The following is a 57,671-nucleotide window of genomic DNA, read 5'->3' on the forward strand; positions in this document are numbered from 1 at the left end:
TTCACGACCGACCAAATGAACGTCAATTAAACGGTGTGGGTTTTTCTTCAGCTCCCGCAACATAAGCACACCCCGTTTAGCGCGTGACGTTACGTCAAATTCTTTCAGTCGCATTCGTTTTACTGCCCCACGTTGTGTCGCTAAAACAATGGAGGGGTCAGAATTCGGGTCAAACACTTGTCCTGAGACGACTTCCTCATCTTCTTTTAACGTGATGGCTTTCACTCCTGCTGCCCGTTGACCGACAGCGTTGACTTCTTCTTCTGTGTACCATAGGCCATAAGCTCTGTTCGAAGCGATGAAGATGTTCGAATGTCCATCTGTAACATGAACATCCACGACTTCATCATCGCCTTTTAAGTTGATGGCGACGAGCGCTTTCGAATGTCTCGTTGCTTGATATAGCTTCAATTCACTCTTTTTCACCATTCCGTTCTTCGTGAAGAAGAGTAAATATCGATCTTCCGTGAATTCACGTACGGGTATAGCATCAATGATGAACTCTTCTTTTTCAACTTGAACAATATTAGCGATGTATTGTCCGAGGTCTTTCCATCTGATGTCCGGCAATTTATGAACCGGAAGGAACAAATACTTACCTAAGTTAGTGAAGACTAAGAGGTTATCCGTCGTATTTACTTCCATTAACCGCAGCAAATGATCCCCGTCTTTTATCGCAAAATCCTCGCCATTGGAGGCGGCATAGGAACGTAAGCTTGTGCGTTTGATGTACCCGTCTTTCGTAACAGACACGAGAACATCTTCGCTCGCTACCGTCACCTCAAGGTCGACTTTCAGCTCTTCGACCTCGTCTTCGATTTGCGTCAGACGTTGATCGTTATACTGCTTCTTCATCGAACGTAAATCGGACTTGATCACCTTCAATAGTTCACCTTCGTGAGCTAGTAAATGCTCTAAATAATCGATTCGTTCCTGAAGCTCAGCCGCTTCCGATTGCAAAGCGGTGATGTCGGTATTGGTTAAACGGTATAACTGCAATGTGACAATCGCTTCAGCTTGTTCGTCTGAAAATTCGTACTTGGCCATGAGACGCTGTTTGGCGTCTTGTTTATCACTTGAGCTACGAATCGTTGCAATCACTTCGTCCAGGATACTGATCGCTTTGATCAACCCTTCGACAATATGTGCTCGCTTCTTCGCTTTATTTAAATCATATAGCGATTGTCTTGTGACCACTTCTTTTTGGTGTTTGATATAGGAATCGAGCATCATCGGAAGACTCATGAGTTTCGGAGTTCGTTCATGGATGGCCACCATATTGAAGTTATACGAAATCTGTAAATCGGTATGTTTGTATAAATAGTTCAGAACGCCTTCGCTGTTCGCGTCTTTTTTCAATTCGACAACCACACGAAGGCCTGTTCGATCGGTTTCGTCCCGCACTTCGGTGATGCCTTCAACTTTACGATCAAGACGAAGTTCGTCCATGCGTTTCACCATACTCGCTTTATTCACTTCGTAGGGAATCTCATCAATGACGATCTGTTCACGTCCACCGCGTTGCTGCTGAATTTCTGCACGACCACGAAGGACGATTTTCCCCTTTCCAGTCTCATACGCTTTTTGAATGCCGGCAACACCTTGAATGATCCCACCTGTTGGAAAATCCGGACCTTTGAGCTTTTTCATAAGCTCAGGTACGCCTGCTTCCGGCTTATCGATTCTCATGATTACGGCGTCGATGACTTCCCCGATATTGTGAGGTGGGATTTCGGTTGCATACCCTGCTGATATACCTGTAGACCCATTTACGAGCAAGTTAGGGAACTTCGCTGGAAGTACCGTTGGTTCGTTGATTGTATCATCGAAGTTCGGGATGAATTCTACGGTTTCCTTTTCAATATCACGCAGCAACTCAGATGAGATAGCAGAAAGACGAGCCTCCGTGTAACGCATGGCAGCAGGAGGGTCGCCATCCACACTCCCGTTGTTTCCGTGCATTTCAACTAACGGCTTTCTCACTTTCCACGTCTGGCTCAGACGGACCATCGCATCATAGACAGATGTGTCTCCGTGCGGGTGATAGTTACCAATAACCGTACCAACCGTTTTGGCTGATTTTCGGTAGGCTTTATCGTAGGTATTCTTCTCCTGGTGCATCGCATATAAGATCCGGCGCTGTACAGGTTTCAACCCATCTCTAGCATCCGGTAGTGCCCGTTCTTGAATGATGTATTTACTATATCGTCCGAAGCGGTCTCCTAAGACCTCTTCTAGTGGTAAATCTAAATACTTTTCTGCCTCAGCCAACAGAAAATCCCCCTTTTACGCTTGGATTTTGTCGTTTTCTAAAATATTTGCCTCGTCTTCTAGACCAAAAGCGACGTGGGATTCAATCCATTTGCGGCGAGGTTCCACTTTATCTCCCATCAATGTCGTGACGCGACGTTCAACACGCGCGAGATCATCAATGGTTACTCGAATCAACGTACGTGATTCTGGATTCATCGTTGTTTCCCATAATTGATCGGCGTTCATTTCACCAAGACCTTTATATCGCTGAATGGTGTACCCGTTCTTAAATTCTCTCAATAACTTCTGCATGCCATCTTCATCCCATGCATACTCTGTTTTTTCTTTCTTGCCTTTCCCTTTGGACACTTTGTAAAGAGGGGGAAGAGCAATGAAGATTTTCCCTGCCTCAACAAGTGGACGCATATAACGGTAGAAGAAAGTGAGCAATAACACTTGGATATGTGCACCATCTGTGTCTGCATCTGTCATGATGACGATCTTGTCGTAATTGCAGTCTTCTAGAGTAAAATCGCCACCGACTCCAGCCCCGATGGTATGGACGATCGTTGAGATCTCTTCGTTTTTAAAGATATCCGCGATTTTTGCTTTTTCTGTATTAATGACCTTACCTCTTAATGGCAGTACAGCTTGGAATTTACGATCCCTGCCTTGTTTTGCGGAACCTCCAGCTGAATCACCCTCGACTAGATAAAGCTCATTCTTTTGAGGATTTTTAGATTGAGCAGGTGTCAGTTTTCCACTTAATAACGTATCTTTGCGTTTTCTCTTTTTGCCAGATCGTGCATCTTCACGTGCTTTACGTGCCGCTTCACGTGCTTCTTTCGCCTTGATCGCTTTCTTGATCAGCATGGACGCTACATCTGGGTTTTCCTCTAAGAAGTAATTCAGCTTTTCAGCCACAATGGCATCGACTGCCGATCGGGCTTCTGACGTACCGAGTTTACTCTTCGTCTGCCCCTCAAACTGCAACAGTTCTTCTGGGATCCGAACAGAAACAATAGCTGTAAAGCCTTCACGAATATCGTTTCCTTCGAGGTTCTTTTCTTTTTCTTTCAATAATTGTGCTCGTCTTGCGTAATCATTGAAAATTCTGGTGATCGCGGTCTTAGAACCGGATTCATGTGTCCCTCCATCTTTCGTACGAACATTGTTGACGAAAGACAGGATGTTCTCAGCAAAACCGTCGTTAAATTGAAAGGCGAAATCCGCTTCAATCCCTGATTGTTCCCCTTCAAAGGAAACGACCGGGTGCAACGTGTCTTTCTCCTCGTTCAAATAAGCGACGAAAGATTCTAAACCGTCATCATATTGATACACTTCTTTTACCGTCTCTTGTCGTTCGTCGACTAAGATGATGCGAAATCCTTTTAACAAGAATGCCGCTTCGCGTAATCTCTCTGATAGCGTTTCAAAGTTAAACTTAGTCACAGAGAAAATGGTCGAATCCGGTTTGAAGCGGATGGTTGTCCCGGACTTTCTTGTCGCCCCTTGATGCTCTAGAGACGTAACCGGTATGCCACCGTTCTCAAAACGTTGGTAATACTTCTCTCCGTCGCGACAAATCCTCACTTCGAGCCACTCAGATAAAGCATTGACGACAGATGCTCCAACACCGTGAAGTCCGCCACTGGATTTGTAGCCACCCTGACCGAATTTCCCTCCTGCGTGGAGAACGGTCAATATGACTTCCGGTGTCGGTTTCCCTGTTCTATGCATCCCCGTCGGCATGCCACGTGCTTCATCTTGTACCGACACACTTCCATCTTTGTGAAGGATGACGGTCATTTCATCTCCGAAGCCTGACAACGCTTCATCGACAGCATTATCTACGATTTCATGAACCAAATGGTGAAGTCCTCTATGATCGGTGGACCCTATATACATCCCCGGTCGCTTTCTTACAGCCTCTAGGCCTTCTAGTACTTGAATGGAATCATCTGAATAATTTTGATTTTGATTCGACAATTTGCCATCGGCTCCCTTCTCGTTATGTACCTTTTCCTATGATAGAACAAACGTTCGTTTATGTAAACGCCCGAAAAAAATGATCGCTTGTTATATTGTAGCGATTTTACGCGTTTTCGCAAACATATTTCTTTCAAAAAGCTATGATAAACCTTTAACCATCATGGCCCATCAGCACGTTCTTACATACGTCTACCCTTTATCTTACCACACTTCTACGGTTCTACATTCTGCTCATTCGTGAGTTCTCTACAAAAAAGAGACTGTCGACAAAGGCCGACAGTCTCTCCTAACTCATATATACAGAGCATGAGCTACTTTGATACAAACATCCATAATGACGACTTGATCTGTTTCTGCAAGTGTTTCAGCCGCAGATTCATCATAAACGCCTTGTTGGGTCCAGAACGATTTGGCATCAATCTGAGCTGCTTCATTAGCAAGTTCCGGTAAAAATTCAGATCGACGGAATACGTTAATAATATCGATCTTTTCTTTGACGTCACTTAGAGAATCATAGGCTGCAATTCCCTGCCAATCATCGATTGTCGGATTGACAGGTATGATGTGATAACCGGCTTGCTTCATCGCCTCGCTAATTTGATATGAAGTCCTGTGCGGCTTATCAGATAACCCCACAACGGCAATCGTTTTAGAATCCTTTAATACGCTTTGGATCGTCTCTTTAGATGGGTTTTGAAAAGTCATCGGTGACCTCCTATTCTTCAATCAAACCTTCACTTACAAGATATTCTTTCGCTACTTCTCTTGGGCTCCGGTCTTCAAAATCGACTTGATAGTTCATTTCTCGCATTTGATCTCCCGTGATTTTGCCTCCGAGCTGATTCAATACATCCTCTATCTCAGGATAGCGATCAAGTGTTTCCTGCCTCATCAATGGAGCACCTTGATATGGAGGGAACAGGTTCTTTGGATCTTCTAATACTTTCAGGTTCAAGTCAACCATATACCCTGCAGTTGCATAGGCATCAATAATATCAACTTCCCCAGTCGTAATGGCCGTTTGACGGACACCTGGATCCATCGTTTTCACTTCGCCTAGATTCAAGTTATAGAGCTCTTTCATGCCTTGATACCCGTCTTGACGATCTTTAAACTCAAGTGTGAAACCTGCGGTAAGTTGATCCTGAACAGGTTGAAGGTCGCCAATGGTCTCTAGATTATACCGTTCAGCTAACTCTTGAGTGGTAGCCACTGCGTAAGTATTATTGAATTGCATTGGTTGAAGAAAGGCCATATCGTAAGTCTCTGACATGCCTTCTGCTGCTTGCTGGTACACTTCCTGTGGTTCATTCGAGTTCGCTTGTTGCTCCAATAAGGCAACAAGAGCTGTTCCTGTGAATTCAGGATAAATATCGATACTACCTTGCTGAAGGGCACTGAAGACGAAGTCCGTTTTCCCGAAGTTCGGTTCTAGTCCAACTTGAAGGTCGGTTTCCTCTTCAATCAAAAGTTTGTACATATTAATTAATATGGCTGGTTCTGATCCTAGTTTAGCACCCAAGACTAAATCGTTCTCCCTCTCTTGACTGAACAATAAAGGTCCGACAGCAATCAAGACTCCAATGACTAACAAACTTACAAGAGAGCGGAAGCCTGACTTCGCTGACGTTCGTTCAAATAAACGAAGAATGATATCTAGGATAATGGCAAGTAAAGCGGCTGGAATCGCACCAAGGAGGATAAGGTTCGGATCTCCACCACGGTCCAGTCCAAGTAGAATGATTTCACCTAATCCACCTGCTCCAATTAAGGCAGCAATTGTCGTTGTACCGACGATCAGTACCATAGACGTTCGAATACCTGCCATAATGACCGGCATCGCAAGTGGCAATTCAATCTTGGACAATCGACGGAACGAATTCATCCCCATGCCTGTCGCTGCTTCTTTCAAAGCAGGGTCGACCTCTTTTATTCCTGTGTACGTATTACGGAGAATCGGGAGTAAACCATAGGCTGTAAGGGCAATAATAGCAGGGGTTTCTCCAATACCTACAAAAGGAATGAGAAAAGCGAGTACAGCTAAACTCGGAATCGTCTGCAATACAGCCGTCACTCCAATAATCGGTTCAGCGACCCTTTGGCTGCGCGTAAGCAACAGACCAAGGGGGACAGAAATTAAGGTCGCGATGACGAGGGCTATGATCGAGATTTGAAAGTGTTCCCACAATGTCTCTACCAAAAGATCTTGTCTTGATTCGAATACTCTCCAAAATTCACTCATGATTGCACCACCCCGTTTTCTTCCTTCACTTGGCTCTTCAGATAAAGGGCGATGTCTTTATAGGAAAGTGTACCGATCAATTGATTTTTCTTCACGACGGGGAGAAGTGGGTAACTTTGTTTTTCGAATATCGTCATCGCTTCTCTCAGTGTCCAGCTATTTTCAATCGTCGACAATTCGACAGGAGATCCTTCATGAATACTCCCTACGTATTCTCCGCTATCATTCTTAAGAGCATAGGTTCCAGTTTGAGGAGTAGTCCCCTTTTTCCATTCGCTCTCAGGGAGTACTTGACTTTTTTTCTGGTCCATTATGACATCCACGGCAGTTTGCCAAGGAGATTTACGACTACCTATGAAGTCCCTGACGAAATCGTTGGCGGGATGAAGAATCAAATTCTGTGGTGTATCGAGCTGGACAATTTCTCCTTGTTGCATGAGACAAACGCGGTCCCCAAGGGCCATCGCTTCGTCCATATCATGCGTCACAAATACAATCGTTTTCTGAATCTCTTGGTGAAGCTGCCTGATATCCTTCTGCAAGTGTTCCCGACTGATGGGATCGAGGGCACTGAACGGTTCATCCATCAGGATGATATCAGGATCGGCTGCTAATGCACGGATGACACCTACTCTTTGCTGTTGACCTCCTGATAGTTCACTTGGCTTACGCTTACGGTGCTTTTTTGAGTCGAGTCCTACCATATCCATTAACTCATCGATTCTTTTGGACAAATCTTTTCGTTTCCATTTTTTCATTTCTGGTACGATTGAAATGTTTTCTTCAATCGTCATATGAGGGAACAAAGCAATCTCCTGCAATACATACCCAATATTCCAACGCAATTCATGAATGTTGTACTCTTCGATATCCTTGTTATGTATTGTAATGGTACCTTCAGTGGGTTTGATCAGGCGATTGATCATTTTCATCATCGTCGTCTTCCCGCAACCACTTGGGCCGATAAGGGTTAGTAACTCTCCTTCTTTCACATGTAAATCAATATCCTTGAGGGCTGTAGTCCCATCAGGATATGTTTTCGTCACATCATTAAATGTAATCATCCAAGACCTCCTTTAATACAATAAAATCATATATTCCCAGATTTCCATAATCCGAAACTTTTTGCAAATGTTTCGAATATTTTTCATCCCTAATTGTCGAAAAAAGCGCACCAATAAGGTACGCTTTACAATCAATCCGTGTCCAGCTGTCGATCGATGACGTTCCAAGCCTGCTCATCAGCGAACGATTCACTCCAGCTTGCAAGGCCGGCAAGGTCAAACTTCTTCATTAACTCAATACGATTTTTAATAGACGTTTCATCCTCCAACCAAATCGTATAGGTTTTGTCCCCTTCCTTATAGGTGACGATATTCTGCCCTGTATCATCATTATACTCTGGAGTCAATTGGCGCTCAGCCATCCATTGTGCCGCTTCTTCCATACTGAAGGACTCAGAAGACACCTCCACTTCGCCATTCTCCAGCGTTTCTTCGGTCCAGAGACGAGTATAAAGAGGAATACCAAGCAACAATTTCTCAGAAGGAACCAGCTCGAGTAAGGCTTCTGTGTTCCCTCTAACCCATGGAAGACTTGCGACACTGCCTGCTTCCGGTGAGTTTGCCCAGTGTTCATCATAAGCCATCACCATTAAGTAGTCGGCCGCTTCCGCCAACTTTTGATGTTCCAAGAACCTGGACCATTGGGCACTTCCATTTGGAAAAGCGACGTCGACACTTACGATCAACCCTGCTTCATGTGCTAGTGGAGTGAGTTCTCTTACGAACTGCGTAAGCCACGGCCCATCTTCGAGGTAGACATTCTCAAAATCGATATTGATCCCATCTAAGTTGTAAATGCGTGCGAAATCTAACAGTTGTCGAATCATATGCTGTCGTTTCTCGAAGGATGGGAGCACTTTATGGGTAAGATCCGGGTCAAACCCATTAGAAAATAGCGCCCAAACTTCATCACCTTGAGCATGAGCAGACTCTACATAATCGGTGGAAGCGAAATTCTCGATGCTCCCTTGTTCATCTATGAGTGAGAACCATGTAGGAGACAAAACGTCAACACCTGGTTTTGACTCTACTTCACTAGGAGTAGCGGCTGCTGAATATATGGCATCCCATGTCACATGAAAAGGTTTTTCTAAGCGAGTAATGTCTTTTCGGGATTGTTGAGTTGTTTCTGCTTGTAACGTGATCGTTTCGATGTTGTCGACGGCATCTTTGCTTATAAAACCACTATACCCCTGTTCCGTGAGAATCTTATAAAATGAGTCTTCCTCTCCTATTAAATAAACCTTGTCACCAGGTTCTAAATTGATATAATAAGGAGATGTTATGTCTGATTGTTGTCGAACTTTCGTTTGCTTCTCTTCCAGTCCTGTTATTACCTCTGCCACTTGCCTAGTCGAATCGTCTTCGTATATGGATAAGGCGTATTCGCTTAAGTGAAAGTACATAGGATAGACTTTTCTTAACCATTCCACAGCCAACCACGTTTCCCCGTTTTCTGATGTGGTTACGGGGAAATGAAGGTCGTATTCTTCCTGATTCAGTTCATATGCCCCTTCTCCAGTCGGCAATTGATACACGTCTCTTGGCATTGTGATAATCACCGACTGTGAAGGCTGGTCATACACAATTGTAGGATCAATGGTTTCTTTGACAAATGAAAAGCGTACATACGCTTCCTCGTCGATTCGTTTGACTTTCTCATTTTCCACAATTTGATTTTGGTAAATAATCGACGTCCCCTTAACATTTACTTTTTCATTCGATGTAAAAGGATACCCTATATAGAGCGTTACAGACGCTACTACCAAGAGGATCAATACTGTAGTAAGGAGAATGTTTCTTGTTATTTTCTTATTCATCTAGTCTCTCCTCCCCGTGTCCCATCATATCGAAATTCGTCAAAAAATGGAATTGTTTTCTATCAACAAAACGCTAAGGGAATGCTAGAAACCGGTTCTTTCCACTCAAAGCTCGTGATAAACTAAATGAAAGACGTGAAGGAGATGAAATAACGTGGAATATCTATTATATGGCCTTGTTGCTTACATCCTCGGATCAATCCCATCAGGTCTCATCGTCGGTAAAGTTGGTTATGATACAGATATACGTGAACATGGAAGCGGAAATCTAGGAGGGACAAACACTTTCCGGGTCTTGGGAATCAAGGCAGGACTCATTGTGACGCTAGCTGATATTCTGAAAGGAACGCTCGCTGCAGCGCTGCCTTTCTACTTAGGAGCGGATGTCATCACGCTTGTCATCGGAATATTCGCAGTCATTGGTCACATGTACCCGGTATTCGCTGGATTCAAAGGAGGTAAAGCAGTGGCTACTTCGGGTGGCGTCATACTCGGAGTAAACCCGCTCATTTTTGGGGTTCTGTTAGCGACTTTCTTTATTGTTCTTTACCTAAGTAAATATGTATCCCTTGCCTCTATGGTCAGTGGAGTCGTTGGTGTGATCGCCACGCTGCTTGTGCAGGACTATTTATTGATGATCGTCCTCTCATTGTTCACCATCTTTGTCATCTATAGGCACCGTGCGAATATACAGAGAATCATGAATAAAACGGAACCGAAGATTACCTGGATGTAATAATAGAGGAGTCTGTGTAGGACATGCACAGGCTCTTTTGAATCATTTAAAACCACTTAAGGCACGATAAAGTTATGAAACGCATTGCTGTGAGTCAATCAATTGTATATTGGGAAATACATATTATATACTTTACATGACAACGATGGCCTGAAAGGAGCCCTTATTATGAACAAAACTGAACTTCAACAACATAAACAACTACCATCGAAAGACGAACGCCATAAATTATTCGGCTCTGTAGAACCTGGTCCGCGGACGAAGCCTGTGGACAAGTCCAAAATGGCCGATTTACAAAACTCACGAGAAGACTTTCTATTCAATATTGATATGGTCGGTATTTCAAATGTCAAACACCCGATCACAATCCCTAGTCAAATGATCCCAGAGATTCAGACGACCATCGGGACCTTTTCATTCGGTTCCTCCATTACCCAAGGGAGTAAAGGGACAAACATGAGCCGCTTCACCGAACAATTGGATAAATATCACCGAGAAGGCTTCGCGATCGATCTTACAACGTTGAAATCCTTCACAGAAGAATTAGCTGGTCGATTAAAGCAATCGGATGCTGAAGTCGAAGTCTCCTTCCCGTGGTTCTTTGAGCGTCGCGGTCCTTATTCTGATTTGGCAGGAATGAACCATGCGGATGCAACCATCCGAGTTGAATACGACAAGGAAACAGGACATGATGTGACGTGTACGTTGACAGGCACCATCACGACACTATGCCCTTGCTCGAAGGAAATCAGTGAGTACAGTGCCCATAACCAGCGTGGAAATGTAACGATGAGCGTGAAGTTGACGGATGATTTCGATGAACAAGAAACGGACTGGAAAGCTGCCCTTCTAGAAGCGGCTGAAAGCAATGCAAGCGCAAGAATCCACCCGGTTCTGAAACGTCCGGATGAAAAAATGGTCACGGAACAAGCTTATGAAAATCCACGCTTTGTCGAAGATATCGTTCGATTAGTGGCAGCTGACTTATATGAGTATGATTTCGTGGAGACCTTTGAAGTTTCTTGCCGAAACGAAGAATCGATCCACCTTCATGACGCAGTTGCTACCCTTAGCTACGACAAAAAGCAAGAAATCAAATAAGGCGAACCATAAATGAAACATATAATGATTGCCGTGATTCGTTTTTACCGAAAAGGAATCAGTCCGTTCTTTCCACCGAGTTGCCGTTTCCAACCGACGTGTTCAGCTTACGGGCTAGAGGCTTTCCAACGATTCGGTTTCTTCAAAGGTTCTTATTTGACAGTGAAACGTATTTTGAAATGCCATCCTTTCCACCCAGGTGGATTCGATCCCGTACCAGATAAAACGGAGGAACGTTCATGACATCCTGGGCAGATGCTCAGGATGTCTCTTTTTCTAGAGGTTTACATCAAAGCGTTAAAGGTAACAACACTCGTAGAACAGAACAGGAGTTGAGACAATGAAACTATCCGTAACCGAAGAAGCAGCTAAATGGTATGAGGAAGAACTCGATGTCGAAGAAAGTAGCAATCTCCGCTTTTATGTCCGGTATGGCGGTGTAGGTGGTTTGCAGCCTGGGTTTTCACTAGGCATTGCTTTTGAACAACCAAATGAACCCATTGCCGAAACGAAAGTCGGAAAAATCAATTTCTTCGTCGAAGCGGACGATGAGTGGTACTTCGGAGACTACTCTCTTTCAGTCAACCTTGACGAGAAGTGGAATGAACCGGGATTTCAGTACGAATAACATTAACATCTCCCCCACAAAAGAAAGGGGTCTTCTAAATGAGCGAAGAACGTTTTGTGAGAAGTGTTAAGAACCAGTGGACTGTACAATATGAAGAGATGCCTTTTCCCGCGATACAAAAAGGTTGGATTCTTCCGGTTGATCAATGGAAAGATTTCGATCCTTTCATATTAATGGCCGAAGACTGGTTCAAAAAAGGGACATTTACAGATCACCCACACCGAGGATTTCAGACGGTCACTTATGTAGTAGACGGCCGTTTAGAGCATATCGATAATGGTGGAGGCCGTGACATATTAGAACCTGGTGATGTGCAGTACATGAATGCTGGATCAGCGGCAAGGCACGCGGAAGACGGTGTAGAGGATGATATTGCTCACACTTTACAACTATGGCTTAACCTACCTCAGGATAAAAGGGATACGGAAAGAAGCTATCAAAACGTTTATTCTGAAGATGCCCCCGTCGTTTTGTTCCAAGGTGGTTCGTTGAAAGTTTTCTCAGGCTCTATTGCTGGTGTTGAAGGTCCACTGAAATCCGTTGTACCTTTCACTCTTTCTGAGATCCATCTTTCAGAAGATAGCGATTATACATTGAACCTACCTGAAAATCATAACGCATTTATGTATGTATTATCCGGTGCTTTGAATGTGGGTGAAGAAGAATCATCATTGCAGAAACATGATGTCGCGACCCTTACTTATCGAGAAGATGGGAAATCATCTAACGATAGTGAGCTGAAACTCTCCTCCAACCACCGCCGGACGAAAGTCCTCGTGTACTCTGGTGAACCGATTAAAGAAGAAATCGTCCCCTATGGACCCTTCGTCATGAACTCCATGGATGAAATCAAAGAAGCATTCCGTGATTTTCATGCTGGCAAATTCGGTCCCCCCGCTGAATAAACTGAAACGGCATTCCGTTTTTCATGATGGAATGTTACGTCAGTCTAAATAGATGGAGGTGAAAATGGATGGCTTTTGTAATTACAAGTCCTTGTAAAGGTGAGCAAGCTGGTGAGTGTGTTGACGTATGTCCGGTTGACTGCATAGCTAAAGGGCCGGATCAGTTTTATATTGATCCGGAAGTGTGTATCGATTGTGGGGCATGCGTATCCGTTTGTCCTGTCGATGCGATTGTAGAAGAATACGAAATGACGCCAGATCAAGAACCTTACCTTGAAAAAGCAGAGAAATTCTTCGGTCATATGTAATGTACTTATAGCAACCCCCGCTGTGAAGGTTTCACTAAACAGCGGGGATCTTTATTTTGTAGCTAATTATACACTTTAACAACTTATGTCCGCTTCTTATTGATTGTTTTTTGATATTAGGATTCGGAGTTACTACTAAGTTTTAAGTGGAAGTAATAAAGGAAATTTCACCCTTGCAGCAGAACCTTAAAAATAGGGACCGATTCAAGTCAGATCGATCCGCTTCAATTTGTATCTGAACCCGTTTGATAAATGTACGATTTCTGTAAGCCTTTACATCTGGATTCCTTTGTTTTTCTCATTTGTGAAAAGTCTACTGATCATTTTATTCACGAAGAAAAGACGCCTGATTCAAGCGTCTTTTCTTGGTTTGATATTAAACCGCTCCATTTGTTCAACCTGATGCTCTGCTTTTAAAATATGCGCTTGCGTTTCACCGAACAAATCAAAATGTGGAAATCGCGGGTCATTGTGAATCCACTCCGGTTTTAGACCATACTGCTTCCCCCATCTGATCAATGCCTCTATATCAGAACTTCCGACTTTCGTAACCGTATCAGATTCCGGAAACCGTTCATCAATCCAAAAGTGAGTCAGAAAAGCTATTTCCCCTTTGTTTACTCTCGCTTTCCACTCCATGAGCTCTTTGCGCTTCAGTCCGAAAGCCATTAGGAATCGGACTCCATGGCTTCGAGATAGGCTTGGTGCCATTCAGGAAAACGACGCCTAATCGATACAGGCCGGAAGTTCTCTTGCTTGACGATCACGTGTTTCGTTTCCCCTGTAACCGCAATCTCCTCATTCCCATGCATCACTTCATAACCGTACGTGACACGCAGCCCGTCATATTCCTTGACCCACGTTCGTACATAAGCCTCATCCCCGTAACGAACCGGTGTTTTAAAACTCATCGTTGCATCAATGACAGGAGAAAGCACTCCTTTTTTCTCGATCTCCGAATATTTAAAGCCAAGAGCATCGACAAACGCTGTCCGTCCGATTTCAAACCAGACGAGGTAATTGGCATGATAAACGACGCCCATCATATCTGTTTCTTGATACCTTACTTGTATTGGGGTTTCTACTATCTTCATGATGAAGACTCCCTTCTCACCGTGTTCCAGGCATTTTCTAAATCACTAAGTTCCAACTCATTCATATCCACCGTTTCACTCTCAAGCAAACGGATCGCTTGGAATTGAATCGCTTCATTGACTAGATTCGTAACGAAGCGACCATTGCCCCTAATATTATGATCTTTATATTTTTCTAACAAAAAGGACTCCGCCCATTCATTAAAATGATAGCCATATTGCCCTGCTTGGTAATGCGTCATTTCAATCAGTTCTTGTTCATCATAGTCCGGGAACCGGAAATATTTCTTAAAACGAGAGGATAAACCAGGGTTACTTTCCACTAGCTGCTCCATTTCCCGCTCGTAACCAGCTAAAATGACGACTAAATTCTCGTTCTGTTTCGTCATTTCATCGACGAGGGTTTCAATCGCTTCTTTTCCGAAATCATCACGCCCGCCGTTGTGGAGTGCATAAGCTTCATCTATAAAGAGCACGCCCCCTAGGGCTTCACGAATTTTTTTCTTCGTTTTTATCGCCGTTTGCCCTACATAACCTGCGACGAGATCACTTCTCGAGACAACGACCATATGCCCTCTCTTAAGCAACCCACACTGCTTTAAAACTCCTGCATAAATGTCTGCTACTGTCGTTTTACCTGTGCCTGGATTTCCTGAAAATACGGAGTGCAGTTGGATCGGTACAACGGGATAGCCGTTCTCTTTCCGCCGTTGCTGAGCTTGAACAAATGAGGATAATTTCCGAACTTCTTCTTTGACGTTACTTAAACCGATCAGTTCATCAAGACGATCCATTGGTGAACGCTCTTCGTCATTCAATGAAGTGTCCCAAGCTAAATCATCCGTACTGATCCTCATATGATCCAGCCAATGGTGTTTATCTCTCTCCGCCTCCGAAGCGCCTTTTTGGAATACGGTTTTCAGAACTAAGTTTTTCACTGTCCGAGCATTTCCGAACGAATCGTCTACGCGCTCCTGATCAATTAATGATGTAAATTCATTCAGCGCGGGCTGTGTAAAGAAGAAGTCATTGTCTAGTGCCGTCTGTTCAGCTATTGTAGTCAATTCTTCCATCTGATAATCCGGCAATTGAATATGATTTTGTTCCGGAAAACGACTCCTCAAGCCCGGATTCGACCAGAGAAATTGGCGCATTTCTTCCGGATATCCAGCCAGGATGACAGCAAACTTCCCTCCGTACTCTTTACTTGTCATGGCTGATACAAGTGTATCAATGACCGCTTGTCCATAGTCATTACCTGTTTGGCCTTCTCTTTTCAAACTATAAGCTTCATCAATGAACAACACCCCGCCAATCGCTTGTTTGACGTAGTTCATCGTATTCTCTTCACTTTGCCCTACATACGATCCAACGAGATGAGAACGGTTCACTTCTACGACTTCTTTCGTGTCTAAAATGCCGAGTTCGTGATAAATATTAGCCAGTAATCTCGCAATCGTAGTTTTACCTGTCCCGGGATTACCGGTAATTATCATATGCAATCCTGGTTCATCAACCATTGAAAACCCGTAACTTTTTCTGCGCTGCTGGTATTTAAGAAAATGATAATACCTACGTATATAAGCTTTGACATCATGTAAACCGACCATCTGATCAAAAGCTTCTAAAGGATTTTGAGTGGATTGATGAGTTAAGAAAGCAGGCAACCTTTTATATAGTTCATCCTGGTCATCCGACAACTTTCTCGTTCGCTCGTTTATTTCTATCACGGGAATTCGAATGCGCCGATTCTCAATAGATGAGATTGCACCTTCAACCATCTCTTCCAATTCTTCCAATTTCTCGTACACATCTTGATAAAGCTGCAAGCGACTAGACGCATCAATGATCGTTTTTTGAGCTAAATCGGCATCCCATTGCCCTTTAAGCTTGATTACGTCTTCGTGAATGGCACGGGCTTTTTTTCCCTTTGCCGAATCATGATCCGTCTCATGAAGGACCCACTGCTCGAGAGGGGTTTGCTTCAACAAGCTATAAGCTTTCATTATTTGCTGGGATTCATACAAGTCATTGATTAATGTATGGTTGTGACGCAACACTCTCGCTTCATCGATAAATTGATCTGCAAGCGGATCTTTTTCAGGGTGTCGCTTGATTCGATGATACGCTAACGCCGCATAAAGAAGTGCTTGTTGTTCACTGTCTTCTATGTGTTGTTTATCTAAATAGCGCAATGCCTCAATTTCTGTAATCGGTGGTTGTTCATCAATCGAGTTCCAATTCTTTAGTTCTTGTTCCATCAGCATACACTTCCTTTCGACCACGTATTCATTTTATCATAGACAAAAGTGAGAATCCCTTATAATGCAGTACAGACGACAGGTAGAGTAGAAAACAAAAAAATCCGCTCTCTATAGTAGAGAACGGATTTTTGAGAGCATTAATATTGTTGGTAGCGTGCTTCTTCCTTAATTTCGTCACGCATCGCTCGCAAGGACTCATTTCTGCGTTTGTTTTTCTTTTCAATATTTCGTTTCTCATCCTCTGTCGCATATGGGAGTGCGTCGTGAGAAGCTTCGATATTTTCAATGGTGTCTTGTACTTTCTCCTGCAATCGATCCACATTATCTGATCGATTATCCGGATTCGGCTTCTCATTAGCCATGTGCTGTTGCTTGTGAGACATGGATACCCCTCCTGTGAACATACATTTGACTCTCTTGGAGCCTTCTTTACGTTTCCCATAGAGGTCCCTTTTTATGTAAAGAAATCCCTACCTTACGATGGGATTTGCTTCAGACGCTCGTGATGACGCTGATCGATACGATCCTCAATCTGGTCCAATAATTGTTGGTCTTCCTGAATAGAGCGAATGTTTTCTTTGATACGTTCTTCTAGGGATTTAGATTGTGTTTTTCTCATGAAAATCTCTCCTTTAATAAAAGAGTTCCCATGTTCACAGAAAATTATCCCTATTTTAACGCATTTTTCATTTCGACCATAAACTCATATGTCATTGGTCCCACTTTTCTTTTTTGTTGAATGACACCATCCGTTCCGATAAAATACGTCGTTGGAATCGAAATGGCTTGATAGTCGTTCGTCACTTGTAATTCTTTGTCCAGTAAAACCGGGAATGTGTATCCGCCTTCACGAACAAATTCAGGAACGGCATCTTTCTTTGTTTCTGAGCCTGTTGTATTTACAGCTAACACTTGTACGTCATCGCCGAATTCTTGATGGAACTTCTCCATTTCCGGCATTTCCTCACGGCATGGAGGACACCAAGTCGCCCAAAAGTTGATCATCACTTTTTCTCCGCGTAAATCAGAAAGACTTATTTCGTCACCATCTAGTGTTTGCAACGTAAAGTCTGGTGCGAGTTGTCCCACCTTCAGTCCGCTCGGGGCATTCGGGGCAACCATGCCTGCGCCGCCTGAATTACGTTCCGCTTCCGCTTGTTTTTCGGCCTTTTTTTCATCAATATAGCTGTATACTCCGAATGCAATGAGAGCAAGTAAGCTAATCAAGGCAACGATTTTTTTCCACATGGGCTACACACCCTTTCTAAAGACCCTTGCTAATATATTCTATGTATTACTTTATCCAACATGAACAACCCTTGTAAAGAAGCTAGGGAAGATTCTGCGAAAATTGTCACAAGAAAAGGCCGTCCTAAAAAGGACGGCCACATTCCATTACTTCGTTAATTTGTTACGTAGAACCATTTGTAGAATACCACCATGGCGGTAGTAGTCCACTTCTACTTCACTGTCGAAACGAGCGACAACATCGAACTCTTTCTTGTCCCCGTCCTCAGAGGTAGCTGTTACCTTGACTAAGTCGTGAGGTTTAACATCTTCACCGACCTGTACGTCAAATGTTTCGCGACCTGTCAGCCCAAGGCTCTCGATGGAATCTTCATCTTTGAATTGCAATGGAAGAACCCCCATCATAACAAGGTTTGAACGGTGAATACGCTCAAAGCTTTCTGCAATGACTGTCTTGATTCCAAGTAGGTCCGTACCTTTGGCAGCCCAGTCACGAGAACTTCCCATACCGTAATCGTTCCCGGCAATGACCATGAGAGGTGTATCATCTTGCTGATATTTCATAGCCGCCGTGTAAATCGGCATGACTTCTTCTGTAGGCCAGTAAGTCGTATATCCACCTTCAGTGCCCGGAGCTAACTGGTTACGGATACGGATGTTAGCGAACGTACCACGCATCATCACTTCATGGTTACCACGGCGGGAACCATAAGAGTTGAAGTTTCGTGGGCTCACACCATTTTCTTGCAAGTATTCACCGGCTGGCATATCTTTCGGAATCGCACCTGCTGGAGAAATATGGTCCGTCGTAACAGAGTCACCGAATTTACCGACAACACGCATGCCGTTTAACGGCTTCACTGTTTCTGGTTCACTAGATAGTCCCTCGAAGAATGGTGGGTTCTGAATATACGTCGACTTATCATCCCAGTCGTACAACGGCTCATCTGTCGTGTTGATTTCATTCCATTTTTCGTTTGAGTTGAAGACACTTTCGTATTCTTTACGGAAAATCTCAGGCGTTACAACACGCGCGATTTCTTCTTTGATCTCTTCTTGTGAAGGCCAAATGTCATTAAAGAAGACGTCGTTGCCATCTTTATCTTTACCTAATGAATCAGTTTTCAGATCCAAATCAACAGTACCTGCTAGCGCATAAGCGACAACTAGTGGCGGTGATGCCAAGTAGTTTGCTTTAACGAGTGGGTGAATTCGTCCTTCAAAGTTACGGTTACCAGAAAGGACGGAAGAAACTGTTAAGTCGCTATCAGCAATCGCTTTTTCGATTTCAGGTAGCAATGGACCGGAGTTACCGATGCATGTTGTACAACCGTATCCAACCAAGTTGAATCCAAGTTCGTTCAAGTACTGCATTAGACCGGAATCTTCTAGGTAACGTGTTACAACTTTAGATCCAGGCGCAAGAGATGTTTTCACGTACTCAGGAACATCCAGTCCTTTCTCTACAGCTTTCTTCGCTACAAGTCCCGCTCCAAGCATTACGTGTGGGTTAGACGTGTTCGTACATGACGTGATCGCTGCAATAGCAAGCGCACCCGTCTTCATCACAGATTTATCTCCATTTTCGAACTGAACTTCGACTTCTTTGTCGAACTCAGACTTATCAAGACCGAAACCGTGGTTTCCTTCTGGTCCTGTGATCGCCTTCTCAAATGATTCTTTCATTTGAGACAATGGAATCAAATCTTGTGGACGTTTTGGTCCAGACAAGTTCGGCTCAAGTTCACCGAGATCGATTTCAACAAGCTGAGTGAAATCTGGATCTTCTTGAGAAGGATCGAACCATAGATTGTTTTTCTTCGAGTACTCTTCAACAAGTTCGATTTGATCTTCCGTACGGCCTGTTAGACGCATGTATTCGAGCGTTTCGCCATCAACAGGGAAGAAACCACATGTTGCACCGTACTCCGGTGCCATGTTGGAGATCGTCGCACGATCGGCTAGAGGCATTTCCTGAAGACCAGGACCAAAGAATTCAACGAACTTGCCAACAACATTTTGCTGGCGAAGTTTTTGCGTAACTTTTAAAGCAAGGTCGGTGGCCGTTGTTCCTTGTGGGAAGCTGCCTACCAGTTTCACACCAATAACTTCTGGAGCCGGGAAGTAAGAGGGCTGACCGAGCATTCCCGCTTCTGCCTCAATACCACCAACACCCCAACCAAGGACGCCAAGTCCGTTAATCATTGTTGTATGTGAGTCTGTTCCGACTAATGTATCTGGGTAAGTATCAATTCCACCCTCGCCATTGTCATTCGCATGAACAACATTCGCAAGGTACTCTAAGTTTACTTGGTGTACAATCCCTGTTGCAGGTGGGACAGCACGATAGTTATTGAACGCTTTTTGTGCCCAGTGTAGGAACTCATAACGTTCGGCATTACGTTCGAACTCTAATTCCATATTTACATTCAACGCATCCGGTGTACCGTATTTATCTACTTGTACCGAGTGGTCGATAACAAGGTCTACAGGGACTTCTGGATTGATTTCATCCGGACTTCCTCCCATATCAACCATCGCTTTTCTTAGTGAAGCAAGATCGACAACAGCAGGTACACCTGTAAAGTCTTGCAAGATTACACGGGAAGGTTTGAATGGAACGTCTTCCCCTTTAGATTTTTCAGTTCCCCAGTTTGCTAGACTCTCAACGTGTTCATCTTTAATGACACGTCCGTCATGTTGACGTAAAAGAGATTCTAGAAGGATACGGATGGAGAAAGGCAGACGGGAAATCTTACCATGTCCCGCATCTTCTAAGGCCTTCAAGTCGTAATAGTTGTACGTTTGGCCGTTTAAGTCAAATTGTTTGCGAGCATTATATGCATTGCTAGCCATATTCCTTTTACCCCCTCATCAATATTAAATGGCGAAGCGATAGACGCTTCCCCATTCCCCAAATAATGGTACATTTGCGTCTCGATCGAATCGAATTCACAAATCTGCACCCCTAATTGTAAATGAAAACGATTTATAAGTAAAATAAATGTGCAAACTTTTCGGATTTTGCCGTATTTTCTTCTCTTTCTATTGTTGTTCCCCTGCTTGTCTTGTTTTTAATGAATCAACCTTTTATAATAAAAGAATAAGACTACTTAGAAATGAAACAGGTGATAGCATGTCAGGTGTGTTTGCCCTATTTATCGTCGGTTGGATCGTCATCATGGTGACACTAATGGGAATCGGCGGGTTTTTCATGTTCCGCAAATTCTTGAAGCGTTTGCCGAAAGAGGATGGTAAATCGATTATCGACTGGGAAGAATACTATGTTGACCAAACGAAACACATGTGGTCCAAGGACCAAAAAGCCTTTTTAGAAGAGCTCGTCTCTCCTGTACCAGAGCTATTCAGAGATGTGGCCAGACAAAAGATTGCTGGTCGGATCGGACAGCTTGCTCTTGAGAAGAAAAAACGCAAAATGAATCAAGACTTAATCATTGAAGGGTATATTTTGGCGACGCCTAAACGTGATCATAAATTTTTGATTAAGAAGCTGGAAGAAAAACAAATTGACCTTACCCCTTATGAACCTTTGCTGGAACGCAACTATAAAGCTACACAAACCACATGAGTGCATCATGTGGTTTTTTCGTGCCCTATAACTTGTAGTATGCCCTGCCACGAACAAACATCGGACCCCTTTTTCTCGAATTGCTGAAAGGGAAAGAAGCGTAATCAAAAAAAGTGTAAACAACCGAATCGGCGTTTACACTTTTTCTACTGCTTGTTGTTTTGTGATGGTCTTTTCTAAGCGTATGTATTGCCTCAGCATCGCAAGGCGCCACGTCAGAATCATACCGAAGGCTAACAAGAAGAACATCCCGCTCGTCTCTCCGAATGAAATTGTCTGACCAATCACCAATTTCAGAATAATTCTTAATATTAAGAGACCAAATAAAATCGCGATAAACGATTTTGAAGGCTTTAGATAAATGTCCTCTCCCCGAACTTCGAATTTAGAGGTCCGTATAAGGAAAATCGAAAAAAGCACTCCAACTAGAAGAGCTTCTATTACCTGGCTCCAACTAACTCTGAAAATAGGAAAAATAAACATGAATGCCCCAGTACTCATGAAGAGTGGGGGTAAAATGATTTTTTTAATACTGGCCGGTTTCTTTGCTGCGCGCATTCGAATGAAAATCATCCCTGTTGCCATACAGGCAGCAAGTACCGTACTAGCAATGAACCATAACATACAATTTCACACTTTCTGATCTGTTCATTACGTCTAACTTAACACACGTTCAATCGCGTCAAGCACGCGTGTTTCGTCAAAGGGTTTGACGATGAAGTCTTTCGCTCCATGTTCAATCGCCTCTACGACCATCTTTTGTTGTCCCATCGCAGAGCACATGACGATGTTCACATCACTTGAGGATTCTTTAATTTTCTTCAGGGCTTCGATACCATTCATTTCAGGCATCGTAATATCCATCGTAATCAAGTCAGGTTGAAGGGAATGGCATAAATCCACTGCTTCTAAACCATTCTCTGCCTCCCCCACGACTTCGTGGTTCCCCTTTTGTAATATGTTCGTCAATGTCATGCGCATAAATTTAGCATCATCGACGACTAATACCTTAGCCATGAACGCTCCCCCTTATCTCTCTTCCCCACGGTCATTCGCTATTGTGAGAATAATCGTCATCGTGACACCAATTACCGTTAAGTACACCCCAAGGTCAAATAGTAGTGCAGTAGCCAGTTCCGTTTTCCCTAATACAGGAAGCTGGAAATAGGCAAAGGTCTGACTTAGGAACGGTTCACCGAAAATAAAAGAACCGATGCCTGTAGCCACGGCGATGATCAGTCCTACTGGAATGACGAAACGGAAATTAATAGGGAGAATCTTCTGCAACGAGCGGAAGCCATAAGCCATATACATGAGGACGAACGCAGCGGATGTCATTAGACCTCCAATAAAGCCGCCCCCTGGCTTGTTGTGCCCTGCGAAGAATAAGTAAATCGAAAACCCTAAGAGTATGAATGCGATTAAAGTCGTTGTTGTTCTGAGAATAATGTCATTTGTTCGGGTCATACGTATACTCCTTTTTTGATTTCAATACTCTTATCATATTACAAAAAAACAGAAAAATCCATGATTAGAACCCTTGAAAGTTAAATACTCCTGCAAGATAAGAGGTAAGCTTCGTCATCCAATCAAAGTAAAGAGCCACTCCGATGAATATCATGACGTATCCCCCCACTTTTACTATGGTTCCACTGTAACGTTTGATCCAGTTCAATTTGCCAATAAAGAAGGACAAAAGTAAGAAAGGAATGGAGAAACCAAGAGAATAGGCAACCATCAAAACAAAGAATAGATCCGGCTGATCGGCACCTAAGCCGATAACGGCACCTAGAATAGGTCCCATGCATGGTGTCCATCCGAGTGAGAATGTCAGTCCAATTAAAAAGGAACCGAAATAGCCCACGGGGCGGTTCTTAAACGTGATTTTACGATCTCTCATTAAAAAATTGAAATTAAAGATGCCTGTGATCACTAGACCGAAGAAAACCATCAAAAGGGCACCTAACCTGCGAATAATCGTGTCGTTCTGAATGAAAAATTGCGAGAAATAAGATCCTGTCAAACCGAGAATTAAGAAAATCGTAGTAAAGCCGAGCAGGAATAGAATAGTGTGAATCAAGCTTCTTCTTTTCAACATACCATTGTCTTCCTTCAATTCGCTAACACTCATGCCCGTTATGTACGATAGGAATGCTGGAAACAGCGGAAGCACACATGGAGAGATGAACGACAAAAAGCCCGCTCCGAATGCTAGAAAAATGTTTACATCAGACATAAATAGTCCTCCAATACTGTTCTAGAATTTCATTGTATCAAATTCATTTGAGAAAAACGATGAAACATCTGTGAACAATGGAAAAGCCCTCTTCCTAATTAGGAAAAGGGCTTTTGTAATCATTTCATTTGATTGTTCATGGAACGCATCATCTGATTGATTTTCTTTTGTGATGGTTTCTGTCCCATCTGCATCATTAATGTGCGTAGCATTTGTTCATTAATTGGCGGGTTCTTTTTCAAATAGTTCATCATATATCTTCTTGCGATGAAAAAGCCTAAAGCGACTCCACCGACAAGGGTTAATAGTGCAATGATGATTACCCATACAATCCCCAAAGTCATGTCTTCGTCTTCCTCCTTCGTGTTGTCTCCCATAACAGTATAGTAAAACACCTACAGAAATACAATAGACGTTTTACAAGAGTAACCGCTGACCTGCTAGCGGGGAGAGCCACCCGTAGTGTTCCCCTTTCGTTTCAATGATATAAAACGAGTGAGATGACCTACGAAGAGGTTCTAACACCATCGCTTCTGCTTGCCAAAGATTCTCACACTGAAAAAGACAACAATAGTTCTTATTATCCATTATACCATAGGAAGAAGAAGATTTTAAGAATGGAACATCGTGACTTAAGCTTCTTTTCACTCCTTCTTTGAGTGGTGAGTGTTTGACTACCCATTCATGAAAAGGAAAAGATTCCGTAATGTAAAGAAGCTGACGAACATGTGCGATTGATTCAGGCCTCTGGATCAGTTCTAAGAAAAATCGCTTCATTAAATCTACTTTATAATAATATCTTTCCGCGATTTCTTTGCGGATCGAAAATACCACCATTTGCATTCGCCTTCACTCCTTGTCCGTATTATATCGATTCACCGGAATGAAATTTGTCACTTTATGAATGGAAAGGGGTACGAATTTTGTCAGGTAGCACAAGCTCCATACAAATAAAAAACAAGCCACTAGAAACTAGTGACTTGTCCAAATTTATTAATTCATTAGGCTTTCTGCATGTTTCACTACATTTTCGACAGTGAATCCGAAGTTTTCAATCACCGTATCCCCTGGTGCTGAAGCACCGAACGTATCGATTCCAATAATGGAACCGTCAAGTCCTACATAACGTTCCCAACCGAAGCTGGCTCCCATCTCCACAGCTAGGCGTTTACGTACGCTAGAAGGAAGGACTTGTTCCTTATACGCTTTGTCTTGCTGATTGAAGCGGTCGAAGGATGGCATGCTCACAACGCGAACATCATAGCCTTTTGTCTTCAGCTCTTCTCTAGCTTGAACGACTAATTGTACTTCAGACCCTGAAGCAAGTAGAATAGCATCCGGCTCTTCCTTATCTGAGTCAGCCAGTATATAACCACCACGCTTCACACCTTCGTACGCGTGTTCCGCTGTACCTTCTAATGTAGGCAAGCCTTGACGTGTAAGCACAAGTGCTGTTGGGTGGGATTCTGATTCAAGGGCTAGCCTCCATGCGGCACTTGATTCATTTCCGTCTCCTGGACGAATGACAGAAAGGTTCGGCATCGCACGAAGCGAAGATAATTGTTCTACGGGTTCGTGTGTAGGACCGTCTTCCCCTACAGCAACAGAGTCATGCGTGAATACATAATTCACAGGAAGTCCCATCAATGCTGAAAGACGTAATGCTGGACGCAAGTAATCACTGAATACGAAGAATGTTCCACCGTACACTTTCAATCCCCCGTGAAGTACCATGCCGTTCATAGCAGCAGCCATAGCGAATTCACGCACACCGAACCAAATGTTACGGCCAGCATAGTTCGCTTTGGAAAAGTCTTCTTCATCTTTAACAGCTGTTTTGTTGGATCCTGCCAGGTCGGCACTACCACCAAACAAATTAGGAACGACTTTGGAAAGGGCGTTGATCGCTTCTCCAGATGAAGCGCGAGTTGCTAATTTATCTTCTCCTGCTTTGTAAGTCGGAAGCTCTTCGGTCCAACCCTCAGGTAGTTCGCCATTCATAGCTGCTTCAAACTCAGCTGCTAATTCAGGGTGAGCTTCTCGATATTTTGCAAGCATATCGTTCCACGCGGCTTCTTTTTCTTCTCCGTTTTTTTGAACCTTGTCTTTGAAATCCTGATAGACTTCATTCGGAACGTGGAATGGTTCATGGCCCCATTGGTAGAACTCTTTAGCAGATGTCGCTTCTTCTTCACCTAATGGCGCACCGTGAGAAGCAGATTTTCCGGATTTGGTAGGAGCTCCGTAACCAATGACTGTTTTCACTTCAATCATAGTAGGCTGATCTGTATTAGCTTTTGCCTGTTCGATCGCTTTAGAAATTTCTTCTGTATTTGTACCGTCTTCCACGCGGATGACCTGCCATCCGTAAGCTTCGTAACGCTTTTCAACGCTCTCGCTGAATGAACGGTCCAAATCACCATCAAGCGAAATGTCGTTGGAATCGTAAAGTACAATCAACTTTCCGAGGCCAAGGTGTCCAGCAAGAGAGGCAGATTCTTGCGAAACGCCTTCCATCAGATCTCCATCACCACAGATTGAGAAAGTGTAGTGATCGACGACGTTGTAGCCTTCTCGATTATATTTAGCTGCCAAGTGGGCTTCTGCCATTGCCATACCCGTGGCCATGGAAATCCCTTGACCTAATGGGCCTGTTGTTGCCTCAACACCATCTGTGTGGCCGAATTCCGGGTGGCCTGGTGTTTTAGAGTCCCACTGACGAAAATCTTTCAAATCATCAATGCTTACGTTGTAGCCGGAAAGGTGCAAAAGGCTATATAGAAGCATAGAACCGTGACCTGCTGAAAGGACAAAACGGTCGCGATCGAACCACTTTGAGTTATTCGGATTGTGATTCATAAAATCGGTCCAGAGCGTATACGCCATTGGCGCCGCTCCCATCGGCATACCCGGGTGTCCAGAGTTTGCTTTTTCTACTGCATCGATCGTTAATGTTCGGATTGTATTAATGGAAGTTTGTTCAAGGCTGTTTGCCATAGTTAAACAGTCCCCTTTCTATTCTGGTATGTACCAAGTATTATCCTATAATGAAAACAAAAAAGAAACAAGCACGGGCTCTTAATTTTCAACAGATGACTAGTACTGTCGATTATTTTCACCTACTCTGTGAAAAATAAACAAAGAATCCGTACTAAGTGAAGTACGGATTCTCCCATTTAATGTTTTCGCTCATTCTCCTGCATTTTTTTAAGCTTGGCGGGTGTCACGTCATTCCCGGCCGGATCAACGACCGTTACACCTTTAAGCTGGTTTTTAAATGATTTACGAGCATTTTGCAAATACTCTTGTCGCAATTTTTGCTGTTCTTCTTTCTCAGCTTTCGACAGATCTTCTTCTTTAGATTTATTGGCAAGCTCGTTTATACGATTTAATTTATCTTGTGATAACATAATCAAGCTCCTTTGTGTAATAGTGTCCTTTTCATTAAGTCATTCCAAAGGAAAAAGACAAGAATCATTGACTCTTGTCTTCATAATCGTAACGGTTATTCGCTTTTTTTTCAAGTGAAACATACTCCTGGTACCTGCGATGGACAGTTGCTTTTGACACGTCATACCCAAGCCCTCGAAGCGTAGCCGCAATATCTTTGAAAGTAAGTTTACTATTCCGTAAACGTACGACTTCCTCAATAGGAAACTCTATGCGCTCTCGCCCAGGAGCAAGATGTTGATTAGAGAGATTTGCTGCAGGATCGAACCCGTTATCGACAGCCTTTTTCATCCCTCTTCGAATCTTCATATTATGTATTTTTCTTTGGTATTCCTCAACAATCCCTACAATTTGAAGGACCATTGAGTCTGATTCTGAAAACTCAAGTTTTCCTTCGTGAGATAAACAATAAATTTGAATACCAAGCTTATTTAATTGATGGAACAAGGCAATTTTAGTGTTCCCTCTACCTAACCTTGTCTCATCCTGGATTAAGAGTGCATCAGCTTCATCCTTAGAGAAGTAGTCGAGCAAGCGGAAAATACCGTCCCGTTCAATTTCGTATCCGCTTGCCTGCTCCTCTATACAATCCACAACTTCCATGTTGTGGGCTTCGGCCATATTCGTCAGCTCAGCTCTTTGTCTCCTTAATGAAGAAACTTGTGCTTCTTTTTCTGTACTTACACGACAATATAGGATAACTCTCATGATGTCTGGTCCTCTCTACTTAAACTACTCCCTAGCATAATATATGTTAGCCGCTAGTGACCATCGAAAAGTATAGAAAAGCTAAACTCGCTACAAACAACACCATATACGTGACATCTAGTTTTGATAGCTTATTAAACATCAATAGACCCTCCATTTTGAGAACGAACGTTCCTAAGAACTTCTGTTCGCCTTTGTTTGTATCTCCATTATATACGAACGTATGTGCTTGTCAACCGTTTTATTCGAACGCGTGTTTGTATTCTTATTCTATGCATGGTACAATGTGGTTACTATAAATCTATGTACGAGGTGTGAATCTATGAGTAAACTTTCAAAGCGGCAGCAAGAAATCTTAGATTATATTAAAGAACAGGTCATGTTAAAGGGCTACCCGCCTTCCGTAAGGGAAATCGGGCAATCTGTTGGACTCGCTTCGAGTTCAACGGTTCACGGACACCTATCAAGGCTTGAGAAAAAAGGTTATATTCGTCGTGACCCTACGAAACCAAGGGCTATCGAAGTCATCGAACTAGAAGAAGACCAGAGCATTCCTCGTAGCGAAGCTGCTTATGCGCCTGTTATAGGTAAAGTTACAGCAGGATCACCGATTACAGCTGTAGAGAATATTGAAGAATACGTACCACTTCCCAGCAATTTGGCTGGATCAGAGGACAACACGTTCGTCTTGATCGTACAAGGGGAGAGTATGATTGAAGCAGGCATTTTAGATGGGGATATGGTCGTTGTGCGTCAACAACAAACCGCTCAAAACGGCGATATTGTCGTAGCAATGACCGAGGACGAAGAAGCGACGGTAAAACGCTTCTTCAAAGAAAGAAACCACATCCGTCTACAACCCGAGAATGCCACAATGGATCCGATTATCATCAATGATGTATCGATTCTAGGCAAAGTTGTCGGTCTGTATCGAACGGTGCATTAAACCAAAAAAGGTCTTACGTCTAAGCGTAAGACCTTTTTTGGTTAATTTCCTAATTATTGAATATGATTGACAATGCTTTGGATTTCACGCAATGATTGGAACAATTACGTATTTTCTATGAAGGATCAAGTGTACATTTTCCATATTGTTTAGGTACATATCGCTCCCTTGCAAAACTTCATTTGCATACTCCGCTGCTTCATTTACATAATTCTACGTGTTATTCATGTCCTTTAAAAGCGATCACCCACTAAGAAACAGACTCGAAATCATCATGACAAAAAACACCTCGAGCTTTCCCTCATCCGTCTGCCCCCCTTTTTTTCTTTACATAATAAATTATTCGTAAATCGAAAGAGCTTTATCTTCACTCTATATGAGTCTAAGGATAAACTTGGTTTCCTAGCTACAAAAAAATCCCCCTTCTTTTAAAAGGGGGATTCTCATCTATTAATACGTTTGTAAGTATTGCTCGCGTTCCCATGGGTGGACTTGAGTACGGAACATGTCCCATTCGATTTCTTTTGCTTCAATAAAGTGTTCGAATAGATGTTCGCCAAGGGCATCAACCATCGTTTGATCTTTTTGCAACTCAACAAGCGCATCGTAAAGCGTTGCCGGCAAATCTTGTACACCGTGAGCTTCACGTTCTTTTTTGTCCATAACATAAATGTTACGGTCAACAGGAGCTGGAGCTTCTAATTTGTTTTCAACTCCGTCTAGTCCTGAAGCTAACAACACAGCCATCGCCATATATGGGTTAGCAGCTGGGTCTACACTACGCACCTCAATACGTGTGCTTAAGCCACGTGAAGTCGGTACGCGAATCAACGGACTACGGTTCTGACCAGACCAAGCGACGTAACATGGCGCTTCATATCCAGGCACAAGACGTTTAAATGAATTGACCGTAGGGTTTGTAACCGCAGTAAAGTTTACGGCATGCTTGATAATGCCTGCTGTGAACTGATAAGCGACTTCAGATAGTTGATCTTTACCTTTTTCATCGAAGAAGGCATTGCCATTCTCATTGAATAAGGACATATTCGCGTGCATACCGGATCCGTTTACACCGAATAATGGTTTTGGCATGAACGTTGCGTGTAGGCCGTGTTTACGAGCAATCGTTTTTACGACGAGCTTGAATGTCTGAATATCGTCACAGTGTTTGACTGCATCCGCATATTTAAAGTCGATTTCGTGCTGTCCTGGAGCAACTTCATGGTGAGAAGCTTCGATTTCAAAGCCCATTTCTTCGAGCTCAAGCACAATATCGCGACGGCAGTTTTCACCAAGGTCTGTGGGAGCAAGGTCGAAGTATCCACCTTTATCATTCAGCTCCATCGTCGGCTCGCCTTTTTCATCTAGTTTAAACAGGAAAAATTCAGGCTCTGTTCCAATATTGAACGCAGAGAACCCAAGCTCCTCCATTTTCTTTAAGTTTCGTTTCAAGTTGTAACGTGGGCAGCCTTCAAAAGGTGTTTTATCGGGGTTATAGATGTCACAAATGAATCGTGCGACTTTCCCTTTTTCTGATGTCCAAGGATAGACGACAAATGTATCTAAATCCGGAACTAGATACATGTCGGATTCTTCGATTCGAACAAACCCTTCAATCGATGAACCATCAAACATCATCATGCCATCCAATGCTTTGTCTAATTGACTAAATGGAATTTCTACGTTTTTGATTGTGCCTAGCATATCTGTAAACTGTAGGCGGATAAATTTCACATTTTCTTCATCAATTTTCTTGTAAATTTCTTCTCTGGATAACCCCATAAAACAATGCCTCCTAAAGCAAATTTAATGGAAGAACCTTGATAGTTCCCCTTGACGAATACCTAGCTTACCTTGACTTCCCGCTGTGAAAAGTTCTTGCTGTAACATGCGACGAAGCTCCTTCTCAGATAATTCATTGTGAACTTCTTCGACACGACCTTCATCGTATGCATCGTTCTCAGGCTTATCCGCTAATCGTAACACTTGCTTGATGCCCGCCATATTGACGCCTTTTTCTACAAGACTCTTAATCTCTAGAAGACGATCAACATCATTGAAAGAAAACAAACGACGATTTCCTTCTGAACGTGCTGGTTCAACAAGTTTATGCTGTTCATAGTAGCGGATCTGCCTTGCAGAAAGATCAGTTAAAGATTGAACAATCCCCATCGGGAACAACGGCATAGAACGACGAATCGAATCACTCATCGACGTGCCACCTCCCCATAAAGAATCATAGTTCAATTATAAAATAAGTAACTTATATGTCAATACGTGTTAGGAATGTTTACACAAATAACTCATGTTGAACCCTATTTCTGTTATCGTGATTGTACGGCATTTTCCCCCACTAGATGACGCACGGCTCTCGTAACCGCGATTTTAACGTGGGCGTACGTTAATCCACCTTGCACAAAAGCTGTATATGGCGGCCGAATCGGACCGTCAGCGGTCAACTCAAGGCTAGCCCCCTGTATAAATGTTCCAGCTGCCATGATGACATCGTCTTCATACCCTGGCATCGGACTAGGGTGTGGAAGAACGTGGGAATTAATAGGCGATCCTTGTTGAATAGCCTGACAAAAACGAACCATCTGTTCACTCGTTGAAAAATTGACGGACTGGATCAAATCCGTTCGCTTGGCATCAAATGATGGATTCGTATCAAAGCCCAATGCACCCAGGAACTTCGCCGTGAAGATAGCTCCTTTAAGAGCCTCTCCTACAACATGAGGGGCAACAAATATCCCTTGATACATTTCTTGCAAGCTATTCAAACTGGCGCCCGTCTCCTTTCCTAGCCCCGGAGCAGTCAACCGGAAGCTGCACTGCTCAATTAAGTCTTCACGACCAGCGATATAGCCGCCTATACGGGCAAGGCCACCTCCAGGATTTTTGATGAGTGACCCTGCAATCAAGTCTGCACCGACTTCAATTGGTTCTTTCGCTTCAACAAACTCACCATAACAATTGTCGACAAAAATAATGACATCGGATTTCCATTCGCGAACAAGCGTAATCATAGACTCTATTTCATCAATCGTGAAAGACGGTCGATCTGCATATCCTTTCGAACGTTGAATAGCAACGACTTTTGTGTCTTGTCCAATCGCCGCTTCAATTGCCTCATGGTTGAATCCGCCATTGTCTTTTAGAGGAACCGAATGATAAGAAACCCCGAAGTCTTTCAAGGAACCGGTATCTTTTCCTTGTTCTTTACCAATCACTTCTTCCAAGGTATCGTATGGCTCTCCGGAGATGTATAACAACTCATCCCCTGGTCTCAACACACCGAATAACGTAGTGGTAATGGCATGTGTACCAGATATCAGCTGAGGACGGACGAGAGCGTCTTCGGCTTTGAATATATCAGCATAGACCGCCTCAAGCGTGTCCCGCCCGAAATCATCATACCCGTATCCTGTTGTAGGGTTAAAGTGAGAATCGCTCACACGGTGCGCCTGAAAAGCATGCAATACTTTCTCTTGATTGTATTCCACCATCTTGTTCACTTGTTTATGTTGTTGTTCGATTGCTTCTTCTGTTTCAGTAATCATAGTCTCAATAGTCATGCTGTTGTTTGCCTACCTTTTATAAAATCTGATGTTTCATTGGATGTTCAGGATGGATATACCCATGCAAGGCGTAGCCTTCTTTCTCTTCGAAAAAGGTCATAGATGTAACCATTGTGTACTGTTTGAATTGTTGGATCCTCTTACCTTCTGATGCCGCCAGGAAGATGTCGTACTCATCCCATTCGTCTTGCAACACCGCTTCAATTTTGTGCATAATCCTCGTCCTGTCAATTGGATCGTGTACACTTACAGTAAGCGACGGATGTGCACTTGGAATGAAATCATTCTCCAAGAGGTCTTTCTTGTTATACACCGTGACAATCGGTAAGTGCGTTGCGTTTAAATCATCAAGCAATTTCAATACCGTTTTTTCTTGTTGCAGATGATCCGGGTGTGAGGCATCCACCATGTGAACAATAAAATCTGCTTCAGTCACTTCTTCTAACGTCGAACGGAAAGCAGCAATGAGTGTCGTCGGTAGATCTTGAATGAAACCGACCGTATCCGAAAGAAGCGCCTGAAAGCCTGAAGGAAGACTTACTTGACGTGTTAGCGGATCCAATGTAGCAAATAATAAATTCTCTTCGAACGAATCACTTTCTGTGACACGGTTAAAGAAAGTCGACTTCCCTGCGTTTGTATAACCGACAATCGCTATTTGGAATGCTCGATTCTCTTTACGGCGTTTCCGGTATTGTTCACGCTGTTTAACAACCGTATCCAACCGGTTCTTTATGTCGTCAATCCTCCTGCGAATGTGGCGACGGTCACTCTCGAGCTTTGTCTCACCAGGACCGCGGGTTCCGATCCCACCTCCCAAGCGGGAGAGCTCTGTTCCTTGGCCGGCCAAGCGAGGCAATAAATATTGCAGTTGAGCAAGTTCAACTTGGAGCTTCCCCTCTTTTGTACGGGCTCGACTGGCAAAAATATCAAGGATCAACTGACTACGATCAATGACGCGCCGTTCTATTTTATTAGAAATGTTGCGTAGTTGGCCGGGAGATAACTCGTCGTTAAAAATCACGAGATCTGCTCCGGCCTCGTCTGCAGCTTCTTTAATTTCTGTGAGTTTCCCTTCTCCGACATATGTAGCCGGGTGGACCCGGTCTCGTTTTTGAGTAAGAATCGTACAAACGTCCCCATTGGCTGTTTCTGTTAACGATTGCAATTCCTCAAGCGACGACTGAAATCGTTCTTCATCTTCGTTCGGGTCTTTACGAGCAACTAATACGACTAATTCTTTTTCCGACATGTTAACACCTTCTCTTCTATACCTTCATCCACATCTATCATATCAAAAAGACCGGCGCAATACATCTTTCTACCATTATAGATAAGGACCTGAGTGATTCATTTCTTCAAAATCGTCCGCTTGCAACGTCATCAGTGTCGATTTTTTAGGGTTCGGACTAATCACAACGCGCCACGCATGCTTCCGTATTGCTTCTTCGATGACATTCCTAACATATCTCGCATTTGAGAAATTATGATAAGAACACGATTTTTTATCAACAAGATGATGATACAATTTCGTTTCAGCATCTCGTGTCATATAATAATCGCGCTCCCGAAGCATACCAGCAGCAATCTGAAGCAGTTCTTTAGCCGTGTAGTCTGAAAACGGAAGCTGGATAGGAAACCTTGACGCTAACCCAGGATTCATAGACATGAATTCATCCATCTCATTTGGATAGCCAGCCAAAATGATGATGAACTGGTCGTGATGATCTTCCATGCATTTCACAATGGTGTCGATTGCTTCTTTTCCGAAATCCTTCTCACCCCCGCGCGCAAGCGAGTAGGCTTCATCAATGAAAAGAACGCCTCCTAGCGCCTTGTGTATGAGGTCTTTGGTTTTCTTTGCCGTATGGCCAATATACTCCCCCACTAAGTCACTTCGGTCTGCTTCTATAAAGTGACCCTTTTCCAGCACTTCGATTTCTCGGAACAATTCGGCAATCATCCGTGCAACCGTCGTTTTACCAGTACCAGGATTACCCTTAAAGATCATGTGCAGCACTTGTGCATTCGATTTCAAACCAACTGCTTTGCGTTTGTTCGAAATGAGCACCTGTGCATATATTTCTTTAACTCTTGCCTTCAAGTCTTCCATCCCGGTAACACTCGAAAAAAATTCATCAATTCGTCTGAATGGAGCTTGCGAATATTCTGCTTCACGTTTAGGAGCTATGGGAATGGACTTCTCCTTCGTTTCGTTCAAAACAATATTAATGGTCGCCGCTTTAGCCTGCGGGTGCATACCGATCCCCTCCTCGTTTCCCTTCATCATACGCAACAAGGAATGCACCTGTGACAAATGCCCAAAAAGTTGAAAACGAGCGCTGAACATCAGCGCCCGTTGTTTTTGTATGCACTTATATCAAAGACTTTATTCTTTATCCAGTGATACATTTTTCACTGGAGCGAACGTCGAAATGGCATGCTTGAAAATCAATTGTTGCTTCCCTTCCGTTTCTAGTAAAACGGTGAAGTTGTCGAAAGCTTTAACTATCCCCCGCAATTGAAAGCCATTGAGCAGAAAGACGGTTACTTGCATACGTTCTTTGCGTAGTTGGTTTAAATAATTATCTTGAATATTTACGGATTGAGCCATGGATCTTCCTCCTCTATTTCTATCTGTATTAGTATCTTTCGATGTCATCTTCCAGCATTCCTGCTAAATCTGCCAAAATTGTTTCAAATTTATCTCGATAATTTGTTTCGGTCACCTCATACCAGTCGACATTCATTTTGTTTCTGAAGTACGTGTATTGTCTTTTCGCATATCTTCGTGAGTTACGCTTAAGCAATTCTACAGCACGGTCCAGAGAATACTCTCCTTTAAAGTACGGGATGAATTCTTTATACCCGATGGCCTTCATTGATTGCCTGTCCTCTAGTCCCTGGTCGTAAAGAGACTTCACTTCCTCAAGCAACCCCTCATCCATCATCTGATCAACTCGCCGATTGATGCGGTTATATAGCAAATCCCTATCCATTTCTAACCCGATCAGAACCGGATGAAAAGGTGATTCATTCGGCTGCTCTTTTTGATGGTCACTCATCCCTTTTCCCGTCGTTTCAAACACTTCTAAAGCACGTAAAACCCTGCGATGGTTATTCGGGTGGATTCTTTCTGCTTGCATTGGATCTTGTGATTTCAAACGCTCATACATAGCATCCATGCCATAGGTTGCCGCTTCAGATTCCAAACGTTCAATCACCTGTTCATCCTTTTTCTCCTCCGAGAATTGAAAATCATAAAGCGTCGCTTGTATGTATAGGCCTGTGCCACCAACGAGGACAGGAAGTTTACCTCGAGCGTGCACTTCCCGAATCAACTGTTGTACAGTCGATTGAAATTCCGCAACGGAGAAATCTTCATCGGGATCTTTCACATCAATCATATGATGCGTAACCCCTTCCATTTCTTCTTCCGTCGCTTTGGCCGTTCCGATATCCATGGAACGATAGATTTGCATGGAATCGCCACTGATGACCTCACCATTATATTTCTTGGCAATTTCCACACCCAACTTCGTCTTTCCTACTGCTGTTGGCCCTACAACAGAAATAACCGTATGCTTCATAAATTCCCCCTCCTTTCATCCTCCATCTATTATACATGAATCCCTCAACCATCATACATCAAGAGCTGAACTAACGTAATCCGTTACTCATACTAACGTAATCCGTTAGTTAAATTCAAAGAATCCGTTAGTTAGACTATCGCATTTCGTTAGTTTGTGATATAGTGATAAAAAGCGCAAAAAGTCTGAATGTTCATGGTAGCCAATGGCCGTAATTTTCCTGGGAAACTTATATGATGGTGACCGAAAGTGAAGCAATCATTCAAGCCGTCGATCGTTTCCTAGAGTTGATAACAAGGAGGCACCTAACAGTGATTCATGAAAGAATTCGCTCGTTACGTAAAGAAAGGCATCTAACTCAAACGATGTTGGCTGAAAAAGTAGGTGTGTCGGCTCAAGTTGTATCAAACTGGGAACGAAATTATACGTCACCAGATTTAGAGGATTTTTCGAAAATCGCTCACGCTCTCCACACAACAGCGGACTATTTGCTCGGTTTGAGTGATCAGAAAGAAGATGAAATGCGCGAAATCAAACAGTTGCTTGAAACAAAAGGATATGACAAACCGGTCTTTTTCGATAAAAAAGCTTGGTTCGGTATTCAGCCTGATGAGATCAAACAAATTGATAATTACTTTAAATTTTTACTTCAACAAAAGCATATTTCTTAGCTACTTCACATAAGAAATCTCCCGTTAACCATTGATTTGGTTAACGGGAGATTTTTCATACCACGACCTTGTTCATAAATCAAAAGTTAATCACTCACAGCTCCTCCTACACCGAACTCCCCTCCCCTATCCACATATAAGTACAAAAGAAGATGGAAATTCCTGTTTATTAAAGGAAATTCCATCTTCTTGTCGAAATTGTACAAAAAGGGAGGTCAAATTGAAATGGTGAAAAAAACTTCATTTCCTTGCCCCAATTGCGGGAAGCCTATTGAAATTGTAGCTGCCGATCTTCGTCGGATGAATCAACCCGTCTCCTGTCCGTTTTGCCACTATGAAATATACCTCCAAGAGTCGAAAGCCCTTGACAAAATGAAAGAAAAACTGGAATAAAAAAGCTGAACACGACAACCGTGTCCAGCTTTTTTATGACTTCATGAATTTCAAGAGCTACATAACCCGCTTGAACATTTTCTCCATTTCATACTCGGAAAAGAATACGATAATCGGTCTACCATGAGGACATGTGAACGGATCCGTCGATTGCCGTAAATCCTCAAGCAACCGGAACATATCTGTTTGATTCAAGTAATGGTTGGCTTTGATCGATCGTTTACAGGACATGAGAATGGCTGCTTCTTCCCTGATTTTCAAAATATCGATGCTGTCTTCATTCATCAGTTGCTGAACCATTTCCTGTATGACTTCCTCTTCAAAACCTTTCGGGAACCATTGAGGATGACTACGTATAATAAAACTGTTTTCTCCAAACGGTTCAAAGAATAGGCCGACCTTTTCAAGCGAACTCTGATATTCTTCAATTCGCAGAGCTTCTTGTCTCGAGAAATCGAACGTCATGGGTACTAGAAGTTCTTGAACTTCGTGATCAACTTCAGCTAATTGATTTCGGAAAAATTCATACTTGATCCTTTCCTGGGCGGCATGTTGATCGACAATGTACATACCTTCTTCATTTTGTGCAAGAATATAAGTCCCGTGCAATTGACCAATTGGGTACATGGTCGGGACACGGTTGTGATCTTCCTTTTGGTCAATCGATTTTTCTATGGGTTCTTGGACATCAAAATTCGTCGTCATCTCGTGTAATACATCGTCTTGGTGCTCAGAAAAGTCCGCTTTTGTTTCTTGATTTTCCGGCGGCATCTGCCCGATTAAATCATTGATTGATTGTTCTCTATTTTGGTGAGCTTCTTCCCTATGCACTTCATTGAATGTGAAGCTGTGTTGTGTCGATTCTATTTTTTTAGGCTTCTCTTTTTCTGATTCATAAGTCGGGATAAGCGTTTCCTTTCGAAAAACACTACGAATAGCTCCTGCTACAGCATCGAACAATTCCTTCTCTTTACTAAAACGAACCTCGAGTTTAGATGGGTGGACGTTAACATCAACCAAAATCGGATCCATTTCTATATTTAAAGCAACAATCGGACTTTTTCCAATCGGGAGCAACGTATGATACCCTTCGAGAATAGCCTTATTGAGCGGAATACTACGAATGTAGCGTCCATTAATAATAGTTGACATATACTGCTTAGAAGCTCGATACACTTCCGGCTTCGTCACATATCCTGTCACTTTAAAATCGAGTGTTTCAGCTTCGACAGGTACTAGTTTTCTGGCAACATTCATGCCGTAAATTTTTGCTACCACTTGACGAAGGTCGCCGCGTCCATTCGTTTGGAAAATTTGCTTTTCATTATGAAGGAGTGTGAACTTTACTTCTGGATGGGCCATCGCCATTCTATTCATCACATCCGTAATATGCCCAAGCTCTGTATGAATCGTCTTCATATACTTTAAGCGAGCAGGTGTATTGAAGAACAGTTCATCAACGATAATATCCGTACCTTTCCTGGCATCGCTCTTACTTTTATTGATTAACTTTCCACCTTCAATTTCAAGCTTGGTTCCGGCAGCATCACCCGTTGATGTCTGCATGCTCATCCGACTGACAGCCGCAATACTCGCCAAGGCCTCTCCACGGAACCCTAGAGTCCTTACATGAAACAGATCATTTTCATCATGGATTTTACTCGTAGCATGTCGGTAAAAAGCACGTTCACAATCTTCTTCTTCCATCCCTGAACCGTTGTCCGTTATACGCACACGCTGTAAACCTGCTTCTGTAAGATCGACTGTTATCCATGTAGAACCGGCGTCAATACTGTTTTCGACTAATTCTTTCACAACAGAGGCTGGACGCTCAACCACTTCGCCTGCAGCTATTTTGTTAGATAGATGATCGGGCATCAGTTGAATCCGCGCCATCTGTATAGTCCCCCTTTACGATTTGATGCGCTTTTGTAATTGGTACAATTCATTCATCGCATCCATCGGTGTCATTTCTAGCAAGTTTAAATTCTCGACGTGCTTTTCGATGGTAGAAGCTTCACGTTTCTTTTCAACTTTCGGCTTAGATTCTTCCACAAATAAACTTAATTGTTGATCATGATCATCTTCCACTTTCTCAGGATTTTCTTGAGTTGAATTCTCTAATTGTGCCAACAATTCCGTTGCTCGGTCAATCAGTTCGGTTGGCAAATCCGCAAGCTTGGCAACGTGGATCCCATAACTTTCGTCCGCTGGGCCTTCTTTAATTTGGTGAAGGAATACGACGTTCCCTTCATACTCTTCTGCACGAACGTGTACATTTTGCAAACGCTCTAGCTGCTCTTCTAAAGCAGTGAGTTCATGATAATGTGTCGAGAACAATGTTTTGGCGCCAATCTGTTCATGGATATGCTCCACAATTGCCTGGGCCAGGGCCATTCCATCATACGTGCTCGTCCCACGACCAATTTCATCAAGCAGAATCATACTGTTTTCTGTCGCATGACTAAGAGCATGATTGGCTTCTAGCATTTCTACCATAAAAGTACTCTGACCGGACACTAGATCATCCGCTGCCCCAATCCGTGTGAAAATTTGATCGAAAACTGGCATGGATGCTGATGTCGCAGGTACAAACGATCCCATCTGTCCTAGAATAGCTGTCAAGGCGAGCTGCCTCATATACGTACTTTTACCAGACATGTTCGGTCCTGTAATCAATAATACATCCGTTTTATCATCCATAAAAATGTCATTCGGTACAAACGTATCCTGTGTTAAAACTTTTTCAACGACGGGGTGACGTCCTTCTTTTATGTCGACCGTTCGTCCTTCGATATATGTCGGTCTAGCATAATCGTTCGTTTCTGCCACTTGGGCGAACCCTTGCAACACGTCGATACGACTTATTTCTTCAGCCAGCTGCTGAAGTTGGTTCACATAAGCTTTGACTTGTTCTCTCACCTGAAGGAACAAATCGTATTCGAGCTCCACGCTTTTCTCTTGAGCTTCGAGAATCAACGTTTCTTTTTCTTTCAATTCCGGTGTAATGAACCGCTCCGCATTCGTCAGTGTCTGCTTCCGTTCATACATGCCCTCAGGAAGATGACGCAAATTCGCTTTTGTCACTTCGATATAATATCCGAACACACGGTTATATCCAATTTTCAGCGTTTTTATGCCCGTATTCTCGCGTTCCTTCTTCTCTAATTCAGCAATCCATTGCTTTCCATTCTTAGAGGCAAATCGATACTCATCCAACTGTTCGTTAAAACCATCACAAATCAGTCCACCATCCTTAATGGTGCTCGGTGGATCTTCCGCAATGCTTTCTTCCAGTAATTCTTTTAATGACTCCAATGGATTAATGCTCCGGTATAACTCTTTGATAGAAGGGTGATTGAATTGTTCCAGCGTTTCTAAGATTTCAGGAATTTTCCTAAGAGAGTTTCGGAGTTGAATCAAGTCTCTACCGTTTACGTTTCCATAAGCCACACGTCCAGCTAGTCGCTCCAGATCGTAGACAGAAGTCAATTGTTCTCGGAGTGATTCGCGTTCGAAAAATTGTTCTAGAAATCCTTCCACTTGATTGTGACGGGTTTCAATCGCAGATGGCATCAACAACGGACGTTCCATCCACTGTTTTAACAACCTAGCCCCCATAGCTGTAATCGTGGCATCCACAATTGACAAGAGGCTTCCAGATTTCCCTTTCTTACGTAACGTTTCTACAAGCTCAAGATTTCGCTTTGAATACATATCCAGCGTCATGTACTCCTTCAATTCGACAACTTTGACAGGTTGTAAATGGTCAAGGGAACGCTTCTGAGTATGCTGAATGTATTGCAACAAGCGACCAAATCCGTGGATGAGTTTATCTTGGTTCATGTCTTTAATCAATGGCTGAAAAGACTCCTGGATAGTCACATCATCCTGATGGGAAACGGTATAACCTAACCGGTCCTTTAACATTGATTGATAATGCTCTGGAAAATCACTAGCGACTACGACTTCTTTGACAGGTCGGCTGTACAATTCACTCATTGCTGCATCAAAACCACCGGTGATTAACGCCACACTCGTTTCACCTGTTGTAAGATCGTTGTAGCTGACGGAAAATGTACCATCAGAAAATTCACTCAATGAAGCAAGGAAGTTGTTCTCTTTCTCATCCAACATACTTCCTTCCATTACCGTTCCCGGGGTAATCAATTGAACGACTTCACGCTTCACGACGCCTTTTGTCGCTTTTGGATCTTCCACTTGCTCGCAAATTGCGACCTTGTACCCTTTTTCAACCAGTTGCTTTATGTAGTTTTCAGCCGAGTGGTAAGGTACTCCGCACATTGGAATACGATCCTCGCCTCCGCCGTCCCGACTTGTTAAAGTAATCTCTAATTCTTTCGATGCGGCCAGTGCATCTTCGAAGAACATTTCGTAAAAGTCGCCGAGTCTGAAAAATAGAAACGCATCTTTGTGATCGGCTTTAATCTTCAAGTATTGCTGCATCATAGGTGTATAGTGTGCCATCGATTTTCCTCCAAAACGTACAAAATTCAAGTACCTCAATTATAGCATAGACGGTTGTTGTCGAACCAAGGAAAAAACTGACGCCCGTCATTACCTCTTCTTATCTATTTCAATATTTCAAGATAATCCCCCATACCTTAAAGTCTCGAATTTGAGGATTCTTGGTCCTCTACGAAAGTAAGTCTAGGGTGTGGTGGGAAATAACTCGCTTTCCTTTGGGGAGCCGCCGAGCCTCCTCGGTCGTTGCACTCCCTGTGGGTTCTCGCCTGAGCCCTTATCCCACGGGAGTCTCCTTATTTCCCACCACACCTATCCATATTAATATTGTCGGACCACCCTATTGTCTGAATAGGCTGAGGAAATGTCCGATAAAGCGAATCATGTATCCGAATTAGGGAGAAATGTCCGAATTGAGATCCGGTCCTCCTATATATCGAATGGAGGGAAGGGAAAACAGGCAGACTCCTGCGGGAAAATGGAACAGGCTGAGCCCCCGCAGAGCTTTAGCTCGAGGAGTCTCAGCGTTCCCCGCGGAAAGCGGACTGTTTTCCCTCCCCTCCAGACTCTTTCATGAATGGACGGACCAGGACATCTCAAATTCAAGTATTCCAAATAACTGCCCTATTCTGAAATAGAGATGTATGTAAAAAAAGAAACCTCGCCGGAGGGGCGAGGCATTAATCGTGCGATTCATGACTACTACTACTTGATGATGGCAAAAAGTCCGTTTCGATTGCTGAGAAATCGTCCGAAGATAAGTCATAGTCGTAATCGTCATCATGGTTGCACCCATGAGGATCTACTTTGACACAAAGTTTCGTTTCACCAATAACATCGACAATGAACTCTCTTTCTACCTCGACTACGATTTTCTGGCCATTACCAGAAATGTTCGCTTCTAGACAATTGGGTTGCTGAACGACTTTAGCAATGACTTCAAAGTCGTCGTGGATGCAATTATCGTCTTTCACAGCTAATTTCACATGGTCGCAATAGTTCACCCGTTCTGTGACTACCTCGGTTTTCGTATTATCATTGTACGAATACCAAACGTTGACATCGTAACTACCCGATACTTCAACGTGCTCCCCTTTTTTCTTAGCATTGTAGATGTGATTGATGACCCAACACCCCAGGATACTCGTCGGACGGTGCGAAGGGCTGATGGTGTGCGTCGATTCCGTAAACTTTTTACCTTTTCCAATTACAGCTTTTGTAATGATTTCCCTGTAATCACGCTCAAAAAATGACATAGGGTTTCACTCCTCCTTATTCTACCACCCATCCTATGCAGGGGTTGGGCGAATGGTGACTAACTAACATGACCTAAGGACGTGTTTAATTCATTCTATGCAAGAGCCTATAAAATTGTACAAAAAAATCCGCCAATAGGATAAACCCTTGGCGGATCAGTACGTTCAGCTAATAAATTTGTTCTTTTTTTAATGACTACAACCATCATTTTGACTTTTCGATCCCGTTTCACCTTGTAATACGTCTCCGCCTGTTGAGCGGATCACTTCATTCGTCACCTCTCGTGAGATCGTGTTCGTCACCATTTGCAATATATCGTTGATGATCATCTGTGAATCTTTGAATTCCGCTACAACAGGAATTTCATCCAACTCTTCTTGTAGGCGATCAATTTCACCTTCAATTTTTTTCAGAGCTTCTGATTTACCATACGCTTGAAAATTCACCGCTTGTTTTTGTAGCGCCTTGATTTTCTTTATATGCGCTTGAACTTTAAGGTTGTCGTTTAATTTCGCTTCAAGCTGTTTAAAGCGATCGATTTCCTCGATATCAGCCATCATTTTTCCTAATTTATGTGCTTCGTCTACCACTTGTTTACGTGTGTATTGTGCCATTTAGTTCACCTCTACCTTTTCTTGAACGAGCTCTCCGTCTAGAGACCACGTCTTCGCTTTAATTATTTTAACTGGAATGATTTGTCCGATGACTGAATCAGGCGCTCGGAAATTGACCAGTTTATTACGTTTCGTATACCCAGCGAGTACATCAGGGTTATTCTTACTCTCCCCTTCAACCAGCACATCGACGATTTCACCTTCATATTGACTCATCGCATCCGCCGATTGTTGGTTGACAATTTTGTTCAACCGTTGCAACCTGGCCTTCTTTTCATCCATTGGTATATTATCTTTCATTTTCGCTGCGGGCGTGTTGTCCCTTGGCGAATAAATGAAGGTATAGGCATGTTCAAATCCAACCTCTTCTACAAGAGAAATCGTATCTTCAAACTGTTCTGCTGTTTCATTCGGAAAACCTACGATAATATCCGTGGTAAGTGTCGCTTCCGGCATCGCCGTGCGAATTTTACCAACAAGTTCTAAATATTCCTCTCTGGAATATTTGCGCCCCATGATTTTCAGCACATCTGTATTTCCGGATTGTACCGGTAAATGAATATGATCGAGCATGTTTCCGCCTTTTGCCAGAACTTCAATAAGACGATCGTCAAAGTCTCTCGGGTGAGACGTTGTAAAACGAATACGCGGTAAATCAATGCTCCGAAGTTCGTCCATCAAATCTCCTAAGCCATACTCGATGTCCAAATCTTTGCCATAAGCATTGACGTTTTGGCCGAGAAGTGTGACCTCTTTATAGCCTTGGGCAGCCAAATGGCGCACTTCTTGAATAATGTCTTTCGGCATACGGCTTCGCTCTTTACCACGTGTATAAGGAACGATGCAGTACGTACAGAATTTATCACAGCCATACATGATATTGACCCAGGCTTTAATATTACCTTTTCTGGAGCGTGGAAGATTCTCAATGATGTCGCCTTCTTTAGACCAGACATCAATGACCATTTCTTTGCCAAACATCGCTTCTTTCAATAATTGTGGTAACCGGTGTATGTTATGTGTTCCGAAAATCAAATCGATGAAGGGATGCTTCTTAAGTATACGGTTCACAACGGATTCTTCTTGCGACATGCAACCACATATACCAAGCACTAAATTGGGATTCTCGAGCTTCAATGGTTTGAGGTGACCGATTTCACCGAACACCCGGTTCTCTGCGTTTTCACGTATCGCACACGTGTTTAATAGAATAACGTCCGCTTCTTTCGTATTGCTTGTAGATTCGTAGCCCATCGCTTCAAATATTCCTGCCATAACCTCAGTATCATGCTCATTCATTTGGCATCCATACGTACGGATCATGTATTTTTTTCCTGAACCTGATTGGTCCATGTCCTCTGGAATAGAAAAGTCATATAGGACATCTGTATCTTTTTTCTTTCTCCTCTGCGCATCACGCATGTTCGGAGGTTGATATGTGGTCTCAAAATATTTCATGAAATCGTCGCTCGTTTTTTGCTTTATGCGGTTTAGATTGTTCTGATCCGCGGAGTTCGGGTCTTTAGACTGAATCTGCGACATTTCCTTTCGTTGCTCTTCGTTCATCGCGATCTCCTTTCGAGCCGTGCCTTCTAACTGTATCATTATATCAATTTTTCACTTTAATTTTAAGTCATTCTATTTATTTACACAAAAAACACTTCGTATTTCCATAAAAAGTGCTCTTTCTCTCTTATAGTAAGCCATATATACTGAGGTACTGTCACTCCACTTTGAAAGCTAGTAAAAGTCTCACGTAAAAAGGCATCTAGGTTATTGATTCAACCTAGATGCCTAGTGTGACTATTTGATGATGCCTAGTTTCTTTCCAGCTCTTTCGAAAGCGTCTAGAGCATCTTTAAGCTCTTCTTTCGAATGTTCAGCGGTGACAATCGTACGTACACGACCTTGTCCGCGTTGCACCGTCGGGAAAACAATCCCTTGAGCGAATACACCCTCTTCGAATAATTGATCAGACAATTTGTGAGTAAGCGCATCGTCACCCACCATTACAGGCGTAACAGGTGTTTCACTGATTCCTGTATCAAACCCGAGGCTTTGCAATCCTTCTTTGAAGAACTTGGTATTGTCCCAAAGTTTTTCAATCAATTCCGGCTCTTCAAGCAATACATCAATCGCAGCATCGTTCGCTGCTGTGACAGAAGGTGGATGAGATGTACTGAATAAGAACGGACGACCTTTATGAATCAAGTATTCACGAAGCGTTTTTGTGCTTGCTACGTATCCACCAAGAACACCGATCGCTTTACTTAATGTTCCGACTTGAATATGGACACGACCATCAAGGTTAAAGTGGTTCACCGTACCACGACCATTATCACCTAGGACACCACTAGCATGTGCATCATCCACCATGATCAACGCATTATACTTCTCAGCAAGCTCGACAATTTCAGGAAGCGGAGCGATGTTTCCATCCATCGAGAAGACGCCATCTGTTACGACGAGACGAGTTCGATAATCGCCACTCTCTTTCAAGGCATCTTCTAAAGACTGCATGTCCACATGCTTATAAATTTTACGGTCAGCCTTCGTTAGACGAATCCCGTCAATAATGGAAGCGTGATTCAATTCATCTGAAATCACAACGTCATCTTTTCCAAGAATGGATGACAAGACTCCTTGGTTGGTCGTAAACCCTGACTGGAAAACTAAAGCCGCTTCCGTATGCTTGAACTTCGCCAGTTTCTCTTCGAAGTCCTCGTGCATTTTCAGCGTTCCTGCAATGGTACGAACAGAACCTGTTCCCACACCATATTCTTCGTTCGCAAGTTCTGCCGCTTTCTTCATTCTAGGGTGAGATGTTAGTCCCAAGTAGTTGTTAGAAGAAAGTTGAATCACTTCCTTGCCTTTGATCGTCACCTTAGAACCTTGAGCCGATTCCAGAGGGATTAACTCTCTGAATGTTCCTTGATCTCTCATTTCATCCAATTGCTCTTGTAAATATTCAAAGCCTTTCATGATAAAAGATTCCTCCTCAAATTATGGGTGTAAAACGACTTTTCCACATTTACCTTCATTCATCAGTTCAAAGCCTTGTGCAAACTCTTCCAATTTCAAATGGTGAGTAATCATCGGTTTTACGTCGACTTGTTTTGATTGTAGCAAACGTGATACTTGTTGCCACGTCTCATACATTTTCCTTCCCGTAATTCCTTGCACTTCGACCCCTTTAAAGACAATATCATTGGTTACATCCAGACTGACGCGTTTTGTCGGAAGACTTAATATTGATACGCGCCCTCCGTTTGTGATCATTTTAAATCCTTGGTCCATGGCTACTGGGTGACCACTCATTTCACAAACGACATCAACACCGTGACCATCCGTCAATGATTTTGCTATATCGACAGGGTCTTCTTTTCCAGAATTAACTGTCGTCGTAGCTCCCATTTCTTTAGCCAACTCTAAACGATAATCGTTCAAGTCGAACGCCAGGACTTGAGATGCTCCTGCTGCTTTGGCAACGCCTACAGCCATTAAGCCAATCGGTCCACATCCGATCACAGCAACTGATTTTCCCGCAACGTCTCCATTCAGTACTGTATGGACAGCATTCCCCATTGGCTCCTGGATCGATGCGATATCTGTCGGCATGTCTTTAGGGTTTTTCCAAAGGTTACTGGCAGGCAAGGCTACATATTCAGCAAAACACCCTTGAGTATCGACACCAATTATTTGTGTGTTTTCACAAATATGGAATTTCCCTGTCAAGCATTGGGGGCAGTGACCACAAATGATGTGTGTTTCAGCACTGACATAATCGCCTATGTTATAAGTATGGACTTTTTCCCCCACCTCTACAATTTCTCCAGCGAATTCGTGACCGAAGACATATGGTGGTTTCACGCGGCTCTCTGACCACTCATCCCAATTATATATATGAACATCTGTACCACAAATCGATGTGGCTTTAACTCGAATAAGTACTTCATCTTCACTTATGCTAGGAATCGCTACGTCTTGCAGCTCTGCTCCTGGCCCGCGATGATGTTTAACAATTGCTTTCATTGTTCCATTCACAGTGAACACTCCCACTCTATCAAATAAGGTTTAAAACCTCTTTTAGAAACTATTTTAACATGAATCTATGAATAATCAAATTTGGTTGTCCACTCCAAAAGGACATTTGATTATATATAAATCTTTTATAAATATGAATGAATATAAAAAAGCCGCCCTCCCTTTAAGGAGTGCGGCTTTACTTTTGAAGGTAGGTTAACCAATTTTCATTAACGAGGTTCAACAATCAGCTTAATGGCTGTCCGTTCTTCCTCATCAATCATAATGTCGGTAAAAGCTGGAATACATATTAGATCCATCCCACTCGGTGCCACGAACCCTCTGGCAATTGCAACGGCTTTGACAGCTTGGTTCAGTGCACCAGCACCGATGGCTTGGATTTCAGCGGTTCCCCGTTCTCTCACAACGTTTGCCAGTGCTCCTGCTACTGAATTAGGTACGGATTTTGCTGATACTTTTAATACTTCCATTACTAGCTCCTCCTTCAATCACTATAGTTGTTCCATAACTACTATATTCTTGGGGATGTAGAATATTCCTTACCTAATATCCATTATGAGGTAATTTTTCAAAAAATTCAAATCATTCAAAGAATGGATGGTCATCGTTGATCAGAATCCGCTTCACCTTGGTGGCTTTTCCTGATTGGTCATCTACATCAACCAAGAAACCGCTTAACTGTGTTCTTCCCTTTTTTGGAACTTCAAAACGTACAGGGAGATTTGTAAGGAAGCGCTTCAAAACAGCTTCACGGTCCATACCGAGAATGCCGTCATACGGCCCTGTCATCCCAACATCTGAGATGTATCCTGTACCACCTGGTAAGATCCGCTCATCTGCTGTTTGAATATGGGTGTGCGTTCCAACATTGACACTGACGCGACCATCGACATACCAACCCATCGCTTGTTTTTCACTCGTTGCCTCAGCATGAAAGTCTAAGAAAATGATAGGTGTTCGCTTTTTCGCCTCTTCTATCAACTCATCCACTTTCCGGAATGGATCGTCATTGGGGGACAGAAACGTCCGTCCTTGTAAATTGATTACAGCTACCTCTGCTTTTGGTGTCTTTACAAATGTCAGACCTTTACCTGGGGTGCCTTCGGGGAAATTTGCCGGACGAACTAAGTACTCCGCATCATCGATAAAGTCAAAAATCTCTTTTTTGTCCCAAGCATGATTTCCAAGCGTCACGGCTTGTGCGCCTTTTTCTAAGAAACGACGATAGATCTTTTCATTGATTCCTTTCCCTGAAGCTGCGTTCTCTCCATTAATGATCGTAACGGCAGGTTGGTATTTCTGTTTCAGTTTCGGAACATACTCATCTACCATATCCCGTCCTGGAGCTCCTACAACGTCTCCTATAAATAATAGTCTCATTTGTCTACTCATCCTTTGTTCTCTATTCTTTTTAAGTGTGTTGCACTGTCAGGATATTTCTTCTTTAAAAAGAAATGAAGCGACCTATCAAGAGGCCGCTTCATTACTATTATTTCGCATACTCCACAGATCGTGTTTCGCGAATGACCGTCACTTTGATGTGACCTGGGTAATCGAGTTCTCCCTCGATTCTATTTCGAATATCTCGGGCTAATCGTGTTGCTTCAAGATCGTCAATTTCGTCAGGTCGAACCATGATACGAACTTCACGTCCAGCTTGAATAGCGAAGGATTTCTCAACCCCATCATAAGATTCAGAGATTTCTTCGAGCTTCTCAAGACGCTTGATGTAGTTTTCCAATGTTTCACTACGAGCTCCCGGGCGAGCAGCAGATAGTGCGTCTGCCGCAGCTACTAATACAGAAATGATCGACGTTGGTTCTTCATCCCCATGGTGAGATGCAATCGCATTAATCACCGTGTCGTTCTCTTTGTATTTCGTAGCCAATTCTTTCCCGATTTCAACGTGGCTACCTTCGACTTCGTGGTCGATAGCTTTTCCGATGTCGTGAAGTAGTCCAGCACGACGAGCGAGCGTTTCATCTTCACCTAGCTCAGCAGCAAGTAGTCCAGATAAGTAAGCGACCTCCGTTGAGTGTTTGAGAACGTTCTGTCCGTAACTCGTACGGTACTTCAGACGACCAAGGATTTTCACAAGGTCTGGGTGAAGTCCGTGTACTCCAACCTCGAACGTCGTCTCTTCCCCGACTTCACGTATATAGTCATCGACTTCTCTACGAGACTTGTCTACCATCTCTTCGATTCTCGCTGGGTGAATACGGCCATCTTGTACTAACTTCTCAAGAGCCAAGCGCGCTGTCTCTCGTCGAATTGGGTCAAATCCTGATAATATGACCGCTTCTGGTGTATCATCGATAATCAAGTCAATGCCTGTCAATGTTTCTAAAGTTCGAATATTTCGGCCTTCACGACCGATGATTCGCCCTTTCATTTCATCGTTTGGCAAATTGACAACAGATACCGTCGTTTCCGCGACATGATCAGCAGCACAACGTTGTAAAGCAAGAGAAAGAATGCTCTTCGCTTTCTTGTCTGCTTCTTCTTTCGCGCGATTCTCCGCCTCTTTGATCATGAGCGCTGACTCATGCGACACCTCTTGTTCCACTCGTTCCAAGATGACTTGTTTCGCCTGGTCTGACGTTAAACCTGAGACTCGTTCAAGCTCAGTTTGTTGTTCTTGAAGCATAGCTTCCACTTTGCTTTCCGCTTCTTCAATTTGTTGTTGTCTCTCGGCAAGAGTTTCTTCTTTCTTTTCGAGTGAAAGATCACGCTGATCTAGCGTACCACTCTTACGATCAAGATTCTCTTCTTTCTGTGTTAGACGATTTTCAGTTTTCTGCAGTTCTAAACGGCGTTCACGGATTTCACTTTCCGCCTCCTGACGGAATTTCTGGTTGTCTTCTTTAGCTTCAAGAAGAGCTTCCTTCTTAGCTGATTCCGCATTGCGATGACCTTCTTCGACAATCTGTCTCGCAAGTTCTTCAGCACTGGAAATCTTCGCCTCCGCAATCTTCTTCCGAATAAGATAACCAACAACAGAACCGACGATAATGGCAAGCAAAATGAAGATGAGCGAGGATATCATATTATCCATAATTTCACCTCCTCTTGCTATGAACTTGGTCCGTTTGTCGGTAATTACAAACGATTCATTTTCAGTTACATTTCGTTAATATAAGGGTATAAAGATGAAAATGATACACATTCATTTTATGCCTGCTTATGAGGAATGTCAAGGAATCCTCACATCTTCCGACCTTTTAATTGAAATATTTTAAACTATCTGTCTTTTATTGGCCGTCCCTCTGTTTTCATTATCGGTCAAAGAAGCGACCATCTATACTTGATAATTAAAATTATGTATCAAGGTGAAAACTGATCACCTTCATGCATAATAGCGACTATTCGGCGCTTTATATTAATATTCCTCGGAGCGCTTTTAATTTTTTCCACTCGCTGCAGCATATGTACAAAAAGCAGCACCTACTCAGGTACTGCTTTTTTGGGTAGTTACACATCTAGTGATTCTTGACTTTCTTCCGCTTTTTCCTCAGATTGCGATTCGCCGTCCATGCCGTAATGATGACGGACGAGACGCTTCACTTCATCATAAACATCAACATTCTCTTTCAAGAACTGCTTCGCGTTTTCACGGCCTTGTCCTAATCGATCATCGTTATAGGAATACCAAGAACCGCTTTTCTGGATGATATCGAGATCGGTTCCGATGTCTAATAATTCACCTTCTGCTGAGATCCCTTCTCCGTACATAATATCGACTTCTGCTTGTCTAAACGGAGGGGCCACCTTGTTTTTAACTACTTTAAGGCGTGTTTTATTACCAACCATTTCATTCCCTTGCTTCAACGTCTCAGCTCGACGTACTTCAAGTCGAACAGAAGAGTAGAACTTAAGAGCACGGCCACCAGGAGTGGTTTCAGGACTACCGAACATGACACCGACTTTTTCACGAATTTGGTTAATGAAGATTGCGGTCGTCTTCGACTTGTTAATGGCACCAGATAGCTTTCGTAAAGCCTGTGACATTAAACGAGCTTGAAGACCAACGTGGGAGTCTCCCATTTCGCCTTCGATTTCTGCTTTGGGTACAAGTGCAGCAACGGAGTCGACCACAACCATATCCACAGCTCCACTCCTCACAAGCGCCTCAGCAATCTCGAGCGCTTGCTCTCCCGTATCTGGCTGAGAAAGTAATAGTTCATCAATATCGACACCCAAGGCACGCGCATAAACAGGATCTAGAGCATGCTCTGCATCGATGAATGCTGCCTGGCCGCCATGACGTTGCGCTTCAGCGATGGCATGAAGTGCGACAGTGGTTTTACCAGAAGATTCCGGTCCGTAAATTTCTACAATTCTACCACGTGGGTATCCTCCTACACCTAAAGCGACATCCAAGGCCAATGACCCACTTGGCACAGTGTTGACTCTCTGCTCCGCATTCTCTCCCAATTTCATGATGGAACCTTTTCCGAATTGTTTCTCTATCTGGCGCAAAGCCATATCTAATGCTTGTTTACGATCACTCATACTATACCGCCTTTCGAAATTTCTATCCCTATCATAACTTGTTTTGTTTCATTTGCCAACTAAAAAAGCGAATAAATGTTCCCTTTTTTTATAGTAAAACACATGCGGTTTTTCATTTTCGTCTAAGGAAAACATGAAATTCCGCATGTGTCCTGGCATGAATTTTGCTATTTTAAGGCATGATAAATTAATTCATACCCTTTTTTGACGGCGCGCATTCGTATCTTATCTCGTGTTCCATCAAAATGGAATGAATGCACTTGCGGCTTACGTTCGCCGATTTGAACGCCAATGAATACCGTTCCCGGTTCCTGCCCTTCACTTGGTTCCGGACCAGCGACTCCAGTGAAACTGATCGCAACGTTTGCAAACAATAAATTTTGGGCATTCAATGCCATCACTTCCGCACATTCGGTGCTGATAGTTCCGAATTCCCTTATGATAAACTTCGGAACCTGAATGACATTTTCTTTCGTAAACGGTGTGTAAGCTACAAGGCTTCCCTGACAGACCGAAGAAGCACCAGGCAAGGAGATTAACCTTTCCATGAATAGTCCTCCGGTCAAGCTTTCGGCAGAACCGATCGTCATTTGTTTATCTTTCAATAGGTCACGTACCGTCTCTTCGATCGTTTTTTCATCACTACCATAATAGTAGGACCCAACCCTATTCAGTATAGTGGCTTTCATGGATTCGATGTGTTGTCGTGCTTCATCATCCGTTTCACCAGTAGCGGTCAACCGGATCCCCACTTCCCCTTCTCCTGCTAGTGGAGCAAGGGTCGGATTGGTTTGGTTACGAATCAAATCCGAAAGCTCATCTTCGAGTGTGGATTCTCCGATCCCGATAAACCACATCATTTCAGACATGATCTCAGACTTGATATCAAAGGTTTTTTTAAAGTATTCAAAGACATGGTCGTTCATCAACGTTTTCATTTCACGAGGAACGCCGGGTAAGAATACCCACGTTCGCCCATCCACTTCAATTATTTGACCAGGAGCCATACCTTCTTCGTTCATGAGTACATGAGCATTCTCAAAAACAAGTGACTGTTTCCGGTTATTTTCCGTCATCGTTTGGTTATTCATCTCATAATACTTTTCGATTTTCTTGAGCGAAGGTTCATGTTGAATCAGTTCTTGTTTAAATATGGGTTTAGCCGCATCTCTTGTCATATCATCCTCTGTTGGGCCAAGTCCACCTGTTACGATAATGATATCTGAACGGTTATGGGCGGTCCTGAAAGTTTCATAAACACGATTATAGTTATCTCCTACAACGGTCTGATGATAAGTGGGTAATCCAACAGCCGCCAACTGTTTAGAAATCCATTGAGCATTCGTGTTGACAATTTGACCAAGCAGCAATTCCGTTCCGACAGCGATGATTTCTGTTTTCATTTCGAATCCCTCATAACATGCCAATTTTTCTTGAAGTAATCATAGCCAGAATAAATCGTAATAAACGCCGCTACATAAAGTACAATGGTTCCTAAAGGAAATGAAACGAATGCAAACGGCCAGTTGTGGAGAAGCAAGAGAGAAATAGCAAGAATCTGCAAGGTTGTTTTCAACTTGCCCATTTGACTTGCTGCAAGTACACTCCCCTCACCAGCGGCTACTAGTCTTAGGCCTGTGACAGCAAACTCGCGACTGATGATGATAATGACGATCCAAGCAGGGGCCAGTCCGATTTCTACCAGGAGAATCAGCGCTGCACTCACCAGTAGCTTGTCAGCCAGTGGATCTAAAAATTTTCCCAAATTCGTAACTAAATTGTACTTTCGTGCGATTTGACCATCAATCCAATCTGTCGTGGATGCAATAATAAACAATAAGGCCCCGATCATGTGTGCTACAGGCAACTCTCTCTCTCCCATTTGGTACGTTCCCCAGTCAAACGGCACACTCATTAACACAATAAAGATGGGGATGAGAAAAATTCTTGATAACGTGATTTTATTAGGCAAATTCATACATTCACACTCCTGGAATTAGTAAAAGGCTGCCAAGAGCAACCAAACGAAGATTGTTTCGTGGAGGTTTTCTTAGGCAGCCTTGTCTTGATTTCATTACTCGAAATTAAGTAACAATTTTTGTGTCGATTGTTCTGGGTTAGGGAAAGGTACGGCCTTTCCATTAATGACGACCGACGTATTCGGCGCACTTCCTGTTTTCACATAGAGTTGATTTTGCCCTGAGAAATCTAATGTAAGCGGTGATTGTTCCGCCGTAATGATTCCTGGCTGAATCAAACTTTCTCCACCCTTTGGTGCCTGGATATCAAGATAGGCATCTCCGCTCAGTTCAATGCTTGCTGTACGTTGATCCACACCTGTAATCGTATAGGTATGCTCTGGGAAGGAGCCAGTCCCCTGTTGAGTCAATTCAATAGTGATTTCAGGTTGTTCCGGCTCTTCTTCGGGTTGTTCCGGCTCTGGAGCGGGCTCAGGTTCTTCAGAGGGTTGCTCCTCAGAAGGCTGCTCTTCTTCATTATTCTCTTCTTCTGGCTGGTCCTCTTCGGTCTCTTCTGGCACACTAATATCATTATTCGTGCCTTCTTGGCTAGCCGGATCACTGTTATCAGCCGATCCTCCCCCTTGGATAGCCAACATATAAATCGCAAATCCTATGGCCAATACGACAAGAACCGTCAAGATACCAGGGAATAACCGAAACCCTCCACCCGTTTTTTTCGTCTGGGTCTGTTGTCTAGATTTCTGTACACGACTGTATTGAACAATCTCTTCATCTTCATACGATGGCAGTTCGTTCTTGTGCTCTTCCATGATTTGTTCTGGGTCCAAGCCGACCGCAGAGGCATATTCCCGTATGAAAGCTCTTGTATAAAACTTTCCTGGAAGCACTTGAAACTCATTGTTTTCAATCGCTGTTAAATACCTCTTTTGAATCTTCGTTGTTTGCTGCACTTCCTCCAGAGACATGCTTTTCTGTTCTCTGGCACTTTTCAGTCTAGATCCTATATCCATCTCCATGTATAACACCATCCATCGCTTTTAAAAATCAAACATAGAAAATCCATCATTCATGGACATGCTTGGTTTCTCTACCGTTTCATAAGTAATTTCTTCATCATCATTGTTTCTCAACTCGATAATATAATCGAAATCATCCATTTTGTACTCGGTCTCTTGAACGAAAATATCCGGATGTTCGATCACTTTCGTTGCTGGCAAGCGCATAATCTCCCGTACGAGTTGCCAGTGTTGCTCACTCGCTCTTCTAGCTGAAACGATTCCGTCAATGATGTAGAGATTATCTTCACTATACTCATCATCAATGAGTTGGTTTCGTACAGTCTGTTTTAGTAGTGTACTTGAGACAAAAAGCCAACGTTTATTGGCACAAACACTCGAAGCAACCACGGACTCGGTTTTTCCGACACGTGGCATCCCCCGAATTCCAATCAGTTTATGGCCATCCTTCATAAAGAGTTCAGCCATGAAATCTACAAGTAACCCTAAGTCTTCACGATTGAACCGAAATGTTTTCCGGTCATCGACATCACTATGTATGTAACGGCCATGCCTGACAGCTAGGCGGTCTCTAAGTTTTGGCTTTCTTAGTTTCGTCACTTTAATGGTATCCATCGTATCAAGAATGGATTTCAATCGTGTCATTTGCTCTTCTTCTTTACACAACAAAAGCATGCCACGGTGAGAATTTTCGACACCGTTGATGGTCACAATGTTGATTGACATCATGCCAAGTAACGAAGATATGTCTCCTAGAAGTCCAGGGCGGTTGTATTGGATTTCATATTCTAAGTACCATTCTTTCTTCTCCATAGCACAACTCCTCTGGAAGTTATTGTCGTCATTTGTCAAACTGTGATAAACTCCACTCTTTTACCATCATAAATGATTTTTACAGAATAAGAAAGCACCAGCTTGTAAAAATCCAGATTTCTTTGTGCTTTCTTTATATCATAGAAAGAACCGCACAGAATTCTTCTGCACGGTTCGGCTTCCTTTACTGTTGATTACCTTCGTTTTGAACAAGCTTAACCATCATGGTTGCAATGGCGTGTTGTTCTTTGTCGTCAGCCACGTTCCAAAGATCGCGAAGCACGGCTTCCTGTTCGTTCTTAGCATCGACGGACGTAGCTAGGTAATTCCCTATCTCGAACGCTAACTCGTTCACCGTACGATTTTCCATCCCTTGGCCTTCCGCTTGATGCAAACGATCTCCCAAAAAGTCTTTCCATGAATCAAAATTATCAAGAACAGACATCACTGTTACCTCCTCTAAGTTTTTTCATCCTTAGTATGAGAGGAGGCAGGTAGTTTTATTCAAAGAAATATATTAAGACCAGCCACCGTTCACCTTAATCGTTTGGCCTGTGATGTAACTAGATCTTTTACTCAATAAGAACTCGATGGCATCTGCAACTTCAGCGGGGTCTCCCGCTCTGCCAAGAGGAATGTCTTCTTCCAGCATTTCCCGCTCTGAATCGTCGAGGTGACGATTCATTTGAGAATCAATTAATCCTGGGGTCACAGCATTAACGTAAATACCACTTGGACCGACCTCTTTTGCCAAACCTTTAACAAAACTGATTTGAGCTCCCTTTACAGAGCTATAAACGACTTCCGTGCTAGCCCCTTCTTCTCCAAAGATTGACGAGACGACTATGACGTGCCCACGTTTTTTCTCAATCATCTTAGGAAGCACCTTATGAGTGATTCGCCATACGGACTGTACGTGCACGTAAAATAAAGCATTCATTTCATCGAGAACCATTTCTTGAAACAAGCCAGTCCAGGCTTGTCCCCCACAAAACACAAGCGCGTCCCAATCACTATCGACGTGGTGTAAGAAGTCCTCTATACCTTCTTCAGTCGACAAATCTGCTTGGTAGGCACCAAGAAATTGATCATTCGGGACAGTCTCTTTCCATTTGTTGATGATATCTGAGTTAGAACGATAATGAACACCGACGGCATAGCCTTGATCAATCAGTCTATTCGTTGTAGCTGAGCCGATTGCTCCGCTTGCTCCGATGACAAGGCAACGCTTAGGCATCTTGCGGCTTCACCTGAAACACAGAAATCGCTTCTTCTTTAATCCAGTGCTGTAAATATTCATCTGCGTCTTGACTCGTTAGGGATTCTATGACCGGTAATACGTCAAACAGGTCAACACCCAGCGTATGATAATGGGTGAACTGATTAGCGATGAACTCAAGAGAGTTCAAGGCGCGCATAAACTGACCGATTTTCTTGCGTTTCATCCTAGTGAAATCTTCTTCCGCGATACTTGCCTCTTTCAACTCATGAAGCATCTCTTTCACGCGTTTGGTCATCTGTTCGGGTTTGCGTGTATCTCCACCTAAGATGGTAAATCCAAACTGACGATCGAGTTCTGTCTCAAAAGAAAAGCTATCATCGATCAAGTCATTTTTATACAATTCTTCATAAAAAGGACCACTTCTAGAGAAGTAATAATCGAGAATCATTTCCGATAATAATTCCGCACGTAACAATTCTTTTCCTGATAACTCTTTTACATTTTCTTTGACACCGACCATAGCCTTAGCTGTTGTGACAGGCATTGTAATGGAATTGTCTTTTACAGCTACGCTTGTCGGTTCGTCAGGATATGAACGGTTGATTTGCGGCGCTGCTGGAAACTCTTTACCGTTCTGATTTTCACGGATTTGTTTCATCATTGATTCAGGATCGATGTTCCCTGCCACGAATAACGTCATATTCGAAGGGTGGTAGAACGTTTCGTAGCATGTATATAAATCGTCTTTTGTAATCTTTTGAATGGAATCTACCGTACCCGCAATATCCACTTTGACAGGATGTTCATGGTACAAACTTTGAATCGTACCAAAGAACGAACGCCAATCCGGCTGGTCATCATACATCCGAATCTCCTGTGCTATAATCCCTTTTTCTTTTTCGACCGACTC

Annotated in this window: 56 protein-coding genes (2 of these 56 cut by a window edge); 9 read left to right on the plus strand and 47 right to left on the minus strand. The window is 43.1% G+C overall.

Features of this window, described 5'->3' with window-relative positions:
- The 6 genes from parC to H0266_RS03680 form a co-directional block, all read right to left on the minus strand.
- Positions 1-2,271, minus strand: the 5' portion of a protein-coding gene (gene parC / locus H0266_RS03655; protein ID WP_181471012.1) for a DNA topoisomerase IV subunit A. Its footprint begins 189 nt before the window's first position; only the first 2,271 of its 2,460 coding nucleotides appear in the window; its start codon is at positions 2,269-2,271; the stop codon falls past the left edge of the window.
- A 15-nt stretch (positions 2,272-2,286) separates the two neighbouring features.
- Entirely contained in the window at positions 2,287-4,242 is a 1,956-nt protein-coding gene (gene parE / locus H0266_RS03660) for a DNA topoisomerase IV subunit B (protein WP_181471013.1), read from the minus strand.
- Between the two features lie 294 nt (positions 4,243-4,536).
- Entirely contained in the window at positions 4,537-4,950 is a 414-nt protein-coding gene (locus H0266_RS03665) for a CoA-binding protein (protein WP_181471014.1), read from the minus strand.
- Between the two features lie 10 nt (positions 4,951-4,960).
- A complete protein-coding gene (locus H0266_RS03670; protein WP_181471015.1) occupies positions 4,961-6,487 on the minus strand; it encodes an ABC transporter permease/substrate-binding protein in 1,527 nt (508 codons plus the stop codon).
- Complete coding sequence (locus tag H0266_RS03675) at positions 6,484-7,551, minus strand: ABC transporter ATP-binding protein (protein ID WP_181471016.1); 1,068 nt, start codon at positions 7,549-7,551, stop codon at positions 6,484-6,486. Before H0266_RS03675 ends, H0266_RS03670 begins: the two co-directional genes overlap by 4 nt.
- A 131-nt stretch (positions 7,552-7,682) precedes the next feature.
- Entirely contained in the window at positions 7,683-9,371 is a 1,689-nt protein-coding gene (locus H0266_RS03680; RefSeq protein WP_181471017.1) for a glycosyl hydrolase family 18 protein, read from the minus strand.
- A gap of 154 nt (positions 9,372-9,525) precedes the next feature.
- Between H0266_RS03680 and plsY the strand changes: the two genes are divergently transcribed.
- The 6 genes from plsY to H0266_RS03710 all read left to right on the plus strand — a co-directional run bounded on the left by plsY (position 9,526) and on the right by H0266_RS03710 (position 13,049).
- On the plus strand, positions 9,526-10,107 hold the full coding sequence (gene plsY / locus H0266_RS03685) for a glycerol-3-phosphate 1-O-acyltransferase PlsY (protein WP_181471018.1): 582 nt from the start codon (positions 9,526-9,528) through the stop codon (positions 10,105-10,107).
- A gap of 168 nt (positions 10,108-10,275) precedes the next feature.
- Positions 10,276-11,208: a GTP cyclohydrolase FolE2 gene (folE2, locus tag H0266_RS03690; protein WP_181471019.1), complete on the plus strand. Its 933-nt coding sequence runs from the start codon at positions 10,276-10,278 to the stop codon at positions 11,206-11,208.
- Between the two features lie 12 nt (positions 11,209-11,220).
- A complete protein-coding gene (gene yidD, locus H0266_RS03695; RefSeq protein WP_181471020.1) occupies positions 11,221-11,451 on the plus strand; it encodes a membrane protein insertion efficiency factor YidD in 231 nt (76 codons plus the stop codon).
- A gap of 97 nt (positions 11,452-11,548) precedes the next feature.
- Complete coding sequence (locus H0266_RS03700; RefSeq protein WP_181471021.1) at positions 11,549-11,836, plus strand: HesB/YadR/YfhF family protein; 288 nt, start codon at positions 11,549-11,551, stop codon at positions 11,834-11,836.
- Between the two features lie 38 nt (positions 11,837-11,874).
- The gene (locus H0266_RS03705; RefSeq protein WP_181471022.1) at positions 11,875-12,741 is read left to right on the plus strand and encodes a pirin family protein; all 867 of its coding nucleotides are present in this window, start codon (positions 11,875-11,877) and stop codon (positions 12,739-12,741) included.
- A 68-nt stretch (positions 12,742-12,809) separates the two neighbouring features.
- Entirely contained in the window at positions 12,810-13,049 is a 240-nt protein-coding gene (locus H0266_RS03710; RefSeq protein ID WP_181471023.1) for a ferredoxin family protein, read from the plus strand.
- Positions 13,050-13,400: 351 nt separating this feature from the next.
- On the opposite strand, the gene H0266_RS03715 is transcribed toward H0266_RS03710, so the two are convergent.
- The 7 genes from H0266_RS03715 to acnA form a co-directional block, all read right to left on the minus strand.
- Complete coding sequence (locus tag H0266_RS03715; protein ID WP_181471024.1) at positions 13,401-13,718, minus strand: hypothetical protein; 318 nt, start codon at positions 13,716-13,718, stop codon at positions 13,401-13,403.
- Positions 13,718-14,143, minus strand: a complete 426-nt coding sequence (locus H0266_RS03720) for an acyl-CoA thioesterase (RefSeq protein ID WP_181471025.1) — start codon at positions 14,141-14,143, stop codon at positions 13,718-13,720. The genes H0266_RS03715 and H0266_RS03720 overlap by 1 nt, the downstream gene beginning before the upstream one ends.
- Positions 14,140-16,404 carry an AAA family ATPase gene (locus H0266_RS03725; RefSeq protein ID WP_181471026.1) on the minus strand — a complete coding sequence of 755 codons (2,265 nt, stop codon included), beginning with the start codon at positions 16,402-16,404 and terminating at the stop codon, positions 14,140-14,142. Before H0266_RS03725 ends, H0266_RS03720 begins: the two co-directional genes overlap by 4 nt.
- Before the next feature lie 140 nt (positions 16,405-16,544).
- The gene (tlp, locus tag H0266_RS03730; RefSeq protein WP_425484283.1) at positions 16,545-16,790 is read right to left on the minus strand and encodes a small acid-soluble spore protein Tlp; all 246 of its coding nucleotides are present in this window, start codon (positions 16,788-16,790) and stop codon (positions 16,545-16,547) included.
- Positions 16,791-16,882: 92 nt separating this feature from the next.
- Entirely contained in the window at positions 16,883-17,026 is a 144-nt protein-coding gene (locus H0266_RS03735) for an FbpB family small basic protein (protein WP_181471027.1), read from the minus strand.
- 50 nt (positions 17,027-17,076) lie between these two features.
- Entirely contained in the window at positions 17,077-17,655 is a 579-nt protein-coding gene (locus tag H0266_RS03740; protein WP_181471028.1) for a TlpA disulfide reductase family protein, read from the minus strand.
- A gap of 147 nt (positions 17,656-17,802) precedes the next feature.
- A complete protein-coding gene (acnA, locus tag H0266_RS03745) occupies positions 17,803-20,511 on the minus strand; it encodes an aconitate hydratase AcnA (RefSeq protein WP_181471029.1) in 2,709 nt (902 codons plus the stop codon).
- A 280-nt stretch (positions 20,512-20,791) separates the two neighbouring features.
- Here acnA and H0266_RS03750 point away from each other — a divergent pair, with 280 nt between their 5' ends.
- Complete coding sequence (locus tag H0266_RS03750; protein WP_181471030.1) at positions 20,792-21,244, plus strand: DUF2621 domain-containing protein; 453 nt, start codon at positions 20,792-20,794, stop codon at positions 21,242-21,244.
- A gap of 135 nt (positions 21,245-21,379) precedes the next feature.
- Here H0266_RS03750 and H0266_RS03755 read toward each other — a convergent pair whose 3' ends face one another.
- The 9 genes from H0266_RS03755 to H0266_RS03795 form a co-directional block, all read right to left on the minus strand.
- Positions 21,380-21,868 carry a CcdC family protein gene (locus tag H0266_RS03755; protein WP_181471031.1) on the minus strand — a complete coding sequence of 163 codons (489 nt, stop codon included), beginning with the start codon at positions 21,866-21,868 and terminating at the stop codon, positions 21,380-21,382.
- A 33-nt stretch (positions 21,869-21,901) separates the two neighbouring features.
- On the minus strand, positions 21,902-22,261 hold the full coding sequence (locus tag H0266_RS03760) for a response regulator (RefSeq protein WP_181471032.1): 360 nt from the start codon (positions 22,259-22,261) through the stop codon (positions 21,902-21,904).
- A gap of 12 nt (positions 22,262-22,273) precedes the next feature.
- Positions 22,274-22,711 (minus strand): Na(+)/H(+) antiporter subunit B, encoded by a 438-nt coding sequence (locus tag H0266_RS03765; RefSeq protein WP_181471033.1) that lies wholly within the window; start codon positions 22,709-22,711, stop codon positions 22,274-22,276.
- A 64-nt stretch (positions 22,712-22,775) separates the two neighbouring features.
- Positions 22,776-23,480 carry a cytochrome c biogenesis CcdA family protein gene (locus H0266_RS03770; protein WP_181471034.1) on the minus strand — a complete coding sequence of 235 codons (705 nt, stop codon included), beginning with the start codon at positions 23,478-23,480 and terminating at the stop codon, positions 22,776-22,778.
- A 119-nt stretch (positions 23,481-23,599) separates the two neighbouring features.
- Positions 23,600-23,824, minus strand: a complete 225-nt coding sequence (locus tag H0266_RS03775; protein ID WP_008640348.1) for a YneF family protein — start codon at positions 23,822-23,824, stop codon at positions 23,600-23,602.
- 73 nt (positions 23,825-23,897) lie between these two features.
- On the minus strand, positions 23,898-24,323 hold the full coding sequence (gene sirA, locus H0266_RS03780) for a sporulation inhibitor of replication protein SirA (RefSeq protein WP_181471035.1): 426 nt from the start codon (positions 24,321-24,323) through the stop codon (positions 23,898-23,900).
- A 150-nt stretch (positions 24,324-24,473) separates the two neighbouring features.
- A complete protein-coding gene (tkt, locus tag H0266_RS03785) occupies positions 24,474-26,477 on the minus strand; it encodes a transketolase (protein WP_181471036.1) in 2,004 nt (667 codons plus the stop codon).
- 179 nt (positions 26,478-26,656) lie between these two features.
- Entirely contained in the window at positions 26,657-26,890 is a 234-nt protein-coding gene (locus H0266_RS03790; protein ID WP_181471037.1) for a DUF896 domain-containing protein, read from the minus strand.
- A 64-nt stretch (positions 26,891-26,954) separates the two neighbouring features.
- Positions 26,955-27,638, minus strand: coding sequence for a YneB family resolvase-like protein (locus H0266_RS03795; protein WP_181471038.1), 684 nt, complete (start codon positions 27,636-27,638; stop codon positions 26,955-26,957).
- Between the two features lie 322 nt (positions 27,639-27,960).
- Between H0266_RS03795 and lexA the strand changes: the two genes are divergently transcribed.
- Complete coding sequence (lexA, locus tag H0266_RS03800; protein WP_181471039.1) at positions 27,961-28,584, plus strand: transcriptional repressor LexA; 624 nt, start codon at positions 27,961-27,963, stop codon at positions 28,582-28,584.
- Between the two features lie 450 nt (positions 28,585-29,034).
- Here the strand turns inward: lexA and glnA are convergent, their stop codons facing one another.
- The 7 genes from glnA to miaA all read right to left on the minus strand — a co-directional run bounded on the left by glnA (position 29,035) and on the right by miaA (position 35,752).
- On the minus strand, positions 29,035-30,366 hold the full coding sequence (gene glnA / locus H0266_RS03805; RefSeq protein WP_181471040.1) for a type I glutamate--ammonia ligase: 1,332 nt from the start codon (positions 30,364-30,366) through the stop codon (positions 29,035-29,037).
- 24 nt (positions 30,367-30,390) lie between these two features.
- Positions 30,391-30,795 carry a MerR family transcriptional regulator gene (locus tag H0266_RS03810; protein WP_181471041.1) on the minus strand — a complete coding sequence of 135 codons (405 nt, stop codon included), beginning with the start codon at positions 30,793-30,795 and terminating at the stop codon, positions 30,391-30,393.
- Positions 30,796-30,908: 113 nt separating this feature from the next.
- Complete coding sequence (locus H0266_RS03815; protein ID WP_425484284.1) at positions 30,909-32,144, minus strand: methionine gamma-lyase family protein; 1,236 nt, start codon at positions 32,142-32,144, stop codon at positions 30,909-30,911.
- Positions 32,145-32,178: 34 nt separating this feature from the next.
- A complete protein-coding gene (gene hflX, locus H0266_RS03820) occupies positions 32,179-33,414 on the minus strand; it encodes a GTPase HflX (protein WP_181471043.1) in 1,236 nt (411 codons plus the stop codon).
- Between the two features lie 75 nt (positions 33,415-33,489).
- Positions 33,490-34,452 (minus strand): AAA family ATPase, encoded by a 963-nt coding sequence (locus H0266_RS03825; RefSeq protein WP_246363730.1) that lies wholly within the window; start codon positions 34,450-34,452, stop codon positions 33,490-33,492.
- A gap of 99 nt (positions 34,453-34,551) precedes the next feature.
- Positions 34,552-34,776: an RNA chaperone Hfq gene (hfq, locus tag H0266_RS03830; protein WP_089652336.1), complete on the minus strand. Its 225-nt coding sequence runs from the start codon at positions 34,774-34,776 to the stop codon at positions 34,552-34,554.
- A 28-nt stretch (positions 34,777-34,804) separates the two neighbouring features.
- Positions 34,805-35,752: a tRNA (adenosine(37)-N6)-dimethylallyltransferase MiaA gene (miaA, locus tag H0266_RS03835; protein WP_181471044.1), complete on the minus strand. Its 948-nt coding sequence runs from the start codon at positions 35,750-35,752 to the stop codon at positions 34,805-34,807.
- A gap of 311 nt (positions 35,753-36,063) precedes the next feature.
- On the opposite strand from miaA, the gene H0266_RS03840 reads away from it, so the two are divergent.
- Complete coding sequence (locus tag H0266_RS03840; protein WP_181471045.1) at positions 36,064-36,423, plus strand: helix-turn-helix domain-containing protein; 360 nt, start codon at positions 36,064-36,066, stop codon at positions 36,421-36,423.
- Between the two features lie 450 nt (positions 36,424-36,873).
- Here the strand turns inward: H0266_RS03840 and mutL are convergent, their stop codons facing one another.
- The 18 genes from mutL to yfmH form a co-directional block, all read right to left on the minus strand.
- Positions 36,874-38,712, minus strand: coding sequence for a DNA mismatch repair endonuclease MutL (gene mutL, locus H0266_RS03845; protein ID WP_181471046.1), 1,839 nt, complete (start codon positions 38,710-38,712; stop codon positions 36,874-36,876).
- Positions 38,713-38,727: 15 nt separating this feature from the next.
- Positions 38,728-41,304, minus strand: coding sequence for a DNA mismatch repair protein MutS (mutS, locus tag H0266_RS03850; protein ID WP_181471047.1), 2,577 nt, complete (start codon positions 41,302-41,304; stop codon positions 38,728-38,730).
- Between the two features lie 677 nt (positions 41,305-41,981).
- Positions 41,982-42,557 (minus strand): outer spore coat protein CotE, encoded by a 576-nt coding sequence (locus H0266_RS03855; protein WP_181471048.1) that lies wholly within the window; start codon positions 42,555-42,557, stop codon positions 41,982-41,984.
- Between the two features lie 189 nt (positions 42,558-42,746).
- Complete coding sequence (locus H0266_RS03860; RefSeq protein ID WP_181471049.1) at positions 42,747-43,172, minus strand: YlbF/YmcA family competence regulator; 426 nt, start codon at positions 43,170-43,172, stop codon at positions 42,747-42,749.
- Complete coding sequence (miaB, locus tag H0266_RS03865; protein WP_181471722.1) at positions 43,173-44,738, minus strand: tRNA (N6-isopentenyl adenosine(37)-C2)-methylthiotransferase MiaB; 1,566 nt, start codon at positions 44,736-44,738, stop codon at positions 43,173-43,175. It lies immediately after the preceding gene.
- A gap of 237 nt (positions 44,739-44,975) precedes the next feature.
- Complete coding sequence (locus H0266_RS03870) at positions 44,976-46,154, minus strand: glycine C-acetyltransferase (RefSeq protein WP_181471050.1); 1,179 nt, start codon at positions 46,152-46,154, stop codon at positions 44,976-44,978.
- 21 nt (positions 46,155-46,175) lie between these two features.
- A complete protein-coding gene (gene tdh / locus H0266_RS03875) occupies positions 46,176-47,204 on the minus strand; it encodes an L-threonine 3-dehydrogenase (protein WP_220127100.1) in 1,029 nt (342 codons plus the stop codon).
- 221 nt (positions 47,205-47,425) lie between these two features.
- Complete coding sequence (locus H0266_RS03880) at positions 47,426-47,686, minus strand: stage V sporulation protein S (protein WP_008640081.1); 261 nt, start codon at positions 47,684-47,686, stop codon at positions 47,426-47,428.
- Positions 47,687-47,798: 112 nt separating this feature from the next.
- Positions 47,799-48,596, minus strand: a complete 798-nt coding sequence (locus H0266_RS03885; protein WP_181471052.1) for a TIGR00282 family metallophosphoesterase — start codon at positions 48,594-48,596, stop codon at positions 47,799-47,801.
- A 109-nt stretch (positions 48,597-48,705) separates the two neighbouring features.
- Positions 48,706-50,271: a ribonuclease Y gene (gene rny, locus H0266_RS03890; RefSeq protein ID WP_181471053.1), complete on the minus strand. Its 1,566-nt coding sequence runs from the start codon at positions 50,269-50,271 to the stop codon at positions 48,706-48,708.
- Positions 50,272-50,687: 416 nt separating this feature from the next.
- Positions 50,688-51,728, minus strand: coding sequence for a recombinase RecA (gene recA / locus H0266_RS03895; protein ID WP_181471054.1), 1,041 nt, complete (start codon positions 51,726-51,728; stop codon positions 50,688-50,690).
- Between the two features lie 167 nt (positions 51,729-51,895).
- Positions 51,896-53,131, minus strand: coding sequence for a competence/damage-inducible protein A (locus H0266_RS03900; RefSeq protein ID WP_181471055.1), 1,236 nt, complete (start codon positions 53,129-53,131; stop codon positions 51,896-51,898).
- A complete protein-coding gene (gene pgsA / locus H0266_RS03905) occupies positions 53,128-53,706 on the minus strand; it encodes a CDP-diacylglycerol--glycerol-3-phosphate 3-phosphatidyltransferase (RefSeq protein ID WP_181471056.1) in 579 nt (192 codons plus the stop codon). The genes H0266_RS03900 and pgsA overlap by 4 nt, the downstream gene beginning before the upstream one ends.
- Before the next feature lie 96 nt (positions 53,707-53,802).
- A complete protein-coding gene (locus tag H0266_RS03910) occupies positions 53,803-54,726 on the minus strand; it encodes a helix-turn-helix domain-containing protein (protein ID WP_220127102.1) in 924 nt (307 codons plus the stop codon).
- Positions 54,727-54,747: 21 nt separating this feature from the next.
- Complete coding sequence (locus H0266_RS03915; RefSeq protein WP_181471058.1) at positions 54,748-55,539, minus strand: DUF3388 domain-containing protein; 792 nt, start codon at positions 55,537-55,539, stop codon at positions 54,748-54,750.
- Between the two features lie 184 nt (positions 55,540-55,723).
- Positions 55,724-55,984: a DUF3243 domain-containing protein gene (locus tag H0266_RS03920; protein WP_181471059.1), complete on the minus strand. Its 261-nt coding sequence runs from the start codon at positions 55,982-55,984 to the stop codon at positions 55,724-55,726.
- Positions 55,985-56,056: 72 nt separating this feature from the next.
- Positions 56,057-56,776 carry an elongation factor P 5-aminopentanone reductase gene (ymfI, locus tag H0266_RS03925; protein ID WP_181471060.1) on the minus strand — a complete coding sequence of 240 codons (720 nt, stop codon included), beginning with the start codon at positions 56,774-56,776 and terminating at the stop codon, positions 56,057-56,059.
- A protein-coding gene (yfmH, locus tag H0266_RS03930; RefSeq protein WP_181471061.1) for an EF-P 5-aminopentanol modification-associated protein YfmH crosses the window boundary here: on the minus strand, positions 56,769-57,671 show its 3' portion. It continues 387 nt past the right edge of the window; the window shows 903 of its 1,290 coding nt (coding positions 388-1,290); its start codon lies beyond the right edge, outside the window; it ends in the stop codon at positions 56,769-56,771. The genes ymfI and yfmH overlap by 8 nt, the downstream gene beginning before the upstream one ends.

The organism is Halobacillus locisalis, assembly GCF_013694105.1.
Classification (GTDB): Bacteria; Bacillota; Bacilli; order Bacillales; family Halobacillaceae; genus Halobacillus; species Halobacillus locisalis.

What these genes read in the sequence shown, in the direction of transcription:
- H0266_RS03665 (WP_181471014.1), bottom strand. Translation starts at nt 4,950, where the DNA reads ATGACTTTTCAAAACCCATCTAAAGAGACGATCCAAAGCGTATTAAAG.
- H0266_RS03670 (WP_181471015.1), bottom strand. Translation starts at nt 6,487, where the DNA reads ATGAGTGAATTTTGGAGAGTATTCGAATCAAGACAAGATCTTTTGGTA.
- H0266_RS03675 (WP_181471016.1), bottom strand. Translation starts at nt 7,551, where the DNA reads ATGATTACATTTAATGATGTGACGAAAACATATCCTGATGGGACTACA.
- H0266_RS03680 (WP_181471017.1), bottom strand. Translation starts at nt 9,371, where the DNA reads ATGAATAAGAAAATAACAAGAAACATTCTCCTTACTACAGTATTGATC.
- folE2 (WP_181471019.1), top strand. Translation starts at nt 10,276, where the DNA reads ATGAACAAAACTGAACTTCAACAACATAAACAACTACCATCGAAAGAC.
- yidD (WP_181471020.1), top strand. Translation starts at nt 11,221, where the DNA reads ATGAAACATATAATGATTGCCGTGATTCGTTTTTACCGAAAAGGAATC.
- H0266_RS03700 (WP_181471021.1), top strand. Translation starts at nt 11,549, where the DNA reads ATGAAACTATCCGTAACCGAAGAAGCAGCTAAATGGTATGAGGAAGAA.
- H0266_RS03705 (WP_181471022.1), top strand. Translation starts at nt 11,875, where the DNA reads ATGAGCGAAGAACGTTTTGTGAGAAGTGTTAAGAACCAGTGGACTGTA.
- H0266_RS03710 (WP_181471023.1), top strand. Translation starts at nt 12,810, where the DNA reads ATGGCTTTTGTAATTACAAGTCCTTGTAAAGGTGAGCAAGCTGGTGAG.
- H0266_RS03715 (WP_181471024.1), bottom strand. Translation starts at nt 13,718, where the DNA reads ATGGCTTTCGGACTGAAGCGCAAAGAGCTCATGGAGTGGAAAGCGAGA.
- H0266_RS03720 (WP_181471025.1), bottom strand. Translation starts at nt 14,143, where the DNA reads ATGAAGATAGTAGAAACCCCAATACAAGTAAGGTATCAAGAAACAGAT.
- H0266_RS03725 (WP_181471026.1), bottom strand. Translation starts at nt 16,404, where the DNA reads ATGGAACAAGAACTAAAGAATTGGAACTCGATTGATGAACAACCACCG.
- tlp (WP_425484283.1), bottom strand. Translation starts at nt 16,790, where the DNA reads ATGTCTCACAAGCAACAGCACATGGCTAATGAGAAGCCGAATCCGGAT.
- H0266_RS03735 (WP_181471027.1), bottom strand. Translation starts at nt 17,026, where the DNA reads ATGAGAAAAACACAATCTAAATCCCTAGAAGAACGTATCAAAGAAAAC.
- H0266_RS03740 (WP_181471028.1), bottom strand. Translation starts at nt 17,655, where the DNA reads ATGTGGAAAAAAATCGTTGCCTTGATTAGCTTACTTGCTCTCATTGCA.
- acnA (WP_181471029.1), bottom strand. Translation starts at nt 20,511, where the DNA reads ATGGCTAGCAATGCATATAATGCTCGCAAACAATTTGACTTAAACGGC.
- H0266_RS03750 (WP_181471030.1), top strand. Translation starts at nt 20,792, where the DNA reads ATGTCAGGTGTGTTTGCCCTATTTATCGTCGGTTGGATCGTCATCATG.
- H0266_RS03755 (WP_181471031.1), bottom strand. Translation starts at nt 21,868, where the DNA reads ATGTTATGGTTCATTGCTAGTACGGTACTTGCTGCCTGTATGGCAACA.
- H0266_RS03760 (WP_181471032.1), bottom strand. Translation starts at nt 22,261, where the DNA reads ATGGCTAAGGTATTAGTCGTCGATGATGCTAAATTTATGCGCATGACA.
- H0266_RS03765 (WP_181471033.1), bottom strand. Translation starts at nt 22,711, where the DNA reads ATGACCCGAACAAATGACATTATTCTCAGAACAACAACGACTTTAATC.
- H0266_RS03770 (WP_181471034.1), bottom strand. Translation starts at nt 23,480, where the DNA reads ATGTCTGATGTAAACATTTTTCTAGCATTCGGAGCGGGCTTTTTGTCG.
- H0266_RS03775 (WP_008640348.1), bottom strand. Translation starts at nt 23,824, where the DNA reads ATGACTTTGGGGATTGTATGGGTAATCATCATTGCACTATTAACCCTT.
- sirA (WP_181471035.1), bottom strand. Translation starts at nt 24,323, where the DNA reads ATGCAAATGGTGGTATTTTCGATCCGCAAAGAAATCGCGGAAAGATAT.
- tkt (WP_181471036.1), bottom strand. Translation starts at nt 26,477, where the DNA reads ATGGCAAACAGCCTTGAACAAACTTCCATTAATACAATCCGAACATTA.
- H0266_RS03790 (WP_181471037.1), bottom strand. Translation starts at nt 26,890, where the DNA reads ATGTTATCACAAGATAAATTAAATCGTATAAACGAGCTTGCCAATAAA.
- H0266_RS03795 (WP_181471038.1), bottom strand. Translation starts at nt 27,638, where the DNA reads ATGAGAGTTATCCTATATTGTCGTGTAAGTACAGAAAAAGAAGCACAA.
- lexA (WP_181471039.1), top strand. Translation starts at nt 27,961, where the DNA reads ATGAGTAAACTTTCAAAGCGGCAGCAAGAAATCTTAGATTATATTAAA.
- glnA (WP_181471040.1), bottom strand. Translation starts at nt 30,366, where the DNA reads ATGGGGTTATCCAGAGAAGAAATTTACAAGAAAATTGATGAAGAAAAT.
- H0266_RS03810 (WP_181471041.1), bottom strand. Translation starts at nt 30,795, where the DNA reads ATGAGTGATTCGATTCGTCGTTCTATGCCGTTGTTCCCGATGGGGATT.
- H0266_RS03815 (WP_425484284.1), bottom strand. Translation starts at nt 32,144, where the DNA reads ATGATTACTGAAACAGAAGAAGCAATCGAACAACAACATAAACAAGTG.
- hflX (WP_181471043.1), bottom strand. Translation starts at nt 33,414, where the DNA reads ATGTCGGAAAAAGAATTAGTCGTATTAGTTGCTCGTAAAGACCCGAAC.
- H0266_RS03825 (WP_246363730.1), bottom strand. Translation starts at nt 34,452, where the DNA reads ATGATGAAGGGAAACGAGGAGGGGATCGGTATGCACCCGCAGGCTAAA.
- hfq (WP_089652336.1), bottom strand. Translation starts at nt 34,776, where the DNA reads ATGGCTCAATCCGTAAATATTCAAGATAATTATTTAAACCAACTACGC.
- miaA (WP_181471044.1), bottom strand. Translation starts at nt 35,752, where the DNA reads ATGAAGCATACGGTTATTTCTGTTGTAGGGCCAACAGCAGTAGGAAAG.
- mutL (WP_181471046.1), bottom strand. Translation starts at nt 38,712, where the DNA reads ATGGCGCGGATTCAACTGATGCCCGATCATCTATCTAACAAAATAGCT.
- mutS (WP_181471047.1), bottom strand. Translation starts at nt 41,304, where the DNA reads ATGGCACACTATACACCTATGATGCAGCAATACTTGAAGATTAAAGCC.
- H0266_RS03855 (WP_181471048.1), bottom strand. Translation starts at nt 42,557, where the DNA reads ATGTCATTTTTTGAGCGTGATTACAGGGAAATCATTACAAAAGCTGTA.
- H0266_RS03860 (WP_181471049.1), bottom strand. Translation starts at nt 43,172, where the DNA reads ATGGCACAATACACACGTAAACAAGTGGTAGACGAAGCACATAAATTA.
- miaB (WP_181471722.1), bottom strand. Translation starts at nt 44,738, where the DNA reads ATGAACGAAGAGCAACGAAAGGAAATGTCGCAGATTCAGTCTAAAGAC.
- H0266_RS03870 (WP_181471050.1), bottom strand. Translation starts at nt 46,154, where the DNA reads ATGAAAGGCTTTGAATATTTACAAGAGCAATTGGATGAAATGAGAGAT.
- tdh (WP_220127100.1), bottom strand. Translation starts at nt 47,204, where the DNA reads ATGAAAGCAATTGTTAAACATCATCGCGGGCCAGGAGCAGAGCTGCAA.
- H0266_RS03880 (WP_008640081.1), bottom strand. Translation starts at nt 47,686, where the DNA reads ATGGAAGTATTAAAAGTATCAGCAAAATCCGTACCTAATTCAGTAGCA.
- H0266_RS03885 (WP_181471052.1), bottom strand. Translation starts at nt 48,596, where the DNA reads ATGAGACTATTATTTATAGGAGACGTTGTAGGAGCTCCAGGACGGGAT.
- rny (WP_181471053.1), bottom strand. Translation starts at nt 50,271, where the DNA reads ATGGATAATATGATATCCTCGCTCATCTTCATTTTGCTTGCCATTATC.
- recA (WP_181471054.1), bottom strand. Translation starts at nt 51,728, where the DNA reads ATGAGTGATCGTAAACAAGCATTAGATATGGCTTTGCGCCAGATAGAG.
- H0266_RS03900 (WP_181471055.1), bottom strand. Translation starts at nt 53,131, where the DNA reads ATGAAAACAGAAATCATCGCTGTCGGAACGGAATTGCTGCTTGGTCAA.
- pgsA (WP_181471056.1), bottom strand. Translation starts at nt 53,706, where the DNA reads ATGAATTTGCCTAATAAAATCACGTTATCAAGAATTTTTCTCATCCCC.
- H0266_RS03910 (WP_220127102.1), bottom strand. Translation starts at nt 54,726, where the DNA reads ATGGAGATGGATATAGGATCTAGACTGAAAAGTGCCAGAGAACAGAAA.
- H0266_RS03915 (WP_181471058.1), bottom strand. Translation starts at nt 55,539, where the DNA reads ATGGAGAAGAAAGAATGGTACTTAGAATATGAAATCCAATACAACCGC.
- H0266_RS03920 (WP_181471059.1), bottom strand. Translation starts at nt 55,984, where the DNA reads ATGTCTGTTCTTGATAATTTTGATTCATGGAAAGACTTTTTGGGAGAT.
- ymfI (WP_181471060.1), bottom strand. Translation starts at nt 56,776, where the DNA reads ATGCCTAAGCGTTGCCTTGTCATCGGAGCAAGCGGAGCAATCGGCTCA.